This window comes from Yoonia sp. D2-7 (genome assembly GCF_055809435.1).
Map to the genome: position 1 here is coordinate 1443015 of NZ_CM147912.1, position 57671 is coordinate 1500685.

The following is a 57671-nucleotide window of genomic DNA, read 5'->3' on the forward strand; positions in this document are numbered from 1 at the left end:
TGAACACCACTACAGTGCCGCCTTCGCGCACGCCGAGGTGAACCATCCAAAACGGTTCAGTGCGATGTTACGCCTTTCCATGGCTGTGTTTGATCGCGTCATTACGATCAGTGAGGCACAACAGGATTGGCTCATTCGCGGCATTGGCATCGCGCCCAAGGCGCTAACCCTGATCCCGTCCTGTGTCGCGCTGGACGACTTTCTGGCCATCACACCGACAGCTGGCCCGATCACACGGATCGGCGCTATCGGTCGGTTGCATGGGCAAAAGGGGTTTGATCTGTTGATCCCTGCTTTCAAGACAGCGGCTTTGCAGGGTGTCCAGCTGGATGTCTTTGGCGATGGCCCTGATCGGGAACAGCTGCATCAGTTGGCTGACGGCGACCCGAACATCGTGTTTCATGGCCATGTCGCGGACCCTGTTGCGGCGCTAAGCATCGTCGATGCGGTGGCGATGCCGTCGCGGCGTGAACCTTACGGTTTGGTGGCCTTGGAAACGATGGCCGCCGGACGCCCGTTATTGGTATCAACTGCAGACGGTCTACGCGATCATGCGGCGTCTGGTGCTGTTGCGGTGAACACGTTTTCGGTCGCGGCTTGGGCCGACGCGCTGCGTAAGCTCTGCGATACGCCGGGTCACGCGCGTGCGCAGGCAGCAAGAGACCGTGTGGCGCAAGCCGAGATGCGTTTTGCCGAAGGGTGGGGCGCATTGCTGACCGATTCAGGTCACGCCCCAGCCTGTTAGGATTTAGGCAGGCTGGAATTCGGGGGCAGGTGCAGACGGGCTAATCCGTGGGGCGCGCTCCGCCATCTCGCGCAGGTGGATGCCAAGCAACATCAGCGCAGGCCACATCAGATAGGCTTCGATTTCGATATTCTCACCCATCGACAAGATCAGAAACACGATCATTATCCCAAGCGGCAGACGCCCCTGCGGATGAACTGTGGCGTCCTTCAGTGTGATACATAGGTGAATTGCGAACGGCACGGCCATCGCCAGAAAGCCGACCAACCCCTTCACAAAGAGCAGGCCCCACCACGTGTGATGCGACCCGATTGGCATGTATTCAACGATATGTGTGCCGGAGGCGACTTTGCCGTGGCCGAACCAGAATGCTTCTGCTTCCCACCGTTCGTGTGCGATCCTTTGTAAGGTTTCGCGCACGCGCGTGCTGTCGGCACGTGATGATTTGAATGCGGACCAGAAGCGGGTGATCGCGTTGTTCAACGGTGTCCAGAAAACGGCCATTGATCCTACGATTGCAGCACCGATCATCCACGCCCAAGTCCGCAATAGCAATGGCATCATGCGGGGGGCGACGCTGGCCACGACCAAGGCAACAAGACTCATCCGCGATTTGGACAGCAGTATCATCGCGACGCCAGCCAGACATCCGGCAATCAACCAGCCGCGATGTTTTTCCTCTAGGGCGAACAGGACCATGATTACACCGAGCAGACCGGCAAAGGGCGACCAAGGCGCGTAGAACTGCCAACGTGGCGTCCAAGTGGATGGGTCCAACGTGTAGAAATAGACAGTGAAATATTCTGGCCCTGGGCCGCCGACGGCTTTGAGCGGGGACGTGAAGATACGTTCGGGCAGGCCGATCATTGGTGCCAAAAATAGGACTGGCGTGATGATCAACGTGATCAATGCCAATCGGCAATGGGCACGGATCAACGCGTCACGATTGATTTGAAGAATGGCACCTGCCAATGGGAACAGCGCCAGCAAGGCCCAGCCTTTCGCCCAGCCGATGCTGGATTTGATTGTCCCTTTCAAACCTAAGTTCCAGTCAAGGTGACCGACCCAAAGCGCGACAAGCATCACGCTCATCCCTGCGATCCAAAGCCAGATCATCGCGGGGATGGGACCGGTCGGGCGTAGGTCTTCGCGCATGGCGGGGCCCAGATACAGGCCAAGGACGGCAAGTGCCCCCAAGATCCAAGCAAGCACTGGACCCACGACATAGAGACTACCAAATGCGTAGAACCCCCAAGTCCACACAAGCGTCTTGGACGCGATACGTTCGGGTAGGGTCATTGGTTTACACCGCTGGCCGTGCCAAAAGTTTGTCGATCATTGGGCGACGCAGCCAAGCCAGTGTCAGACCCATAAGGATCATCAACGTCGCCGTGATGCCTGCGGCAATCGCGATCATCGGCTGCGGGGATGTCGGGTTGATCGGCAAAGATGCATCGGCCAAGACCTGGACCAACGGGTAAGACGCGTAAACGTCCGACTTTGTTGTGTCCACGCGGGCCAAGGCAGAACTAAACACCGTTTCCGCAACTTGATAATCGCGCGACAAATCATCAAGGCGCGACGCAAGCGGCGCCATGGTTTTCATACGCAGGTCGGCTGCGTCGCGTTGTGCGATCAATGTCGCTTCGGTGGTCGCAAGACTTTCACAGAGGCCCGCCAGTTCAACAAGTTCGGCAAGCAAAGCGCCGCGTGCGGGATCAGGTGACACGTCCAACGCGCTGCTTGCTGTCATTGCGTCGTTACCCAACAAAATCGCGCCACGTGACCGCATTTGCGCTTCTGCACCAGATAATTTCTGGACTGCGTTAGTGACTTGTGGGTGACGTGGGCCAAACCGGCCACGGGCCAAAGCGAGCGTCGCGCGGTTTTCCGATAGTGTTCGCGCCAGTTCCTGGAATTCTGGATCAGCATGCAGCCGCAGGTTCGTCGCTGCCATTTGCGGCGAAACCCCAAGTTTCTGAGAGAGCGATATCATCTGCGCGTCAATCCCGCGACGCCGTGCAATGGTGTCATCCACCTTCAAAGCCAGCGTGTCGCGTTCTTTTACAAGATCTTCGTAGTGTGCAAATGACACCAATCCACTTTCGGTTTGTAGCTTGGCGATCTGATTACGCAGATCATCTACCGCAGCCTCGTATCCTGAAAGTGCGTTCTGGGCGGATTCCTCGCGGCTGTGCAGCTCATCCAAACGAAGAATTTCGATTTCGTCCATGAAGACGTCTAGCAGCGTTTTCGCGCGGAGCTGTGCTTCTTCGGGTGAGGCTCCGACCATCGAGAAGTGGATCAATGATGTCTCGTCGACCAACTGGATGCGTGGTTCGCCAAAATATTGCATTGGCGTGTCTAGATCGGCCGCGGCTCTTTCCAACGTGCGGTTAGCGGCGAGCAGACGCTTGTACGTCTCTGTTGGACTGACGCGCGAAGATGAAAATGCAGAGGCGGCAGATGAAGACGCCTGACCCAACTCAGCAAGATTGACCGAAGACTGAGCACCTGATCCGGGCAGGATCAATGACACATCTGATGTGTAACTGGATGGCGTCAAACGGACATAGGCCGAGATCGGTGTCCAGATCGTGGCAGCAGCCAAACCAAACAGCATCACGTAGCGGGGCAATCGCCCTAAGTCTGTGGTGCGGCCGCCGCGCAGAACGCGGGCGCTAGATGGACGGTGGCGCGCAACAATGCGCAGGGGACGGAAACGTGTAGAACGGGACATGGGCAAATACTCCTGCCACACTTTTAGCGGGAGAGATCATAAAGTGCGCTATCGCGGACGGTCAGTTGGACTGTGCAGCGGGCTACCTTGCTATCCTTTTGTATAAAACTGTTTTCAAATTTGAGTCACACAAGTGTGGTTCTTGGGCAGGCGCATTAACGATTACTGCGGCTAGCCCCTCAGAATAGATGTGTGGCTATGCATGTGTATCGTTTCGGGCGCGGGATTGAGAATCAGATGCGCCAATGCGCTCGAGAATCGGTCCATTGCGCTGCCTCGTGCGCGTAATTGATGGCGTAAGGTGAAGGCAAAAGCGTATTCGCACAATTTGACTACGCGATCGGATAGTGCCGCCGATACTTGTGGTGCGCGTGCCTCTCGATTGCATGTTCGATGCTGCATTCGGGACCTGCAGATGTCCCTTCGCGACGTCGCTTAAAGCACCTGTTTTCAGACAAATTGTTCTTAACGAAATCTTAAGGACGACTTTTATGTTACAGACTATATCCCTTTTCGGTTTGTCGCTCCTCAATGCGGACCGCGCTACAGCCGTTCAGCATCTCTTGGAGCGCCCCGGCCATACGACCGCCGCCTTCTTGAATGCGCACTGTGTGAATACGGCCGCTAAAGATAAACTTTATAAACGTGCCCTGCGTGCCGCAGACGTTATCCTACCGGACGGGGCAGGGATCAGCCTTGCCGCAAAGCTGATTGGTCGTCGTTTGCGCGAAAACCTGAACGGCACTGATTTGTGCGAACCGCTGTGCAGAGGCGCCGCTGCGCGTGGCATGTCGGTCTATCTTCTTGGTGCTGCCCCCGGTGTGGCCCAAGAAGCCGCCGATAACCTGTGCCTGAAAATTCCGGGTCTACAAATTGCTGGTACGCAGGACGGTTTTTTTGACAGGGCTTATTCAAATGCCATGATCGATAAGATCAACGCCAGTGGTGCGGACATTGTGATGGTCGCAATGGGCGTGCCTTTGCAGGACGTCTGGTTGTACCAGCACCGTAAATCCATCAACGCAAAATTGGTTATGGGTGTCGGCGCATTGTTCGACTTCAAGGCAGGCCGTGTCAGCCGTGCACCAGCCGTCGTGCGCAAAGCAAAACTGGAATGGGCTTGGCGTCTGGCCCTCGAACCACGCCGCATGTTCAAACGGTATGTCTTGGGCAACCCTGCGTTTGTTGCACGCGCCATGGTTCAGGCTGGTCGCAACCGCCGGATCACCGCCCCAGCCATGACTGTTTCAAAGCGCGCGCTGGATATTTCCGTGGCCTCTGTCGCACTTGTAGCGCTTTCGCCTGTGTTTGTTACGACCGCAGTGGCCGTGAAAATGACCAGCCGCGGTCCGGTCTTTTTCAAACAAGACCGTGTTGGTCACCGGGGCACATCGTTTTCCATGATCAAATTCCGGTCGATGTATCAAGATGCTGAGACGCGGCGTGAAGCATTGGTCGAAAACAGCGAACGCGAAGGTGTCTGTTTCAAAATGCGGGCTGACCCGCGGATCACACGCGTTGGCCGCTTCATCCGTCGCTATTCCATCGATGAATTGCCACAGATTTTGAACGTCCTGCGTGGGGAAATGTCGCTTGTTGGCCCGCGACCTGCATTGCCAAGCGAAGTCGCGATGTATCCTGCGGCCGCGATGCGCCGATTGAATGCAATACCGGGGATTACGGGCATTTGGCAGGTGTCGGGTCGTGCGGACATCGGGTTTTCACGCATGGTAGCGATGGACGTGACTTACCTCAGATCAAAATCGATCATGTTTGATTTGCTCTTGATGGGTCTGACGGTCCGCGCTGTTTTATCGGGGCGCGGGGCCTACTAGAAACCCCGTTCAGCACGGAATTCATCTAAAACGGCCATCCGCTTTGTCGGGTGGCCGTTTTGTGTGCAAGTTTCGACGCAAGTTGAATTGCGCTGGGCGTCCCGCTGGCCCATGCTGACCCTTGGCACATGTGATTGCGGCTCCGCAGGAACATTATGCCCACCGCAGGCATTGGGGGGCCGCAAAAATGACCGCAGAATTTATGCTGATCACTTTCACCTTGTTTTTGGCGGGAATGATTGCTGTTCCTTTGGCATCGAAGTTCGGACTTGGGTCCGTTCTTGGGTATTTGATCGCAGGAATCGTCATTGGCCCGATTTTGCAAGGTTTTGGCGTTGATATCGTAGCGCTTCAGCACTTCACCGAATTTGGTGTTGTGATGATGTTGTTCCTGATCGGTCTGGAAATGCAGCCACAGGTTTTGTGGGCCATGCGTGCGCGCATCTTTGTGATGGGGGGACTGCAGGTTGGGCTGACGACGGCTGCTGTGATGGCGGTGGCGATGATTTTTGGATTGGCGTGGAGCATCGCGCTGGCGATTGGTCTGATTTTTGCCCTGTCATCCACGGCCATAGTGACCCAGACGCTCAACGAAAAAGGACTAATGCGGAGCGATGGGGGGCAGGCCAGTTTTTCGGTTCTGTTGTTCCAAGACATCGCAGTGATCCCGATGCTGGCCTTGATCCCGCTGCTTGCCCTGCCGGAACTGCTTGGTGCCGCGAACCACGGCGATGATCATGGCGCAGGACACGGCGATGATCACGCAGAGGCGGCGTTGAACCTGAATATGGTTGAAGGCCTGTCGGGTTGGATGACTGCGCTTGTGACGCTTGTGGCGATTGCTGCTGTCATCATGGCGGGGCGTTACCTGACGGGGCCGATCTTTCGCTACGTGGCCAAAGCGCGGCTGCGCGAATTGTTTGTCAGCACCGCCCTGATGCTTGTCGTGGGCATTGCGCTGCTGATGACCATGGTCGGGCTGTCACCTGCGTTAGGAACATTCCTTGCCGGTGTTGTGATGGCGAACAGCGAATACCGGCATGAATTGGAAAGCGATATCGCACCGTTCAAAGGTATCTTCCTTGGCGTGTTCTTCATTACCGTCGGCGCAAGCATCGACTTTGGTCTGCTGTCCGCAAACTTGCCATTGATTGTTGGGCTGACCATCGGGCTGATCGGGCTCAAATGCGGCGTCATCCTTGGTGTGGCGCGCGTGTTTAAGATCGAAAGCGGTGACAAATGGCTATTCGCGCTGGGTTTGGCGCAGGCTGGTGAATTCGGTTTTGTACTTGTGTCGTTCACGGTCGCAAATGGCGTCGTACCTTCGGACGTTGCTGATCTGCTGTTGCTGATTGTTGCGCTGTCGATGCTGCTGACACCTGCATTGTTCATCATTTACGATCGGGTTATTGCGCCGCGCTATTCCCGCCAACAAGAACGACCTGCTGATGACATCACGTCGGATGCTAAGATCATTATTGCCGGTCATGGGCGTTTTGGCGGCATCGTCAATCGGGCATTACAGGCTGCGGATTATGACACCACGGTTGTGGACTACAGCCATGAACAGCTTGAAATGCTCCGTGGTTTCGGGCTGAGCGTCTACTACGGCGACGCGACACGGCCCGATTTGCTGCACGCCGCTGGGATCGATGATGCAAAGGTTCTTGTGGTCGCCATCGATGGAAAGGAACAGGTCACAGAATTGGTCCGCCACGTACGTGAACACCACCCGCATGTTCACATCGTCGCCCGTGCCTATGACAGGTGGCATGTGTACGATCTTTGGGCCGTAGGATGCCGCGATATCATTCGCGAGACCTACGACAGTTCGGTGCGTGCAACGCGATCTGTTTTCGAAGCACTCGGGTATGAACGTGCGAAAGCCACGCAGTTGGTGGATGCCTTTCAAGACTTTGACCGGACCATGATGCTGGAGCTGGCCGACAAATACGACATCGACGAACCGACTAATCCAGATGGGGCCTATGCGACTCTGGTCCGGGAAAACATGTCTATTTGGGAAAAGGATTTGAAAGCCGAAATTTCAAAAGTGCGAGACGACACTTGAATTGAATTTGAAAAGGTTCCCAATTTTTGAATTAATTAGAAAAAAGTTGCGGCGACGTATCGCTGTGACATTTTTGTACAATTCAGGCGTGTGTGTCTGGGTATTTTTCTAAAAGGGATTTCGGAAAATCCTAAACTACCATATCCGTAAATTGCGCAATTTTTCTGCGTAGTGTTGAAAGTTATCGAGTATGCATATTCTGCAAGCGGGTGTCTTTGCCTTTTTAGTTACGATTAGTTTCTCTCTTTTGGGGATAAATGGCACCCGCACTCTAATCAGTGTGTATTTCCTAACCGCAGCGTTTTGGCTTCTCGTCATTGGCTTGATTTTGCTGGCGTTTAGGCGCGATCACCCGGATTGATGACGCGACCTTACTGGCCTTTAAAGGTCGATTTCGATCACGCCGTTTTCGTTTGCTGCACGGCTTTGGCACAAAATAACCCGTGTCTCGCGTTGTTTCGCAGAGAGTACAAAGTCGCGGTGTTCGACGTCCCCTGCAATTAAGCCGCACTGGCAAACACCACACAATCCATCGCTGCATTTCACATCAATTGGCACGCCCGCGTTCTGCAAAATATCGGTGCCGGATTTATCCGCTGGCACGTTCAATTGACGGCCGTCTTTCAATTGAATGACAAAGGGATGGTTTTCGTAGTCGGGCACATCTGGCAAATTGAAATATTCGAGATGCCTGTGTTCTTCGGGGAATCCCGATTTGATCGCAGCATCCATGACCGCAGTCATGTAACGTTCGGGACCGCAGGTATAGACATGTGCGCCTGTCGGTGCATTCCCTAGGATAACATCAAGATCGGCACGCGTGTCATCCGCGCTGAAGTGTAGATGAACCTTATCGGCCCAAGGCATCGCAGCAAGTTCACTAAGATACCCGGCATTTTCGCGCGCAGAGCAGGAATAATGCAGCGCAAAATCGCGCCCCAGATCATGCAGCCTGTGCGCAAAAGCGATCATTGGCGTCACACCAATGCCGCCACCCATCAGGTAGCTTTTCGGCGCGTCTTCATGCAGCGGGAAATGGTTGATCGGTTTGGAAATGAAAACCCGCCGTCCTTCGCTGAAAATCCTGTGCAGTAGCGCGGACCCGCCGCGCCCTTGATCCTCACGTAGGACGCCAATTTGATATTTGCCGCGGTCTTTTGGATCTCCTGACATGGAATATTGCCGCAGCAGTTCAGGTGCCACAACGATATCCAGATGCGCACCCGCCTGCCATTCCGGTAAGTCACTGCCATCGAGCGACTGGAATTCATACATCGTGACGCTGTCGGTCATGACCTCGACGCGGCTTACGCGCACCGCAATCACCGGCGCATCGGTTGGCACGACATAGCGATGGATATGGTCGGTCTCGCCCTTTGCCGACTTCAGCTTGTACGCGTCGGCGCTAATCATCGCGTGATAGGCCTCAATCCCTTTTTCGCGGTTCATGGGATCAGGATAAGGCCACGGATGTGGGGCCAACGGGGCAGGGTACACCGCCAGCGTCTGGTCTTCGAATTTCAAATCGAGATCGACCTGCAAATCGCGGGTATTCACGGGATCAGACGTTGGTTTGTACCCGCCGTCTTCGCGCAGCGAAATATCCCACCACCATTTCTTCACGGGGTTCAGACCGCCATTGCCGACCATATCATCGAGCTTCGCCAACACAGGTGCCGCCGCCGGAATGTTGCTCGCGGCCCAACGGAACGGCGCCTCTGCGAACAATCCTTCAAGGTTCCATGGACAGGTTTTCATGCACCGCCCGCACATCGCACCGCCGTCGGTTGTGATCCGGTAGGTCGCGCATTTCTGGCTGTCCGATTTCCAAATCTCATACCCGTTGAACATCCGTTTCGGCCCGGCCGTAATCGCGCCCGACGGACATTCGCGGGCGCATTTGTTGCAGCTTTCGCAGAATGATTGCAGGCCAAAATCAATGGGCAGGTCATGATCCATTGGCATGTCGGTGGTGACTGCACCCGATTTCAGACGCGGCCCAAGGTATGGGTTCAGGATAACTTCGCCAATCCGCGACACCTCTCCCAAACCAGCAAGTAACAGCAGCGGCGGTTGTAGCACTTCGCCGTCAATCACCGTGTGCGCCTTGGCCTTGTACCCGAGGTTGCGGATATGCTGCCCGATCACGCCCCCAATGAGCGAGAACCGCAGATAGGCCCGCATCGACTGCGCCACAGCGATCCAGTCATCGCCGGATGACCCATCCATCGTCTCGAACCCCTGATCAATAATCATGCTAATCGCTTGATCATGCGGGGGATTAATTGGCGTACCAATCGCGTCATGGCTATACCACGCCCATTCGGGGCAGCGCGATAGACCGACCGCATCCGCACCCAGAAAGTACGACGCCGCTTTGATATTCGCAGCATTGCGTTGCGCGTCTGTCGGGCGATGCACAGCGCGCGAGTCCCCGTCTTGCAGCAATGTGAACGCGCCCAAAGCACGCCGTTGTGCGGCGGCAGGGGCGGCTTTGCGCACATGCATCCCGCCCTTCATCGCGTCCTGCGTTTTCTTGCCCATGTCGCCAAATTGCGCCCGCGCAAACAGATCACCACGTTTCGGGACGCGGGTGACATTGGGTTCGTCAATATAGGTAGTCGGGTCGGCCACGCGTTTGAGCTTCTCGAACGGATGCGCGCCTTCCGCGTACCGACGGTTGGCGTATGGGTCGCGATTGAACGCCGATTTCTGCGTGCCGTAACCGGTCCACCATGCGGGGCCTTGGGTTTTGAACCAGGGTTGTTCCGCCATTGCGTCAAGCGGTTTGTCGTGGGCCAAAGGCATGGTCGTCGTGATCGCGGCCAGCCCGAAACGGGTGCCGACCCACGGGGCGACCAACGTGCCATCCTCGATCGTGGCAAGCCCCGCCGCAACCGCGCAGCGCTGCAAATCCACGTCCGATGTCGTGGCGGTATGTGCGCGGGCATCCCAGCCGAGCAGTCGAATATAGTTTGCGAGAACCGTCGCGGTTTCGGTCGCGCGCAGACAGGCACGATGGGCCTGCGCATCCTTGATCCAATCGCTGCCCGGCTCGTAGGGATCGGGATCGCGATGGTATTCCTGCAAGAAAACGAGGGTCGTGGTATGATCCGTGATCGGGACAGGGGCTGCCTGCATCGATTCCTTCAGATCAGCCATAATCATGTCGATACCAGCGGCCAATGTCTTGGTCTGACGGGTCTTCAACGCCTCGGCCAATCGGGCAATGTCGGGATTGCGCGTCGGCGTGGCGAGACGGCAGGCATCGGTCAGCGGGCCAATTCCCACCATGCTCGCGTCCGAGAAATACCCGAATGATTTCAGATGGTTCGCGCGTTCCATCAGGTCTGCGGGAATATCCGCGACAGTGCTATTCACGATCCCGCCACGAATGGCATCCATCATCGCCTGAAATTCACCCATCGCATTCACGATGCTTTCGGGATCATCCGGCCGATGAAAATCAAGCGGGGCCAGCGGGGCGATATCCAGCGGCGGCATTGCGTCGACACGGGCGAGCCGTTCGGATGGATAAACGCCCAGATGCGGGGCGCGTGACTTGTCAGAGAAAATCTTCATGAGCCTGCCTTGTTGTTGGCAGCAGAAGACAGAAATTGCACCGCAGTGGCAAGCGAAACCGCTAATGAAAGTCACGGCTTTTCGGGATGATACGAACATTGCGCGGATGGGTGCGCGGTTCTGGTGCAGGTTGCTTTTGGTCGCCATCCGCGTCGCGCCCTTCAGGGGCCAGCCGCATCAGCGCATCGGTTCGGTCCACCAGATGTTGGGCCACCACATGGATCACATCGACGTCGCGCTGCACGTAACCTTCGATCATCAAAAGCCGCGATTGCATGACGGTTTTGCGGTAGGCCTCCATCATCTTGGGCCAAACGACAAGGTTCGCCACACCGACTTCATCCTCAATCGTGATGAAACATACGCCCTTCGCAGTGCCCGGTTTCTGGCGGATCAACACGAGGCCAGCCATCTTGACCTTCTGCCACGGACGGGCATTTTTCAGCTGTTCTGTATCCATAAGCCCTTGTTTACGCATGGATTTACGCAGGAAGGCCATCGGGTGCGCCTTTAAAGACAGGCGCATGGTCTGGTAATCGGCGACGACCTGTTCGCACACAGGCATCATGGGCAAGGGCACTGTGACCTCTGCGCCCTCATCGCGTGTATCTTGGAACAACGGCAGATCAGGGGCATCGCGCAGCGCTTTGGCTTCCCACAGTGCCTGCCTGCGGTCGATGAACATGGATCGCATCGCGTCCGCCTCGGCCAAGCGGCGGACAATCGGGGCCGTGATCTTGCTACGTTTTTGCAGGTCGGGAATGTCTTCAAACGGCCGATCACGGGCGTGCATGATCTTTGCGGCGGCATCCGCACGCAGACCGCCAATCTGGCGTAACCCGAGACGCACAGCCCAACCACCCGTGGATTTGGGTTCCAACGTGGTGTCGAAATCCGAGAAATTCACATCCGCAGGTCGCACCTCGACGCCATGGTCTTGGGCGTCGCGCACAAGCTGTGCAGGAGCATAAAAACCCATCGGCTGGGAATTGAGCAGGGCGGCACAAAACACATCCGGAAAATGACATTTCAGCCACGACGAAACGTAAACCAACTGGGCAAAGCTGGCGGCATGGGATTCAGGGAAACCGTATTCGCCAAACCCTTTGATCTGGTTAAAACAATTGGCGGCAAATTCCGGATCATAGCCACGTTCGACCATCCGCCCGACCATCTTATCCTCGAGCAACCCAATCGTGCCTTTGGACCGGAAGGTCGCCATCGCCTTGCGCAATTCATTAGCTTCTTTGGACGAGAATTTCGCAGCATCAATTGCGATCTTCATCGCCTGTTCTTGGAAAATGGGAACGCCGAGGGTCCGGCCCAAAATCTTTTTCAATTCCTGCGGATCGTGCGGGGCGGCGGGGGCAGGATATGAAATCACCTCTTCCCCATTCCGACGTCGCAAATACGGATGCACCATATCGCCCTGAATAGGACCGGGGCGGACAATCGCGACCTCGATCACCAGATCATAGAAGGTGCGGGGGCGCAGGCGCGGCAGCATGTTGATCTGCGCGCGGCTTTCCACCTGAAACACCCCGATACTGTCGCCTTTGCACAGCATATGATAGACGCGCGGGTCTTCCTGGGGGACGGTGGCAAGGGTCCATTTTTGATCGTAGTGGGCTTCGATCATGTCGAATGCTTTGCGAATACAGGTCAGCATCCCAAGCGCCAGAATATCGACCTTGAGTATCCCGAGCCGGTCGATATCGTCCTTATCCCATTCGATAAATGATCGGTCCGGCATCGCGCCATTACCGATAGGCACCGTCTCTGTCAGCGCCTTTTCGGTCAGGATGAAGCCGCCCACATGCTGGCCCAAATGACGCGGCATCCCGATCAATTGCTGGGCCACGATAATGGTGCGGCGCAAAATCGGATCAGACAGATCAAGACCGGCCTCTGAGACATGACTGCCATCGACATCTTTGCCCCACGACCCCCAAATAGTTTTTGACAAGGCGCCGGTGACATCCTCTGACAGGCCCATAACCTTGCCCACCTCGCGAATGGCAGAACGAGGGCGGTAATGGATCACAGTGGCGCAAAGCCCTGCGCGGTGACGTCCATATTTGGCGTAGATATGCTGGATGACTTCTTCGCGTCGCTCGTGTTCGAAATCGACGTCAATATCGGGCGGCTCGTCGCGGTCCTCTGAAATGAACCTCTCAAACAAAAGCTGATGCTGGGCCGGATCAACAGCCGTGATGCCCAAAACATAACACACAGCAGAATTCGCGGCTGATCCGCGCCCCTGACACAGGATCGGCGGACTGGCCTCTTCGCGGGCATAGCGGACAATGTCGTGGATGGTCAGAAAATACTGGGCAAGTTCCTTTTGCTGGATCATCGCTAGTTCTTTATCAATCGTCGCGCGCGTTTCGTCAGGTATCCCATCAGGATACCGGCCCTGCGCACCGTCCCACGTCAGCTGTTCGAGATAGGCCTGCGGGGTCATATCCGTAGGGATCACCTCGGACGGATATTCATAACGCAGCTCATCGAGGCTGAAGCTGATCTGATCGGCCAGATCGCGGGTGGCGCGGATCGCGTGGGGCCATTCGGTGAACAGGCGGATCATCTCGTCGGGCGATTTGAGGTGGCGTTCGGCGTTGGGCAGCAGTTTGTAACCGGCTTTGGCGATGGTGGTCTTCTCGCGAATACAGGTCATCACGTCTTGCAATGGGCGACGCTCAGGGGCGTGATACAGGACGTCATTTGTGGCCAGAAGGGTCAGTTTGTGCTGATCCGCCAGCGCATCAAGACGGTTAATCCGCGCACGATCATCGCCGCGATAATGATAACTGGCGGCAATATGCGTAAGTGCGGGCAGGGCGCGTTTCAACTTGGGCAGGCTGCGGGCAAAGCGGGACAGGGTCTTGGGGGGAACGGCAATGACGATAGACCCGTCAGTGTGGGCGGCCAGATCGGCCAGCGTGAGATCGCACAGCCCCTTGGCCTGCCACTGCCCGTCGGCATCATGCATCCGGCCCTTGGAAATCAAGCGACACAGCTGACCGTAAGCTGTGCGGGTCTTGGGGTAGACGAGGAAGGCTTCGCCGGTTTGCAGCACGATCCTTGTGCCAATGAACGGACGTAACTGACAGCTTGTGGCTTCAGAAAAGATGCGCACGGCACCTGCAAAACTGTTCCAATCCGCGCAGCCCAAGGCATCATAGCCTAACTCCCACGCCGTGGTGGCCAGATCCACGGCATCCGAGGCGCCACGCAGAAATGAAAAGCAGGTGGTCAGGGCAAATTCAACAAAGGGGCAGCGGGGATTGGGCCTGTAAATACCATCCAAAGGAACGGTACGGCGCGGAATGGCATGGTCGTTTTCAGGCATCGTCTATGTCTGGGCTTGCGCCTGCGGCGAGCGGGGAGGGGGCGCTGCCCCCGCCTTCGGCTCCCCCGGGATATTTATCGCCAAAAGAAAGGAAGTGTTTCGCCCGCAATATAGTAGACGAAACACCTTCTTCTGGCACGGTCATCGGCGTCCCCGCCTGTACCGTGCGGTTAGAGTAACCGGTTAAGGTTAACCTATCCTTTCTTTTGGCGATAAATATCCCGGGGGGTATGGGGGGCTGGCCCCCCATCGCGGGGTACGTCATCACGCAAAGACTCCATGTACAAACCAACGTGGTGTTGTACCTCGATAATCCCCCAGTACCCCGTGCCGATAGAGCCAGAGCCTGTGCATAAGCTGGTCTTCCACATTGTAGTAATCGCGCAGCCGTGTCCCTGGCATATCCTGCCACCATTCCGGCGCGATCCTTTCGGGGCCTGAAAATCGGACGACACGTCGCGTGACCCGCCGCCAGACGAATTGGGCCGGGGGCCCTTCGGGGACTGCGTAGAGCACGCGGACTTCTTCGGGGGGATCAAGCAGCCGTGCGGGCCGTTTGGTCCGCATGGTGCTTGTCGTCTGGGCGTTTTGCAGTGCGGGTTGCCAGACTTCCGCCCGTTCAGGCAGGTGGCTGGCGTGGTGGGTTGGGCGTGTGACCGCATGTGCCCCAAGCCGCGCTGTCAGCCGGTCCAGAAGTTGCGGGAGGTCCGCCCCATCTTGGCCCTTTTGACTAAGCCCCGGTTGGCGTTGCTGCATGGCTTCGACCATCGTAGCCCCGAGTGTGATCAGATCGAAACCAAACCCCGGATTGATCCGTTCCAATTGATCATCAAACAGTCGCAGCAGGTGATCAGGGTCACGGTTGGCTTGGGCTGTGGCCACGTCGATGTGGCTGACTTCGCCATCCGTGCGGAATATCCGCACTTGGATGCGCCGCGCCCCAAATCCTGCTTGGGTAAGCTGGGCGCAAAGATCTTTGCACAGCGCGGGCAAGTGCGGCGTTGGGTCTTGCACAGGCTCTGCCAGATTAGCCTGCACCACAAAGCGTGGTGGATCTTCCTGCGCGCTGACCGGTTCGGCAAGGGCACCCATCATCTGATCAAGCCGCAAGAGCGGGTTGGCGATCAGATCGGCCCGACTAAACCGTCGTGCCAGTGACACGCGTGGGACAGCCATCAGGTCGCCCACCGATTTGAGCCCCAACCGGTTGAGCAATTGCACGGTGTCCCCCGTCAACCGCAGGGCGCGCACGGGCATGTTGGACATGCGTGTGGCCAGCCCGTCTGCTGTACAGACTTCACGCACCCCGCCAAACCGGCTGAGCGCCCAAGACGCCCCATGGGTGGGGCTCACCGCGAGATTGGCGGACAGGCCAAGTCGCGCAAACCGTTCTTCCATATCGCGCAGCATTGCGGCCTCACCGCCCCAAAGGTGGTCGGCCCCTGTAGTGTCCAGAACCAGTCCTGCGGGGCCGTCGATGGCCGTCCACGGACACCAGCGCCGTGCCCAGAGCATTAGTTTTTCCAACGCCTTTTGGTCGCCGCCGATGTCTGCAAAAGTCACCTTCAGGTCGGGGCATAGCGCGCGCATATCGACGACGCGGGCCCCGATGTGCACACCTTCGGTTTCGGCAGCCCTATTGGTGGCGTGGATGATTGGTCCGTGATGCCCTTCGGTGGCGAGGGCTGCGGGGATGTCTTCAGGGGGCGCTTCGTTTTGAGTGGCGGCCCAACGCGCCCAGCGTTCCATGGCAAAGCGGGGCAGGTGGATCGTGGTGATCCTGCGTGTCAGTGTTGGTTTGGCTATGCTGGTGTTGGGCTGTGTGACTGCGCCTGCGGCGACACCCACCCGCCCAACCTTTTGCGCAAGACGCTGGGGCGGCGGTGATTTTGGCGCACCGATAGGGGTGAAGTTGTCGGGATCACTGCCCCATGTGGTGTCCGTACTGTCCTGCTTTGCGGGGTCAGCTTTTGTGTGGTGGTCAACGGCCATCGCGGCCCGCAGCGCCTCTATGGCATGTGCGAGCATATCCGGATTCGTCCGGGAGGGAGTGTGCCCTGTCGTGCTTTCTGCGGCGGCGTTTTTGGCTCTGGGCGGCGAAAAGGGCAGGACAGGCAGCTTGTCCTTGGTTTTCATCTTTGATCTTTCCGTGTGGTCTGCAGGTTTGATGCCTTCGGCGAAGATATTTGGGGCCAAAAGAAGCGGCGGTTACGCCTGCATTGCGGACGCTTGTGCTTGGTCTTCTGCGGTACCGTGCTGCAGTACCAATCCTGTGCTGTCATCATAATGCGCCACCCATTGTCCCGGTGTGCGCCAGCGTGCCCGAAACAGGTCCGCTTGCCACAGCGGTTGCCCCGGTGCCCGATTGTCGTAGGGCAGTGCCATGCTGGGCAGGCTGCTGACTGTCCAACGTTCGCGCGCGGCACTGAGATTGGGATGGGCTGCCCTGCGGATCAGCCATGCGGGCACTGTGTTGGCTTCCGCCCTGAGTGCGAGCCGTTTGGTCGCCGTGAAATCGAGCGCTTGCGGATCCCCCCAGACTTCCCCGATCACACCACATAGATCGCGGCAACGCAGGCCTTCTTCCATCGCCCATAGCACGTCGATCGCCCGACTGACGTCCACGTGGATGATGTCCCGCACCGGATAGAGCCCCGCCAGATAAGGACGTCCCGCTTCGCGTCGTGACAACCGGTCCTGCACCCATAGCAGTGGTTTGTCGGTGCCATGCATTTGCGCCAGTGCAAATCCCGTTGGTGCCCCGTCCACGACTGCTGTGGCAAAGATTTCCCCAAGCGTCGCCTGTTTGCCCGCATCCTTTTGTGTATGCCGGTTTTGCATTTGGGTGGATGACGGTGATGGGTGGGGTGGGCACTGCACGAAGGCTCCAATGGTTAATGTTCACATTTTGTTCTTATATGGCGAGTCGTCTTTTGCGTCAAATGTTTGTGCCATGAAGATCTGATGACTTGTGTCCGATCTATCCTGACGTAAGCTGCGCAAAAGGGGATCAAGATGACGCATGTACGTGACGAATTAATGGCTGTTTTTACCGCAGGTGTAGCGGCTGCTGACCCATATGCCGCTGTTTCAAAACATATATCTGATGTAGCACCGCCCGCGTTGATCATTGCTGTGGGCAAGGCCGCAGTGCAAATGGCCCGCGCTGCATTGGACGTTTTCCCGAATGTTCCAACGCGTGTCGTCACAAATTATGAAAATGCAGTCGATCTGACAGGTGCTGTTGTCATGGCAGCAGGTCATCCCGTGCCAGATGCGAACGGCGCTGCAGCCGCTGATGCCGTATTGGCTGATCTTGCCGCCGCCGAAGGTCCCGTACTGGCTTTGATTTCCGGCGGTGGGTCGGCCTTGCTGCCCGCACCCGTGGATGGGGTCAGTCTTGCGGATAAGGCGGCGCTGAATGCGCTGCTGCTTGGGGCAGGCCTTGATATCACGCAAATGAACCTTGTCCGCCAGCAGGTGTCCAAGATCAAAGGTGGCGGGCTTTTGGCAGCGGCTGCCCCGCAATCGGTGACGGCCCTGATCCTGTCGGATGTTGTTGGCGATGATCTATCGACCATTGCCAGTGGCCCGACCGCTGCCCCTTTGGGCACAGCGCGCCAAGCCGTGGCGATCTTGGAGAAAGCAGGCATTTGGGACGATGTACCACAGTCGATCAGGGCGCATCTTGAGAAAGACGTCGCGGCGGCGGTTTTGCCGAAACATCGCAACGTGTTGGTCGGATCGAATGCGCTGAGCGTTGATGCTATGGCGGCCAAACGGCCTGACGCACATGTGCTTGATCCGGTCGAGGGCGATGTTGCGGATGCGGCGCGTGAGATTTGTGACGCGGCTGGACCAGGTGTCACGATTTGGGGCGGAGAGACGACCGTACAGCTAAAGGGCACAGGGCGCGGCGGGCGTAATCAAGAACTGGCGCTACGGATCGCCCTTGAAGCAAAGGCGCGGGGTTGGACGGATTGGTGCTGCCTGCAAGGCGGATCAGACGGGCGTGACGGGCCGACAGATGCGGCGGGCGGTTTGGTGGATCACGGAACACTGGACAGGATCGCGGCGGCTGGTGGTGATCTGGACGCGTTGTTGGCAAACAACGACAGCTATGCGGCGCTCGCTTTGGCGGGGGATTTGTTGATCACAGAGGCTACGGGGACGAATGTCGCGGATTTGGGTGTGTTGATCAGACGGGGTTAGGGGCGCTGCCCCCGCCTGCGGCTCCCCCGGGATAATTAAGGCCAAAAGAAAGGGGCCAGCGCTGTGATGCGACTGGCCCGTTCAATTTAGTCCATCTGCGTGAACTGACCGTATTTGCCACCGTGGAACACCAGCGGGTCGCCGCCTTGGTGGTGCGCCTTTGTGACATGGCCCACGACAATCACATGATCGCCCGCGTCATGCGTGGCCTCCAAGTTACATTCAAAGGTCGCTAGCGCCCCTTCGATGATTGGCATGCCACAATGCGACAGATGCATCGGAATATCAGCGATTGCTGTTTTCGATTTGATGATGGCCGCGCAGATATCGCGCTGGTCAGCCGCCAAAATATGCACTGCAAACCGACGCGACCCTGCGAAATGTTCGAACCGCTTGGACGATTTCGCCGGTGACCACAGGACCAAAGGTGGATCAAGTGACACGCTGGCAAAACTATTGGCAACAATTGCCACTGGTCCTTCCGGACTGTCGGTTGTGACCACGGTGACGCCAGTCACAAAGGTGCCCAACGCGCCGCGAAAGCTGTCGGGGTCAGAGCTGGGGTCGAAAGTTGCGATTGTGCCTGCGTCCATTATGGAACCTCATTGCCAAGGGCTGCGGTGTAAAGCTGGAACCAAAGCTCGCGGGTCATTTCGACCTTAAGGGCATCAGACAACGCTTTGATCCGGTTCAGGTTATTGGTGCCCATCACCGGCATGATATTTGCAGGGTGCGCCAAAAGCCACGCCACTGCAACTGCGCTTGCATCAACACCAAAAGAAGAACCGATTTCGGTCATCAGATCGCGGGTCGCAGAATTCGAGGTCAGCAAAGCGCCGCCACCCAGTGGGGACCATGCCATAATCGGCACACCGCGTTCTTGCAGGTAGGCGACATCGCCGTTGGTGAAGCCTTCGTTTGCAGTCAGGGAAAGTTCGATCTGGTTCGTCACAAGCTGCGTTTTCATTGCAGATTGCAGCAGCGTCCAGTCGTGCAGTTTGAAGTTGGACACGCCAACAGACCGGACTTTGCCGGATGCCACAAGCGCATCAAGCGCTGCACCTGTTTCATGGTGGTCCATGAACGGATCAGGGCGGTGGATCAGCAGCGTGTCGATCTTGTCCACGTCCATCAGGCGCAAGGAATGATCAACCGAGGCTGTCACGTGCGCTGCGGAGGTGTCGTAGAATTTGCAAGATGCATCCGCATAGCGGCCGGCAGGTGCTACGATATCGCACTTAGTCACAATCTCGATTTTGTCTTTCAGGGCGGGGGCGGCTTTCAGGGCTGCACCCAACACTTCTTCGGCTTCATAGCCGCCGTAAATGTCGGCTTGGTCCATCGTGGTGATGCCTTGGGCCAGACAGGATTCGATCTTTTCTTGGACGTGCGCGGGGGATGTGTCATCCGCCTCTGCCAGCCGCCACATGCCGTAAACGATGCGGGAAAAGGAAAGGTCTTTGGTAATGTCGACGCGGTTCATGTACGGGGTCCTGTGCCAAGTGGCGTTGCTGGTGTTTCTGCTGGAACACGCCCGTAGGCATGCGGCAAAGAACAGGTTTTCAAGTGTGGCATCACGCGGCTGCCGAAATGTTCGGCCTCTGCGATATGCGGATAGCCGGAGAAGATGAAGGACCGGATGCCCATCTTTTGGTAATTTTCAATCTTGGACATAACCTGATCTGTGGACCCGACAAGGGCCGCACCACAGCCAGACCGCGCACGGCCAACGCCAGTCCATAGACCCGGTTCAGTGTAGCCATATTTATCGGCCAATTCACGGGCTTTCGCCTGATGCGCCACGCCTAAGGAAATTGAATCGTGCGCACGGTCGCGGATCAGTTTGCCGTATTCATCGTCAAGTTTAGACGCGATGTAGTCGGCGTATTCTTTCGCCTCGGCTTCGGTGTCGCGGACGATCATGTGGACACGCAGGCCGTAATCAAGCGTCCGGTTATGGGCCGCAGCACGGGCGTGCACGTCCTTCATCCGCTGTTCCAACATGTCCTGCGTTTCAGGCCACATCAAATAAACGTCACATTGCGCGCCACACAGTTCCAGCGCATCTGGGGAATACCCACCGAAATACAGCAGCGGGCCGCCGTTTTGCTGATACGGCTTGGCCGGGCCGGTTGGGACTTTGTCGAACTGGTAGACTTCGCCGTCGTGCGTAATCTCGTCTTGCGTCCACGCCTGACGCAGGATTTGCACGACTTCATGAGAGCGTTTGTAGCGGTACGGGCTCGGGGCCACTTCACCGGGGAAATCGGATGAGATCACGTTGAGCGTCAAACGCCCTTTCAGCATGTGGTCGAGGGTCGCAATGGTCCGTGCCAACATGATCGGTTGCATTTCACCACAACGGATCGCGGCCAGAAAGTTAATCTTTTCAGTCAGCGGGGCCATGCCTGACACGAATGACATAGTGTCTTGACCGACCTGATAAGACGATGGGGCAAGAATGTTGCGAAAGCCCTGCTTTTCAGCGGTCAAAGCGATGTCGCGGCAATGTTCCCATGACGATTTCAGATCAGGGTCAGGCACCCCAAGGAACTGGTAATCGTCCGAACACAAAGCGGAGAACCACGAAACCTCTGCTGCATCAAGATCAGGGCTGGTAATTGGTACGACAGTCATTGATTCCACTTCCCCTTGGGTGTTGTTGCCTCTTGCCTAGCACGGCAGATTGTGTGCATCAATGGTGGATCAATTATCAAATCGGACCGGGGAGGGACCGAGATGGCGGACGCCTCATCGTTACCAAAGTATATCCAAGTCAGCGAAATGCTGATCCGTGAAATAGCAGCGGGGCATTTGGCCGACGGGGCGCGTTTGCCGCCCGAACGAGATATGGCGGTAGAGCTTGGTATTTCCGTGGGTACGCTCCGCAAGGCGCTGGGCGATTTGGCGGACAAGGGAATGCTGGAACGGGTCCAAGGGTCTGGCAACTACGTGCGTCATCAAACCGATGTGGCGTCGGTCTATGCGTTCTTCCGTTTGGAACGCGCAGGCGGGGGCGGTTTGCCAACGGCGCGGGTATTGGATGTGACGCGCTTGCCAAAAGAAACGGGCATGCCCGATTTTGGTCCATCCGCCGAAGGGCACCGGATCAGACGGCTGCGGTCCTTGGATAAGGAAGTGATCGCGCTTGAGGAAATCTGGCTGGACGGGTCGTATCGCGACACGGTGACCGCCGAGGACCTGAGCGAGTCGCTCTATCATTTTTACCGTCATGATCTGGGGCTGATGATCGGCTCTGCGGTTGATGACATTGGCGTGGCACCTGTGCCCGCTTGGTGCCATGACAGCTTTGGTCTGCAGACCGGCGATATGGCTGGATACATTGAACGGGTCAGTTCCGACGCAGCAGGTACGCCTGCGGAATTTTCCCGGACTTGGTTCGATTATAACAAGGCGCGCTACATATCGCGCATCGGAAAAGGGTAACGACGTTGGAAATGGTCAACTACGGGATAATTGGATGCGGCATGATGGCCCGCGAGCATATCCAAAATATCGGGCTTCTTCCCCATGGGACGGTCACTGCGGTTTTTGATCCGGTGCGTGATCTGGCGGAAAGCGCCGCGACATTGGCTGGCGACGCATACGTGGCAGACAGCTTGGAAGATTTGCTGGCGTTCGAGAAAATCGACGCGCTGGTGATCGTCAGCCCGAACTATCTACATGTGGATCAGATGAAGATCATCGCACAGACACGGCCCTTGCCAGTTCTTTGCGAAAAGCCGTTGTACACCGACCCCGCGCAAGCCGGCGTGATTGCGGATCTTGCGGCGGACTATCCGGCACCGTTTTGGGTCGCGATGGAATACCGCTATATGCCGCCAGTTGCGGCCCTGATCGAGCAAGCAGAGCAAGCCACGGGCGGTATCAAGATGCTGACCGTGCGCGAACACCGCTTTCCGTTCTTGCCCAAGATTGGAGACTGGAACCGGTTCAACGCAAAAACAGGCGGAACATTGGTCGAAAAATGCTGCCATTTCTTCGACCTGATGCGGTTGATCCTCAAGGACGAACCAATCCGCGTCATGGCGTCTGCAGGGCAGGGGTTTAACCACCTTGAAGAACGCTACAACGACGAAACACCGGACATCTGGGACCATGGCTATGTGATCATTGATTTCAAAGGCGGGGCGCGGGCGATGCTGGAATTGTGCATGTTCGCCGAAGGATCACGCTACCAAGAAGAAATTAGCGCTGTAGGCCCCAAAGCGAAAATCGAAGCATTGGTGCCCGGACCGGGTCGGTTCTGGCCAAAGGCGCTGGGCGAACCACCAGTGCCACAGCTGATCATTTCGCCACGCGCACCCAAGGGGCCGTTCACGTCTGAAATTCCGGTTGATCCAACGTTGCTGGAAGCAGGCGATCACAACGGGTCGACCTTTTACCAACACCAGCGGTTCAACGCTGTTGTGCGCGGCGAAGGCGTTGTGGAAGTCACGGCAGATGACGGCATGAAAGCCGTTGCAATTGGTCTCGCGGCGCAGGAATCCGCCCGTACCGGTCAGGCTGTGATGCTTGATCTGTGACTGAAACCTTCCCCGCGGGGAAGGCGTACGCTGGGTTTACGCATTGAAAACCCTCCACAGCTTGCGGATCGACGCATCATTATAGATCGTCGTAAACAGATATGTCGCGCAGCATCTGCGCGGCGTTTTGTGCGACTAACGGCCTGCAGACATATCCATGCCAAACATAATGCCACCGTCACGTGACCACCCTTTGAGCGCGTCAGGATAGTAGCGGACGTTTTCGATACCCACGATTTCAGAGGCATAGAACCAAGACACAGCGCTAAGCTCACCTGTCTGACAAATGCTGATCAGCATTTCGTCGTCAAGATGCAGCCCGCGGCCTTCAAGCCTTTCGCGAAATTCCTGTACGGCCTCTGCCGATAGATTGTCGGCATCCAGATCGTTGGTGAACCAGCTTGACGGCACGTATTGCGCCATTGGCATGCTGACCAAGGGTTCGCCCGTTTCCATGGACTTCCGAACCTGTCCGTCCAGTCGCGCATCAAGAATTGCCCCGTCTATTTGACCGCTCGCGACGGCAAAAATATCCATTGGATCGGCCCACCAATCAGTCTGGATTTCCAAATCAACAAGAGTTGCAGGCAAAACCGTCGGCTCATCAACTGTTGGTAAATCAGCGGCTTGCCACGCTTTGAAACCGTCTTCCAAGATGGCAATATTCTGGAACCCAGCGGATTTTAGAACCCAATAAACAATTGCGGCACGCCCAGTTTGCACGATGTGGCCAGATTGATTGTGAATAACAACTGGCAGGTCAGGGTCGACCCCAATGCTGCCGATCATCGTTTCAAGTTCTGCCTCGGTCAGCATACGTCCCGCACGGTCCGCAGGCCCCTGCCAATTTGGGAAGGACATCCAAATGGCACCGGGAATTGATCCCTTAGGCATGTATTTTTCGGCACGGATATCGATGATTTGGATGTCCGGCACCTGTTCCATCAAGGCGCTAAGTTCATCCACATTTACGTAGCGAGACCAGTCTGACGGTGTGATCGATCGCTGTGATGATGCGCTTTGCGCTGATCCGATGTTTGGGAGAGCCATGAACAACGGTGTGCTGATTGCGAGTGTTTTGAAAATACCATTTAAGAACTTCATTAAGACAACCTTTCTCAGGCACCTTGAGTGCGAATTTCCCCACTCTTCGGTAGCACGGCAATGTGTCACAATTTCGCGCAAATCAGCATGATTTTAAGTCAACTGCAGTGCATTGCCCCTCTGGCAACAGGGTTCCATGCATAAAAAAGGCGCCGCCGGAGACCGGGGCGCCCTTTGTTGTCGGTTTGGTTCGGTTACTTCACAGCGCCGAGTGTCAGACCTGCGATGAAGTGCTTTTGCATCAAGAAGAACATCGCGACCGGTGGCAAAGCCGCCACGATCGAACCAGCGGACATCAGATGGTACGCCGCGCGGAACTGCGAGTTGAATTCTGTGATGCCTGCCGTCACTGGCTGCGCGTTTGGACCTTGTGTCAGCACAACCGCCCAGAAGTAGTCGTTCCAGATGAAGGTAAAGATCAACACGGCAAGCGCTGCGAGCGCCGGTTTCATCAGTGGCAGCACGACGTAAAGGAAGATGCGCCATTCCGCGATGCCTTCGACGCGCGCGGCTTCGATCAGCGGGAAAGGCAGGGCTTTGATGAAGTTCCGCATAAACAGCGTGCAGAACCCAGTCTGGAACGCGATGTGGAACAGGACCAGACCTTGCACTGTGTCGTACATGCCAAGGCTGATCGTCAGGTCACGCACGGGCACCATCAGGATTTGGAAAGGCACGAAGTTGCCGGCGATGAACATGAAGAAGATCAGCAGGTTGCCTTTGAACTTGTAAATGCCAAGCGCGAAACCCGCCATTGCCGACAACGCCACCGCACCGATCACCGTTGGGATCGTGATAAACACAGAGTTCAGCAGGTATTTCGGCATGTTGGATTCAAAGAACACCTTGCCGTAGTTGTTGAACATCTCGAAGCTGGATGGCAGCCCCCAGAAGTTCCCGTTTACGAAATCCGCGTCAGGCTTGATCGAGAACATGGCAACAGCGATCAGTGGCAACAGCCAGATGACCAAAACGATCGGCAGGATGATCTGATAGCTGATCTGCCACGTGCGGGATGACTTTTCGATGGGTGTTGGAAACATCTTAGTGCGCCCCTTTTTCGTCTTGGTACATCGACCACAGGAAGTAGACGATAAATCCTAGCATGATGAAGAACAGGACCACGGCGATGGCCGCCCCGTATCCCATGCGGAAGCCAAATTCGGACAGTGATTCCTCGAACATGTAGAACGACAGAACCCGTGTAGAGCCGAACGGACCACCGTTCGTCATCACGGAAATCAAATCGAAAGACCGCAGCGCGCCAATGATGGTCACAACAAAAGCGATAAAGGTCGCGGGCTTCAGCTGCGGTAGGATCACATACCAGAGCATCTTGTGCCCCTTAGCGCCGTCCAGACGTGCCGCTTCGACCTGTTCGGGGTCAACCGCGTTCAGACCTGTGAGATACAAGATCATGCAGTATGCCGTCTGTGGCCAAAGGCCTGCCGCGATAATGCCGTAGGTGGCTGTGTTCGGGTTGCCCAGAACGCCGCCTTTGACTTCAAGTCCGAAGATATCGAGGATCACGCTGAACAGGCCAAAGTTCGGCAGGTAGAACCATGAGAACACGAGGCCCACAACCACTTGGCTGATCACAAACGGGAAGAAGAACAAAGACTTATAAAGCCGAATACCCGTGACTGTCTGGTTCAAAAACAATGAAATCATCAATCCCAGCGGGATCGCCAGCAGGTACAGGAGCAGCCATTTGATGTTGTTTACGAACGAAATGTTGAATTTGCGGTCGTCGGTCAAAAGCCGTTCGTAGTTGGCCAAGCCAACATAGGTTTTTTCGCCCAGACCGTCCCATTCGTGAAACGAAATCCAGAACGATTGGCCGATCGGAATGATCACGTAGACCACAAAGAACAAGACGGCTGGAAACAAGAACAACCACGGTGTGATCGCGATCTCGTTGCGCTTGTACCAGCCGCGTTCGGCCGTTGAAGGTTCAACTGTTGTAAATGCCATGGGGTCGTGTCCTCCCGCACCCTGATTTTAAGGGGTCAACGCATGCGAAAACCTGAAATGCTGTCAGGTTTGCGGATGGGTTTGAAAAGTGCGCCCCCCTCAAATCTGAGGAGGGCGCGAAGTCTTAGGCGTTACTGGTAGATACGCTGACGTGTGTCTTCCAGGCGTGCCAGGATGTCATCCAGGTTGTCTGGGAACACCATGAACTCTTGCAGGCCTTCCATGCCGACAGATGCCATTTCCGCATCAAAGTCACGGTCGAAGAACTGCATGATGCCGCCACCAGCGTTGTTTGAAAGCATCTCGAAACCTTCTTCGAGGAACTTGTCCGCGTCGATGGAAGAGTTTGCGTTCACTGGCAGCTGACCCAGCGCGTCACCAGAGTTGATCTTGGTCTGGTTTTCCGCAGATGTCACAAAGCGCAAGAATTCTTTCGCCGCTTCCATGTTCTCAGCACCAGCTGGGATGTGGAATGTATCTGTTGGCGCGTCTTCTGCGTAGTCAACGTCTGGGTTGATCACTGGGAACTGGTAGAAGTCCAGTTGATCGTCTGTCAGGCCACCTTCGCGGAATGCTGCGACAGAGAAGTTACCCATCAGGTAAGATGCTGCTTCACCGTTGACCATGAACGGCATGGCTTCTTGCCAGCTGTAGTTCTGGTGGTCGTCGATGAACGCGCCCATGTCGATCAGTTCGCGCCAGTTTGCGAATGTTTGACGTACGCGGTCGTCTGTCCATTCGATTTCACCGGATGCCAGTGCGATATGGAAGTCATAGCCGTTTGTGCGGGAGTTGATGTAGTCGAACCAACCGCCAGCAGTCCACAGGAACTTGGACCCGATTGTGTAGCACTTTACGCCACTGTCGAGGATTGCCTGACAGTTCGCTTTTTCTTCTTCCCAAGTTGTTGGCTCTTCAAGACCCAAATCTGCGAAGATGTCTTTGCGGTAGTAAACGCCCCACTGGTAGTACGTGTACGGCACGCCCCACTGTTTGTCGTCCAGCGTCATCGCACCTTTTGTGGATGCAAGTGCTGCGAACTCTGGCTCTGCCCAAAGGTCAGAGATGTCTGCGAACAGGCCTGCGTCGACGTATGGCTTCATACGGTTAGCCGCGTACCAGTTCACAACGTCAGGTGAGTTGGCTGTTAGCGCGTTACGGATTTGTGTTTTCCAAGCTTCACGGTCAACGATCGTCAGCTCGATGTTCAGGTCAGGGTGCAGGGCGCCAAAATCAGCGACCATACCTTCCATCACAGCGCGTGGCGCTGGGTTGGACATGTCTGATGTGATTTTCAGATCGCCAGACAGTGCATGACCGTCTGCCATAGCAGCAGTTGCTGCGATGCTAGCAGCTGCGAGTGCTGCAAAGGATGTTTTCATGATGGAACGCATAGTGTCCTCCCTAGGTGCTTCCGTCTTCCATTCCCCACCGAAGTTCCGATATCGGCCTGCCTTGCGGTGGTTTCAATATTTGGAACTAGGTTTTGAATATTGAAACTAAAACGCGACTCGCGTAGTGTTGTCAACAGGTCGAGGCTAGACGTGATCGAATTGCACATCAAACAGGATGCGCATTCATGGCTAGCAGATCATGAAATTAGCGGGCTTTGGGCCGGCACATTCGGGAGGCGAGACAGTCATGGCAGGCGTTACACTAGACAAGGTCATCAAGCGGTATGGCGACGTTCAGGTCATTCACGGCATTGATCTAGAAATCAAAGATGGTGAGTTCTGCGTTTTTGTTGGCCCCTCCGGCTGCGGTAAGTCGACATTGTTGCGGATGGTCGCAGGGCTTGAAGAAACAACCGAAGGTCAAATGCACATCGGCGATCGCGATGTAACCCGTATGGACCCGTCCCAGCGTGGGGTGGCGATGGTTTTCCAAACCTACGCGCTGTATCCGCACATGACGGTCAAAGATAACATGGGCTTTGGCCTGAAGATGAACGGCCATCCCAAAGCCGAAATCGAAGCAAAAGTCGCAGAAGCAACACGAATTCTAAAGCTCGAAGACTATCTGGACCGCAAACCTGCTGCCTTGTCAGGTGGTCAGCGTCAGCGGGTATCTATTGGCCGTGCGATTGTTCGGGGCCCAGAAGTCTTCCTATTCGACGAACCACTGTCCAACCTCGACGCCGAATTGCGTGTTGAGATGCGCGTCGAAATCGCACGTCTGCACAAAGAAATCGGCGCGACGATGATTTACGTGACGCACGATCAGGTCGAAGCGATGACGCTTGCCGACAAGATCGTTGTGCTGCGCAAAGGCGTGATCGAACAGGTCGGCGCACCGATGGATCTGTACCGTGATCCCGACAACAAATTTGTAGCGGGCTTTATCGGATCACCAGCGATGAACTTCTTGAACGGTAAAGTCGTCGACGGCGGCGTCGAAGTCCCCGCATTGGGCATGACGATTCCGGCTGATCTTTCTACCGCTTACAAAGGCCACGACGTGACCGTTGGTTTGCGTCCTGAGCACCTTGAAGTGGACACCGCAGGCAACGCGTTGAACGTTGATATGGTCGAAAGCCTTGGTGGTGTTTCATTCGCATACCTTGAGGGTAGCACAGGCGAGAAAATCGTTATTGAACAACGTGGTGACGAACGTGTTTCATCCGGCGAAACTGTCGGGATCACAGTCGATCCATCCCGCTTGTATCTGTTCGATGCGAAGACGGAACAACGCATTCGCAGCTAGTCTTTGGATGCAGTTTGAAGGCCGCGTACCGCTGGGTGCGCGGCTTTTTTTATGTCTCGGCTTGCTTTCTAAATCGTTATAGTTTTTGCTGTCGCCAAAGATGGGCGCTGGTGCGCCATCAGTGATTCATGCGGGAGGCATCATGAAAACGATTAAGGGACCGGGGCTGTTTTTGGCTCAATTCGCAGGCGATGCGGCGCCATTTAATACGTGGGGTGGCATTACAAAATGGGCGGCGGATTGCGGTTACAAAGGCGTGCAGGTTCCCAGTTGGGACGGGCGGTTCTTTGACCTGAAACAGGCATCCGAATCAAAGACCTATTGTGACGAATGGGCGGGCGAGGCGGCAGCGAATGGCGTCACTGTCACCGAACTATCGACCCATTTGCAGGGCCAGTTGGTCGCCGTGAACCCTGCATATGACACCGCATTTGACGCTTTTGCAGCGCCAGAGGTGCAGGGCAATCCCGCTGCACGCCAAGCCTGGGCTGTCGATCAAGTCAAAATGGGGCTGAAGGCGTCCAAGAATCTTGGGTTGACGGAAATGGCGACATTTTCAGGCGCGCTGGCGTGGCCCTACGTGTACCCGTGGCCACAACGTCCGGCGGGTTTGGTCGAGACGGCCTTTGATGAATTGGCAAACCGCTGGCGTCCAATTCTGGACCTCGCGGAAGAATGCGGCGTTGATGTTTGCTATGAAATCCACCCAGGTGAAGACCTGCACGACGGCGTGACGTTTGAGATGTTCCTCGAACGGCTTGGCGGTCATGCCCGCTGCAACATGCTGTACGACCCGTCGCACTACGTTCTGCAGTGCCTTGATTACATCGATAACATCGACATCTACAAAGACCGGATCAAGATGTTCCACGTCAAAGACGCGGAATTCAACCCAACGGGCCGTCAAGGTGTCTATGGTGGCTACCAATCGTGGGTTGATCGGGCAGGTCGGTTCCGTAGTCTGGGCGACGGTCAGGTCGATTTCGGGGCGATCTTCGCCAAAATGGCCGCGAATGATTTCGCAGGCTGGGCGGTTGTCGAATGGGAATGTGCGTTGAAACACCCTGAAGATGGGGCGCGGGAAGGTGCGCAATTTGTCAAAGATCACATTATTCGCGTGACCGAACATGCTTTTGACGATTTCGCAGGCGGCGCTGTCGATGAAGCGACCAACCGCAAGATGCTTGGCCTGTAAGGAGACATGATCATGAGACCCATTCGTTTAGGTATGGTCGGTGGCGGCAATGACGCGTTTATTGGTGGGGTCCACCGTATCGCGTCGCGCATCGACGGACGTTTTCAACTCGTCGCGGGCGCGCTTTCTTCAACGCCCGAAAAGTCACAGGCCTCTGGCGCGGCTTTGGGGCTAGCACCTGACCGTGTGTATGATGATTTCAAGTCCATGGCGATCCGCGAGGCCCGTTTGAAAGACGGGATCGAAGCGGTCGCAATCGTCACGCCGAACCACATGCATTTCGCACCGACGCGTGAATTCCTGAAACGCGGTATCCACGTGATCTGCGACAAGCCGCTGACATCGACGATGGCAGACGCCAAGAAGATGGCGAAAGTCGTCGAAGACAGCGATGCCTTGTTTGTGCTGACCCATAATTATACGGGCTACCCGCTGATGCGTCAGGCAAAGGCCATGATCGAAAATGGTGATCTAGGCGAATTGCGGGTCGTGCAGGCCGAATATGCGCAAAGCTGGCTGACGAACAAAGAAGAATTCAAACAGGCCGAATGGCGCGTTGATCCGGCGCGGTCAGGGGCAGGTGGGTCCACTGGCGACATCGGGACACACGCGTTTAACCTGACCGAATTCGTGACGGGCCTGTCTGTCGAAAGCCTTGCCGCTGATCTGTCATCCTTTGTGCCGGGCCGAGAATTAGACGACAACGCCCATGTCATGATGCGTTTTGGTGGCGGGGCAAAAGGGATGCTGTGGTGTTCCCAGGTCGCACCGGGGAACGAAAACGGGCTGACTTTGCGCATTTATGGCGACAAAGGCGGGTTGGAATGGGGCCAGATGAACCCGAACCAATTATGGTTCACACGTCACGGCGAACCCAAGCAACTGCTGACCACCAACGGGGCAGGCGCGTTGGATGCAAACATCCGCATGTCGCGTATCCCCGCAGGGCATCCCGAAGGGTATCTGGAAGGGTTTGCCAATATCTACAGCGAAGCCGCGGACGCGATTGAGGCACAGCGCGACGGTACCCCGCTTGATCCAGCGGTGACCTATCCGGGTATCCGCGAAGGGATCGCAGGCATGCAGTTCATCGATGCCTGTGTCCGATCGTCAAAGCGCGACAGCGCGTGGGTGAAACTGGATCGCTGATCTAGCGTGACAAAGCGCGGGCGATATCTTCGGCCAGTTCCAATATCACTTGGGACTGCGCCTGTGCGACGCCGTTTAGCCCTTCACCCACAAGCGGTGTTGTATAGGCAAAGCTGCGCGCACGGTTCGGGTAATCGATCCCGTCACCCCCGATAAAGTACTGCCCGCGCAGGGTGAAAACCCCGTCATTGCCCGCCAGCATTTCTTCGACGCGGACTTCAATGGCCACATCAGGGATGCCAGCGAACGGCCATGGATCGGGGCCGATTGTTGCCGTCAGGATATCGTTCAGGTGACGCGTGATCGTTAGCGTAGCGGCGCGTTCAGGCTCATCCGCCCAAAGAAATGCGCCATCGGTGGTGATCAAACCCTCAGGGCTTTCGATCGAGATTTCTTCGGCTGCCGCATAGCTTGGCAGGGAAACGGTCCGCACAATGGCGGAACTGACATTGGCCCGCAGATCCAGCGTAGAATTCAACGGTGTCATTTCAACCCGATTGGTCGGGCCGGAACAGGCGGCCAGCGCGGTAAGGGCAACGGTCAAAAGAAGTGGTTTAAACATGTTATCGCCCTGTCAGAAGTGATGATGGGTTGCGTTGAATGGCCCGTGCGAGGGACGTGACCGCATCGGCGGCCGCCTGAATATCGCGCAAGGTAGCCGCTGTGTCGCTCGAGAACCGTGATTGTTCCCCATAGGCGTTTGCCACTGCGCTGATCGTATTGACCAAACGCGCCGTTTCGGAAGACAGCGCAGGCAGACCGCGTGCCGCCGTATCGATGGAATTCGCGGCGTCCGCGGCAGCCGCAAGGGCGGCGTTCACGTTTTCAAGCGCCCCACCTTCGCGGACGGTCGCGAGGAAGACGTTCATTTCGTCCAAAGCACCTGTCAACGCAGCCGGTAATTCGTTTGCGCCATCGCTCAGCAGGATCGTATCAATGGCGTTCAAGGTCTGGGTCGCTTGGGTCACAAGTGCGTTGATTTCAACACTATTCGCTTTGACCGTCAGCTGTTCGATCTGTTCGGTAATGGCGGGCAAGTTCGCTGTCGCGGTTTCGAGCTGTGTAATCAGGTTGGTCGCCCGTTCGGCCAATTCCGGCAGGCTTTCCACGCTGGTAGAAATGGCGCGGGCTGCGTTGCTTGTGTCTGCCAGTGCGGTGGTCAGGTTATCAACGGCACCGCCATCGCGCACATCCGTGACCAAGCCACGAATTTCATCAATTGCGGCGGTAACTGTGGCTGGAATTTCGGTGGTCGCTTCGTCCACAAGAATTGCGTCGATGTTGGCCAACGTCTGATTGGCTTGGGCCAGCAATGCTTCGACTTCCAGCGCGTTTGCTTTGGTTGCCAGTGCTTCGATTTCGGCAATGATCGACGGTAGAGCCTCGGACGCGGTGCCGATGGTGGCCACCGTGTCATTGGCAGTCGTCAACGTTTCGGACAACGAACCAACAAGGTTCGCCTCTGTCGCGCTTGCGACGATCGATGAAATTTCGGCGACCACGTCTTGGATGCCATCAAGTGACGTTTGCAACGTATCTGGTGCGCCTTGAATGCCGTCTGATGCGATGACCGTGCTGATGTCAGCCAAGATCGTGCGCAGTTCCGCAGGGGCTGCTTTCAGATCGCCGTCGGTGGCAAGCGCTTCGATGCTGGCCATCAGATCGACCGCGCCTTGCATCAACTCTTCGATGGGCAATTCGTTGATGCGTTCCATCACACCTTCGGCGGTAGCGGCAACGTCTGAAACCTCAGACGCTGTTGTCGGGATGATCGGGAACGGTTCGCGGTCCGGATCAAGGAAAAACAGATCGGCATTTTCAACGTCGACCAGTTCGATATCCAATGCGCCCGTCAGAATGTTTCCTGTCACAAGACGCGCCCGCATCCCTTGAGCCACGAAGCTGGCAAGGATGACCATCGCGTCTTCGTCAGATGTGTCGTCTGAAATCCCAAGCCGGGACGGGGACAAATCGAGCGTGGTCCGCAGGCGGACCCGTTTATTGCCATTCTCTTCGACAACAATGGCGTTGATCGCGGCCACTTCGCCGACGTTAACACCTTGGTATTTTACGGCAGAGCCCTGACGCAGACCGTTGACCGTTTCGTCAAACAGGATACCGACGGTCAATGTGTTACGGTCAGGACGCTCAAACAGGCTTTCGCGGGCGGCCTGTTCATCGTCAAACACATCAAAGATGTCGGGACCACGGGATTCACCCAACGGGCGTCCGCCAGACACAACCGTATCGAATGCGATACCGCCTTCGATCAGCGACGCGATGCTATCGACATCAAGGTTCAGACCGGATGCACCTACAGACACCGAGAAACCGGAGGTGTCCCAGAACCGTGTGTTGGTTGTAACAAGCCGCGCGAATTCTTCTTCGATAAAGGCCGACACGATCACGCCATTGCCCGTCGGATCCAGTACGGGTTCATCAAGAAAACCAACCTGCAATCCTTTGTGCAGGATCGGCGCGCCTTGGGCCAAGGACGCACCATTCGGGGCCCGCAAGATAATTTCTGACCCAGCATCGTTCGTGGCCAACAGTGGCGGGTTTTCAAGACCAATGAATTCGGACTGCGCAACGTCTGCTTCAGTGTCCCATTTGCCAGCGATATACGCGCCAGACAGAACAGTATCGAGCCCGGACACACCGCGCAGTGTCACATCGGGCCGGACAACCCAAAAGATTGCGTCGTCATCAAGATAAGGCGCGATTTCCTTGTCCACACGCACGTCAACCAACACGACCTCTAGATCATCAGAAAAAGTGACCTTTTCAACAAGGCCCACGTCAATATCGCGATACTTTAGGTAAGTTTCTTTGCTGATGCCTGATCCATTTTCAAACGCAATCTCGATCAGGATACCCCGATCTTGGTAGGTGGACCACGCCACGCTTAGGATCACTGCGAGCGCCACCAAAGGCACAAGCCAAATCCAACTGATGCGCCATGTTTTACGTGGCTCTGGTTCGCGCACATCAAGCGGCGCGGGAGACGGTGTCGTGGTCATGTGGCGGCAGCCCTATCTGCGTCCCAAATGAGACGTGGGTCAAAGCTTTGAGCGGAAAGCATGGTAAATACAACAGACAAAGCAAAGCTAATAGCGGCAATGCCCGGATTAATTGAAGCCAAAGTATCAAGCTGCACGAGGGCCGATAGAATTGCGACCACAAAGACGTCGATCATGGACCAACGGCCAATGAATTCGACCGCATCAAACAGTTTGTGCCGTTGGTGCATATTCAAGTTGGATTTCTTCTGCACACTGATGGCGAGGTATCCAATCGCAAAGAATTTGCCCAACGGGATGACGATGGACGCGACAAACACAATCGCGGCAATCCCGTATGATCCGTAATGCATCAGATCAATGACACCGCCCAAAATCGTACTGCTGGTTTCGTCGCCCAACTGGCGCGTGATCAACATCGGGTAAATATTGGCGGGAATGAACAAGATGATCCCTGCCACCATCCAGGCCCACACTTTTTGCAGGCTGTCCGGCGACCTGCTGTGTAACGTCGCGTGGCAGCGCGGGCATTCGGACGCATGTATATCCTGCACCTGACCGCAACGGCGACAGGCGACCAGACCAGCCTCACGGGCGGTGATCAAGCCTTCGATGTGTCCAGCGCCCGCCATATAGAATACCTACAAATCAACGTGTCTTGAAAAAATGTCAGGACAACCAAAACAGTGAATGCCCAGAAAGCAGGCCCAAATGCGATTGTAGCCAGACCTGCCACCTTCACCAGTGCAACCGCGACCCCGACAATAAAGATTTCCGCCATCGACCAAGGGCGCAATGTCTCGGACAGGCCAAAGGAACGTCGGGCCAGTAAAGTAGGCGTTGTTCCCGCAACAAGAGGCGTGACCGCCATAATGATTGCGCCCAGCCGGATCAGGGGTAGAAAGATGATGAACGCCGCCACAGCCGCCGCTAAGGGCAGGGTGAATGTATCAGAAAATGCCATCACAGCGCCCAGTACAGATGTGCTGTTGGTCTGACCTGCGGCCGACAAATTCAGGAACGGAAAGCTGATCGCCGCAACCATCAGCAGGAACGACGTGATCGACAAGGCCAAAACGCTCACAATCGCAGTCGCGCGTTCGGTTTTCAGCACGACACCACAGCGCACGCAATGCGCCTGCGCACCTTCAGCCAGTGCGGCATTGGTATGGAGCGTATCGCAATGAGGGCAGGCGATCAGATCTTCGAGCGGCGGCACGGATGGCAGTCCTTTGGCAGCGGTTTCACCTAGTATATGGTGCCTGACAGCCGGTTACTATGGCAATTCACAGCGTTATCTCACAGGTAAGCGCTTTTTCGATGATCCGTTTTGCGTTTGGAATATCATTGCTTTCTGCCCGTCTTGTTGCTGCGGCACGGGACAAGTTCTGGTTCAGCCACCGCTGGATCAATCGGCCTCGCAATTCGTCCATCGGAACGTCTAACCTGACCGTTAAATCCCAAAGTGAGGTGATATCGTTCCACGGGTCTTCATCAAACATCAGGTAATTGCCTTCAGCGATGATAACCGGCACGTCGCTTGGGATGTGAACGGCGCCTGCGATGGACAGATCACGATTGCGGTCAAAGGTGGGGGCGATTACATCCATTTTGGCATGCAGTCTTTTGATCATAATCAGAAAACCTTCGCCATCGAAAGTCTCAGGTGCGCCTTTTTTGGGCAGAAGCCCACGGTCTTCGAGGATGGCGTTATCTAGATGAAAGCCGTCCATCGGCACGACCAAACTGCGGCACTTCTGGGCGTTTAGAACACGTGCGACCTCTTCCGCGAGCGTGGATTTACCGCTGCCGGGTGCGCCTGCCATGGCCACGAGAACGCGGTCACGCGTTGCGCGCAATTGGTGAATTTTGTCTGCTAAGATGCTGACCTGCTGGGATATATTCTTCAATGGACTCGCCTGTTTTCTCCGAGTGTAAGGCCACTCTTTTCTCGGGCAAACCTTTACTTTCGTGATTGTGCGGAAAAACGGATCAGGGTATCGGCGGATGATTGAGCTTTGGTCCGTAAGTCACTGTTTTTGTGGAGTTGAGCTGGATGGTCATCTTCAAGTGGAAAAGCGCCGAACATTGCCCTAGGTATAGGGTGATAAACCGGAGAACGCTTTGCAAAACCTGCTCAAAATCTGGCGCACCGCCTATGATGTCTGGACCGAAGCGGGGACGCGTCATATCGGATTGATTGCAGCTGGTGTGGCGTTTTTCGGAATGTTTGGTGTGTTTCCGGGGATCGCGGCTGTTATTGCGGTCTTTGGTTTGGTTGCTGATCCCGTGGTCGTGTCTGACCAGTTGGAATTGATGCGCGACGTCATCCCGCAAGAAGCATACGGAATTTTCGAGGCGCAGATCAAAAGTCTTCTGAGCGCCCGATCTGAAACGTTGGGGTGGACGACGCTTGTCTCTATCATGCTAGCGCTTTGGTCTTCACGCGCCGCTGTTGGTGCTTTGATGAGCGGGATCAACGCGATTGAGGCAGCGCCACAGCGGGGCGGGGTGCGGCAAATGTTGGTCGCATTACTATTGACCGCATCTCTTGTTTTGCTGGCGACCGTTGCATTGATGTCTGTCGTTGTGCTGCCGGTGATCCTGGCCTTTATTCCGCTGCCCGTTTCGACGACCATGTTGCTGGAAGGGGTGCGTTGGCTGATCGCTTTGGCCGTTCTGTTTTCGGGACTAAGCATTTTGTACAGGTACGGACCCAATATGAAGCCGCATCGCAGGCCGTGGATCACCTTGGGGGCGGCGATTGTTGTTGTGGTATGGATCGGCGCGTCGGCAGGGTTGTCGTACTACTTAACCAACTTCGCGAGCTACAATGAGGTCTACGGATCAATCGGCGCTGTCATCGGTATGTTGCTTTGGCTCTATATCAGTGCCTACTTGATTTTATGGGGCGCAATCATCAATGCGAAACTATATTACATAGAAACGCCAACAAACGAAGGCGATGGGCCGCCAGAGCAGTTGCTTTAGCAATTTCTCGCAATAGTGGTAATCATGCCGCACGTTTTCCGAATCGGGCAAAAGTATGTCATTTTCCCCCTAGATTTGGTGAATCTCACCCGCTAACGTCTCCGTAATCAAAATAAGCGTGTCCCGTTAGATGGCCATGCACGAGGCGGAGTAGAGTTATTATGTCAGCGATTGATTTCGTTGTCCGCGGTGACGCGGGCGTTACACAACGTGGGTCCCTTGGTGGGGCTGACGGCACATCCATTGTTGCGGGTGCGGGCCAAGACGTCTCGTTAAACCTCAGCCGTGGGGATATCCTTTCATACGTACGTCAAGGTCAGGCGCTGCAGGTTACGCTTGTGGATGGTACTGTATTGACGGTTGAAGGCTTTTTTACGCCAGAAGGCGAAGCCATTGCGGACCTGTTCATCTCAGCGAACGGTACATTGGCGCAGGCTGAATTGGTCGCGGGCGAGGGCAATTTGTTGTTCGCGCAATACGTTGACGCCGACAGCTTCGGTAAGTGGAGCCCTGACGACGATCTTTACTTTGTGCGCGGCTCAGACGTGCAGCTTGCGGGTGTCGTGCCTGCGGATGAAGCAGCGGCAAGCCAGCTTGGCGGCGCGTTGCTTGGTGGTATCGCAGGCATCCCAGCGCTTGGCGCTGGTGCGGCAGCACTTGGTGGTTCGCTTTTGCTGGCGGGTGCCGGTGGCGGCGACGATGGCGGTGACGGTGATGTTGCTGGTGACGGCGATACGGGCGGTGATCCAGATCCAACAGATCCTACCGACCCAACTGATCCGACGGACCCAACCGATCCTACTGATCCAACCGATCCTACTGATCCAACCGACCCTGTTGATCCGGTCGATCCGGTTATCGATCCACCAGTCGTAACAATCTCCGACGGTACGGAAAGCGTTGGTCACACAGTAAACGCCGAAGATTACGCAGATGGCGTGACAATCGGTGGTACTGGTACGCCAAACACATCCGGCACAATCACAGTCGGCGATGTGACACAAGACATCACAACTGATGAGAATGGCGACTGGACTGCGGAATTCACGCAGGACGAAGTTGCTGGCGGCGAATACCAAGAAGACGTGACTGTGACGTTGACCAACGAAGGTGGCTCAACAACATCCACGGATGTTCTGGTTGTCGACACAATCGCAAGCGTCACGATTGAAACGAGCACTGTTGAAGGCAACGGCGAGATCAACTTCGTCGAAGAATCCGACGGCTTTACGCTTACAGGGACTGTTGAAGAAAACTCAACCGTGACTGTGTCCTTCGGTGGCAACACATATGACGCAGTTGTATCCGGGTCCTCTTGGTCCTTGGCAGTTGATGCTGGTGTGATCGCGCAGGGCGAATATGACCTGAACGTTTCCGTCAACGCGACAGACGCTTACGGCAACACAGCATCTACGTCCGGTACTGTTGCGATTGATACAGTAACAGACGTGACTGTTGATACGACAGCGGTTGGTGGTGCGGATAACACTGTGAACGCAGCTGAGCACCCAAGTGGTGTTGAACTGACTGGTCTGGCCGAAGCGGGCGCATCCGTTGTGGTCACGTTGGGCGCAGTATCCCACACTGTAACTGCAACCTCATCCGGTACTTGGACGTCTGTCTTCACAAGCAGTGAAGTGCCAACTGGTGAACTTTCCCTGAACGTGACTGCGGTTTCGACTGACCTTGCAGGCAACACAGCTACAGCTACTGGTACAGTGACAATCGACACTGAAATCGACGTGACTGTGACTGAAAACGCAGGCGGCGCGGATAGCATTGTAAATGGAGATGAGCGTAGCGATAGCTTCTCCTTCTCTGGTCAAACAGATGCAGGCGCACAGGTTTCCGTTGTCTTCGAAGGTCAAACACAGATCGTGACAGCCGGCGCTGACGGGTCTTGGACTGCAAGCTACACAGGTGTGAACCTGCCAGACGATTCAGAAGGCACTGCGCAAGTCACTGTGACTGCAACAGATGCGGCTGGTAACTCTGACTCTGCGACCACGACTGTGGCCTACGACACATGGGTGAACAAACTTGAATTTGCAGACGGCGCGATTGAAGGTGACAACGTCATCAACAATGCCGAAGCAGCTGACGGCGTGACGCTGAACGGTGTGGTTGAAGCTGGTTCAACTGTGATGGTTGCCTTCGGTAGCGTATCTCAGGCAGCGACAGTGAACAGCGCAGGCGCTTGGACGGTTGAGTTTACAGCCGCACAAATGGCGACAATCGCTGCAGGCCAAGCTGATGACTTTGAAGCAAACATCGTTGTCACAGCGACAGACGCGGCGGGTAACGTCGACTCTATCACTGAAACAGTGACAGTCGATCTGGTTGCACCTGATGCAGCGGACGTTGTCGCAGTAACAACTTCCGAAGCCGGTGTGATTGCATCAATCCTGACTGAAGGCGACGCAAGCACAAGCTTCGATCAGTTTGTGAATGGTGCTGATGACGCTCAGGCAATCAACTTGACGGCTACAGGCCCACAGTACTTCAGCTTTGATGCTGGCGATACGGTTCCTGATGGGTCTCACCTGTTGGTCACGAACAGCGATGCGGCTGGTAACTCTACCTCCACATTGGTTGTTCTGCAGGATACGGCATCGCTTGACCTGTCTTCCGGTGCTTTGGGTGACTTCAATGTCGCTGAAATCAACCTTGAGACAACAAACGGTGTGAACCTCGAGATTACAGCTGATCAACTGCGGGCCTTGTCTGCGGATAGCGACTCATTGGTCATCCACGGCGATGACAACGACACGGTTGTTATGGCGGATCTCTCAGTTGCTGCTTCTGGCACACAGCAGATCGACGGTCAGACATACGACGTCTATGACCTGGGCGACGATACAAGCTTGATCATCGACCAAGAGATTAACTTGAACCCAGTCGTCTAAGCCGACAACGACAAGATTAATCCCGAGGGCGGCGACAAAAGATCGCCCCGGGATACCCCCTCAAAGACCACGCAAAGTTGGTCGAGGGTTTAGGGCAAGTTTTGGCAGGTAGTGAGGCAGGCACGTGTATGGCTGGTGTAATCTAAAAAGTGTTTTGATGCTGACATGCGTCGCAAGTCTATCCGCGTGTATGGATGGCAGTGCAGGTGTCACAAGGGCGTCCAACACATTTGCGGCAGATGGCGATGGCGCCGTTCAAGCCGCACCGCAGGCAGCACTTGATGCGAACCTGCAAGACGGGACACAATCCCCGATCATCGAAGGTCTTCTGAATCGCCGCTCGGTCTTAGGCAATGGGTCCTATGATCAAGTGGCTGATGCTGTTTTGGCGGCTAATTCGCGTGCGGCTGAGGCTGATCTGCGCGCGGCGACTTTGCGCTCTGAGGCGCGTGCATCAAACTGGTTGCCGACCCTCGGTCCAAACGTATCGCTGACATCGCTCGGCACTGTTGTGACCCAATTGGTAGTCGAGCAGGTGTTGTTTGATAACGGCAAGAAACGCGCTGAACGCGAATACGCCCAAGCCGACGTCGAAGTTGCAGCCGTGGCACTGGCCCAAGACACGAACGACCGTGTCATGACCGCACTTGGTTTGTACCTGAATGCGGAAGCAGCTAAGGCCAAGGCAGGCGTGAACGCCGCAGCCATGCAGCAGATGGAACGCTACGAATATGTGATGTCTGAACGGGTCCGCGGTGGGGTGTCCTCCCGCGTTGATCACCAGATCGTCCAACAGAAATTGAACCAGATGCAGGCCGATATGGCGTCCGACCACGAAGCGGCGGCATCTGCGTTTGCGGAATTGAATGCAATGTCAGCGGCACCATTGGACGGTGTGTCTGGCATTTCCAGCATTGGTCAGCCCGGTCCCGGCGCTGAACCTTTAACTGTCATGAAGGCTCAAGCAGAAGCGCAACGCGCTGTTGCTGAGGCCACAGCGGCCCGTGCGGGATTCCTCCCGTCCCTCACGGCGTCCGCTGGAATTGGTTCAGGCGGCAGTGATGGCGGCCTGAATTTGGGATCCGACAACGGATTTGGCTTCGGCACGGGCGCGTCATTGGAAGCCTTGGAAGCGTCGCAAGCTGCTGCTGCGGCCCGTGTTGGTCAGGTGCGTGAAAACGCGAACCGGTCTTTGCAGTCACTGCAAACCGAACTTGCATCCTTGCGCCGTCAAGAAGCCCAAGCCCAGTCGCTTGCCGCCCAAGCGGCCAGCAACTTCACACTCTTTTCCGAACAACAGCGGTCCGGTCATCGGTCAGTCCCCGAAGTTGTCGGTATTTTTGAAACCAAGGTCCGCACAGAACGCGAAGCGGTGGCCCTGAAATATGACATCGCCCGCACAGAGCTGGAAATCGCAGCCCTGATGGGATCCTTGGTGAACGGAGAACAAATATGAGCGGTCCTATTCTTGCATTCGACATGAACGCATCCCGTGGGGCCAAGCTGACAAGGATCAAACCAAAGCAGGTTCCTGCGGACGAAGCGATTGATGGCGGCCAACCGGTCACGCCGAAAGTTGCGGCACCACATCCGGACAAGGCCGAACATGGAGCGCCGGAAAAGGTGGATGTGCCACAGCCGGACGTCGTTGAATCCGCCAAGGAACTGGCGGCACCTGCGGCGTTGTACACAGATGCAGCAGCGGAACGGGCAAATCTTGCGTCCGCTTATGCAGCTGTGCTGGGTGTTGATCTGCCAAAGACAGATATGCTGGAACGGATCACAGCCGCAGGCGGTGGTGATCTGACCGGCGCCGAAATCGCCAAAGCGCTCGAAGGCGCGGGTCTTGTTGCAATGGTCAAACCTGCGCAAGTGGATCGTGTTTCTTGGCCTGCACTGGCCGAAATGACCAACGGCGAACTGGTTCTGGTTCTGGAACAAGTCGCTGATACGATTATTGTTTACGACGCGGCATCCGCGGATAACCGGACCGAAGTCGACGTTTTGGATTTCACGCCTGTCTTTACAGGCAACGTGATCCGCGCAGATGTCGCCGTGACCGAATTGAACCGCCGCCACGCCAATGAAGGCCTGAAAGAACATTGGTTCTGGGGCGAAGTCAAAAAACTGCGCCGCATCATGTTTGAAGTGGCTTTGGGATCGTTTGTCGCGAACCTGTTGGCCGTCGCAGTCGCACTGTTCTCCCTGCAGGTCTATGACCGCGTGATCCCGCACCAATCCACCGCAACCCTATGGGTGCTGGCAATTGGTGCTGGCTTCGCGATGCTGCTCGAAGCGTTCCTGCGGATCGCGCGTGCCCGTCTCATGGACGGGGCAGGGCGCAAGGTTGAACTGCGCATTCAGACGCTGTTGATGGACAAATTGCTCGGCATGCAGGCCGGCCTGAAAGGCCAGACACCATCTGGCACCTTCGCGGCCGTCCGTGAATTTTCGTCGATCCGTGAATTCTTTACGGCGTCCACTATTGGCACACTGACTGATCTTCCATTCATCGTGCTGTTCTTGGCACTTGTGGCGTCCATCGGCGGCAACGTTGTGTGGGTTCTGTTCGCGGGTGGCATCCTGATGGTGCTGCCGTCGTTCTTTATGCAAAAGAAAATGATGAAGCTGACGATGGCCACACAGGGTGCGTCGACTAAGGCATCGCGTCTGTTGCACGAAGCAATCTACGACGCCGACACGATCAAAGCCCAACGGGGCGAAGAACGTTTCCGTCGCCTTTGGGGTGAATTTTCTGCCCTGTCATCATTGGCAACATCCGAGCAGCGCAAACTATCCAGCACCCTGACATTCTGGAGCCAAGGCGTACAGCAGGCGACCTATGTGTCCGCCGTTGTTGTCGGTACGTTTATGGTGTTCCAAGGCCAGTTCACTGTCGGGACAATTATCGCAGTGGGTATTCTGACATCACGGACATTGGGGCCATTGACGCAGTTGGCGGCAACCTTGGCACGCTGGTCTAACGTCAAAGCCGCACTCGAGGCGTTGGACGGGATCGCGGAAGCCCCGCAAGACGTCGAAGAAGGCCGCACATACCTGCGTAAGGAAACATTGAAAGGCGGCTACGAGCTGCGCGAAATGTCCTACACCTATGACGAAGACGCGGCTAACACGATTGATATCCCAGCACTTTCCATCAAACCGGGGCAGCACGTTGCGATCCTTGGGGCGAACGGGTCTGGTAAATCAACGTTGCTGAAAGTTCTGTCTGGTCTGCACCGCCCTTCCAAAGGCCGTGTTCTGATCGACGGCGTGGACATGGGGCAAGTCATGGCGCGTGATCTGCGTCGCAGTGTTGGCTACCTGTCGCAGGAGGTGCGTCTGTTCGCAGGCACATTGCGCGAAAACCTGAATCTGACCTTGTTGGAACGCGACGACGAACGCCTGCTGGCATCGCTTGATTTTGCTGGTCTCGGCCCTTTTGTGCGCAACCACCCCAAAGGGCTCGATCTGGAAATACGTGATGGTGGTGAAGGCCTGTCTATCGGTCAGCGTCAGTCTATCGGTTGGGCACGTCTGTGGCTGCAAGATCCAAAGGTTTGCCTGCTGGACGAACCAACTGCGGCGCTTGATCAGACGCTTGAAGCCACTTTGGTGGACCGCCTGCACGCATGGCTTGACGGTCGCACAGCGATTATCGCGACACACCGTGTGCCGATCCTCGCGCTGACAGACCGCACAATGATCCTACAAAACGGACGTTTGATGGTCGATGGGCCACGTGATGAGGTGCTCGCGCATCTCCAAAAAGAAAAGAAGGCAGGGTAAACCATGGCCACAGTCGACGCAGAATTTTCGGGTAAGATGCAAGGTTCCAGCATGACCATTTGGTTGGTTGGTGCAACGGTTCTTGTTTTCCTCGCATGGGCGAAATTCGCCTTTCTTGATGAAATCGTAAGGGCCGAAGGCGAAGTCGTATCAGCGTCTCGTCCCCAGATTATCCAAAACCTTGAAGGTGGTATTCTGGCAGAACTGCTGGTCGGTGAAGGTCAGATTGTCGAACAAGGTGATGTTATCGCGAAACTGCGCGGCACAAACTTTCTGACGTCGGTTGCTGATCTGGAAGACCAGATTTTGGCCTTGGAAGTGCGGCGTTTGCGGCTCGAAGCTGAAATTGCAGGTGCTTATGAATTTACGGTCCCGACCGAGATCGCAGAACGCAGCCCTGAAATCGTGGCATCCGAACGTGCCCTTTTGGCTGCCCGCCAGACAGATTACGCATCCAAGGTCGAAGGCGCACGTCGTGTGATGCTGGAAACCAAGCGTGAACTTGACCTTATGGAAGATATGCTGGCCCGTGAAATCGTAGCGTTGATCGAAGCAACCAAGGCGCGCAAAGCCCATGCCGACGCTGAAATCAAGTTCAACGAAATCGTCACAGGTGCCGAATTGGAACGCGCAGCGGGTTATTCCGAGACATTGCAAGAACTTGCGCAACTGGGCCAAAGCCTGCGCCAAGCCAACGACCAATTGTCCCGAACTGTGATCACATCCCCAATGCGCGGCGTCGTGAACAATCTGTCGATCACAACAATCGGCGGCGTCGTCCGTCCGGGCGAGGAAATTGCGCAGATCACGCCGCTGGGTGATGAGCTGTTTGTCGAAGCCCGCGTAAAACCGCAAGACGTGGCCAATGTCGTGGCGGGGCAGCGCGCCACGATCAAATTCTCGGCCTATGACTACACGATCTACGGTTCCATGTCGGGCGAGGTACAATTTGTCAGCGCCGACACGTTCAAGGACGACCGCCAGCCAGACGCAGACCCCCACTACAAGGTGACACTGCGCGTGGACCGCGACAACCTTGACCAACGTCAAAGCCAGATCGCGATGCGTCCTGGTTTGCAGGCTGCGGTGGAACTGCACACAGGCGAAAAGTCGGTGCTGCAGTACCTGACCAAACCGCTGTACCGGTCACGTGAAGCGCTTCACGAGCCGTAGGACTTTTTAAGCCAACGCCTTCAGCCGCGCCCTTAGGTATTTCGCGGCTGACCTGAAATGACTTGGGCCGGCCGCTTCGGCCCAACGTCCTGTTGGCCATGCGTTATTGGCGCCTTTCATCGGTTCTGCATAAAGCTGTTCGTCAGAATGCGTTTCAATGAAATCTATCAGTTTTTCGTAGCGGGCTTGTAAGAACATCACCGCATCGTCCCAATCCAAATCGGCCTGCGCGGCCCGCAAATCCGCGTTGTATCGTTTCAGGTCATTCCACTTATACCCCTTCGCGGGAAAATGGACTTTTTTGCCGGCCTGACCATCCGCATGCCAACCGACAAAAAGATCAATCCAATGGGCACGGTGGGCAATGACGTCTTTGATTGACGTATCATCCTCATCTTTTCGGGTTGCCGCCGCAGGATCAACGCTGCCGATGATCTTGCCGAGCTTGCGAAACTCTTTCTGTGTAATGTCCAACAGTTCAGCTTTAGTCGTTGCGGCCATGGCTTGGTCCCCCTTTTGCTAAAAGGGTAGTCGAACGCGCAGATCGTGCTTTGCGCTGGATCAAACCGTGTCCAAAACAGCGGTTAGCTGTCAGGAAACCGCGCTCTTGTCCGGTTTGCGAACGCCACGAGCGTTAGCATCACGGGGACTTCGACCAGTACACCTACAACCGTTGCCAGTGCCGCCCCTGAATTGAGCCCGAACAGACTGATCGCCACGGCCACTGCCAGTTCGAAAAAGTTTGACGTTCCGATCAATGCGCAAGGTGCCGCGATCCGGTGTGGGACTTTCATCGCAAATGCCGTCGCATAGGCAATCGCGAAGATGCCATAGCTTTGCAGGATGATCGGCGCCGCGATTAATACGATCACGAATGGCTTGGCGACGATGGTCTGGCCTTGCAAACCGAACAGGATCATCACTGTTACGATTAGGCCCACAACGGAATAGGGCTTCACCCCCGCTTGGAACGCGTCGATTGCGGCCTCAGACCCGAGCTTTGCGCGTGTGATCAGGCCCGCCACCAACGGCAAGGCAATGAACAGGATCACGGACAACACCAGCGTGGACCACGGCACCGTGATATCCGTCACACCCAGCAAGAACGCCACGATAGGCGCGAAGGCGATGACCATGATCAGATCGTTCACTGACACTTGCAGCAGCGTGTAGGTTTCATCGCCACGCGTCAGTTGCGACCACACGAAAACCATCGCCGTACAGGGTGCGGCCCCCAGCAGGATCAGGCCCGCGATATATTGCGATGCGTCCTCGGGGGCGATCCATGGGGCAAACACCACTTCGAAGAACAGTACCGCCAAAGCAGCCATCGTGAACGGCTTGATCAGCCAATTGACCACCAACGTGATCAGCAATCCGCGCGGTTGCTTTGCCACGTCCTTTAGTGACCGTGGATCGACGCCCACCATCATCGGGTAAACCATGGCCCAGATCAGGACGGCTACCACAAGGTTCACGCTTGCGACCTCTGCTGCTGCGATGGCGTTGATCAGGGCAGGGGCCAAATTGCCCAGCAAAATGCCAGCCCCCATCGCTAATGCGATCCAGACGGACAGGTATTTTTCAAAGATGTTCATGTGTTTGCTCTGGTTTGGGGCTTCAGACCTGACCGCCTGCGATCTCTATTGTTTGGCCATTTACACTGCGTGCGCCGTCAGAACACAACCACATTGCGGCCGCGGTGATCTCATCGACATTCAGCAGTTTGCCATGCCGGTTCGATTTGGCGATCAGCGCCCGCGCCCCGTCTTCATCGACATTGAAACGCCGCATCAGGCCGGGCAGTTGGCTGCGCACGATGTCGGTTTCCACATATCCGGGGCAGAGTGCGTTAAAGGTGACGGGTGTTTTCATATATTCTTCGCTAAGCCCACGTATCAACCCGATCACGCCATGTTTGGTGGCTGTGTAGGGGATCGCGCCTTTCAAGCCCCGCACACCCGCGATTGAGCTGACGGCGATCATGCGGGCAGGGGTATCGGCGGGCAGCGTGGCTAGCGCCGCCTGCAACGTCAGGAATACCCCGTCGAGGTTTGTGGTCATTGTCTTGCGCCAGTCGGCGAGGGTCGTCTTGGTAAAGGCCTTGCCTTCCGCGATGCCCGCATTCGCGACGCAAATCTGGATCGGTCCGCGCAGGGCGCTAATAGAGGCGATCCCGTCGCGCACAGATGCTTCGTCAGTGACATCCATCTGCAACGCGTGCAGGCGGTCATGCGTCGCAGCAACGTCGTTCAATACATCCAAGCGCCGTCCAGTAATCGTTACCTCGGCCCCTGCGTTTGCCAAGGCGACGGCAATGTCGTGGCCAATGCCAGTCCCGCCGCCGGTCACAAGTGCGTGTTTTCCAGTATGTTCCATGCGGCGACCTTACTGCGGACCGCGGGGGTGACAAGGCCGTATATTTGGATCAGGCTAAGACGATGAAATGGATTGATTTGCCTCCGGTCTGGCTGGGCCTTTTTCTGGTGCTTGTTTGGTGGGCACCGCAGTTCGGATTTGCAGCAGAACGCAACGTTCCGTGGCGCGGTTTTGTCGGCTGGGCATTGGTCGCCCTCGGCCTGTGCTTGATGATTTTGGCGGTGATGCAAATGGCGCGCCACCGTACAACAGTGATCCCGCACCTGCAGCCGTCAGCCTTGGTCAAAACGGGTATATTCGGGGTCAGTCGCAACCCGATTTATCTGGGCGATGCGCTTGTTCTTGCGGGATTTGTGCTGATCTGGGATACTAGTATTTTATTTATACTGCTGGTCCCGGCCTTCATGTTTTTGATCACAACACGCTTCATAATGGACGAAGAAAGCCGTCTAAATGAGGCGTTTGGTGAAGAATTCGCAACCTATTGTCGATCAACACGTCGTTGGCTGTGAGCGCTAACATACAATTCAAATGTTTGTGCCTGTCCTTGCGCAATTTTATTTCGTTCGATACTGCAGTTGCAGCAATAACCAGAAGTGGGGGGAACGCCTGTGAAAATCGGTGCGCCAAACGAAGTCTTTCCGGGTGAAGATCGGGTCGCAATGACGCCGGCCTCGGCCAAGGATTTGCAGAAACTTGGATATGAATGTTTGATCGAAACCGGGGCTGGCCATTCTGCTGGTTTCTCGGATGCTGCTTATGAAGAAGCTGGCGTCACGATCATGAAAACGCCTGCTGCTTTGTGGAAAGCCGCCGACATCGTCGCAAAGGTCCGCCCGCCGTCGAAAGACGAAACCAAGCGGATGCGCAAAGACCAGACGCTGATCTCTTTCTTCTACCCTGCGCAAAACGCAGAGCTGATGGAAGCCGCGAACAAGAAGGGATCAACCGTCATCGCGATGGACATGGTCCCACGTATTTCGCGTGCTCAGAAAATGGATGCCCTGTCGTCCATGGCGAATATCGCGGGCTACCGCGCAGTGATCGAAGCGGGTAACAACTTTGGCCGCTTCTTTACGGGTCAGGTCACTGCCGCTGGTAAGGTGCCACCTGCGAAGGTTCTGGTTGTTGGTGCTGGTGTTGCGGGTCTTGCGGCCATCGGAACAGCGACATCGCTTGGCGCGATCACATATGCATTCGATGTGCGGCCAGAAGTGGCCGAACAAGTTGAATCCATGGGCGCTGAATTCGTCTTCCTTGATTTCGAAGAAGAACAGACAGACGGTGCTGCAACAGGTGGTTACGCCGCTGTGTCGTCCCCTGAATTTGCGGCAGCACAGCTTGCCAAATTCCGCGAAATCGCACCGGACATCGACATCGTCATCACCACGGCGTTGATTCCTGGCCGTGACGCGCCGGAACTGTGGACCAAAGACATGGTCGACAGCATGAAGCCGGGGTCTGTGATTGTTGACCTTGCTGCGGAACGCGGTGGGAACTGCAAACTGACTGTGATGGACAAGAAGATCGTCACAGACAATGGCGTGACCATCATCGGCTACACCGACTTCCCGTCACGGATGGCGGCGCAATCGTCCACGCTTTACGCCACAAACATCCGTCACATGATGACCGATCTGACACCCGAAAAAGACGGTGTGCCAAATCACAACATGGAAGACGACGTGATCCGTGGGGCAACTGCGACGCACCAAGGCGAGATTACGTTCCCGCCACCGCCTCCGAAAGTTGCGGCCATTGCGGCCCAACCAAAGAAGGAAGCGCCAAAGGAACTGACGCCTGAGGAAAAACGCGCCGAAGAAGTCGCCGCGTTTAAGGCGCAAACCAAGAACCAAGTCACGCTGATCGCCGTTGGCGCCGCGTTGCTCTTGGCAATTGGTCTGGTGGCACCGGCCAGCTTCATGCAGCACTTCATCGTGTTTGTTCTGTCCGTGTTCATCGGCTTCCAAGTCATCTGGGGCGTCGCACATTCGCTGCACACACCACTGATGGCTGTCACGAACGCGATCTCGTCCATCATCATTCTGGGGGCGTTGACCCAGATCGGATCGGGGTCTGCATTGGTCGTTATCTTGGCCGCCTTGGCCGTGTTCATGACCGGCATCAACATTTTCGGCGGCTTCCTTGTGACACGGCGTATGCTCGCCATGTTCCAAAAGTCTTAAGGGGTTAGAATTATGGATTTCGGATTTACTACAGCGGCTTACGTGGTCGCAGCCGTTCTTTTCATTCTCTCCCTTGGCGGTCTGTCTGGGCAGGAAAGCGCAAAACGTGCCGTGTGGTACGGGATTGCTGGTATGGCATTGGCGGTCTTCGCCACGCTTGTTGGGCCGGGTTCCGGTTTCTGGCTGTTGTCCCTGATCTTGATCGCGGGGGGTGGTGCAATTGGCTACCAACTGGCGACCAAGGTGCAGATGACGCAGATGCCCGAACTTGTTGCTGCGATGCACAGCCTTGTCGGTCTCGCGGCCGTGTTTGTGGGCTTTATCGCGCACTTTGAACTGAACCGCGTGATGGGCATGTCCGGCGATGAAGCCAAAGACCTTGGCACATTCGCGGCGCTCTTGGCTAAGAAAACACCGGTCGAGATCAACATCCTGCGGGTTGAACTGTTCTTGGGCATCTTCATCGGTGCTGTGACCTTCACAGGGTCTGTCATTGCTTACGGCAAACTGGCGGGCAAAGTGGACTCAGCGGCGACAAAGCTGCCGGGTGGTCACATGCTGAACATCGGTGCTGCTGCTTTGTCAGTCATCACCTTGATCTGGTATTTCAACACCGGCGGGTTCTTCCCACTGTTCCTAATGACGCTGGCAGCCTTGTTTATCGGCTACCACCTGATCATGGGTATCGGTGGCGCGGATATGCCTGTCGTTGTGTCGATGCTGAACAGCTACTCAGGTTGGGCGGCTGCGGCGATTGGTTTCTCTCTCGGGAACGACCTATTGATCGTTGTCGGCGCACTTGTGGGGTCTTCCGGTGCAATCCTGTCTTACATCATGTGTAAGGCGATGAACCGCAGCTTTGTGTCCGTGATCTTGGGTGGCTTCGGTGGTCCAGCTGGCGAACAGATGGCCGTTGAAGGCGAACAGGTTGCGATTGATGCAGACGGCGTTGCCACAGCATTGAACGAAGCGGACAGCGTTGTGATCATTCCGGGCTACGGCATGGCGGTAGCACAAGCGCAAACAGGCGTTGCTGAACTGGTGCGAAAACTGCGTGCGAAAGGCAAAAACGTGCGTTTCGCGATCCACCCAGTTGCGGGTCGTTTGCCAGGTCACATGAACGTACTGCTGGCGGAAGCCAAAGTGCCATATGACATCGTCATGGAAATGGACGAAATCAACGACGACTTCCCGGATACGGACGTCGCCATCGTGATCGGGTCCAATGACATCGTGAACCCAGCAGCCCAAGACGACCCGAACAGCCCAATCGCGGGTATGCCGGTTCTGGAATGCTGGAAAGCGAAACAGGTGTTTGTATCCAAGCGCGGGCAGGGGACAGGGTACTCCGGTATCGAAAATCCACTGTTCTTCAAAGAGAACACACGCATGTTCTACGGAGATGCAAAAGCATCGCTAGATCTGTTGCTTCCAAAGATCGACTGATCCTCAGTTGGATACAGATTTATAAAGCCCTGCCGGTCAATCGGTGGGGCTTTTTCCTTTGGGGGCGACGCCCATATCGGGGAACCCTTTATCTGCTTCCCATCCAATGTCTTGCCACTTTAGGGCGACGGCATGGATAGATTTCAATGCTGCTTCAAGATCATGACCATGCTGTGTCAACTCGTAGCTGACTTCCGGTGGGATCGTCGGCTTTTGTGTGCGCAAGACGATGCCGTTCATCTCAAGCGTCCGAAGTCTGTCTGTCAGGACCTTTGCAGAAATTTTGGGCATCAGGGCCATAAGTGCTCCGAAACGAAGCGGTCCCTCATTGGCTAGAAGCCAAAGGATATAGGTGGTCCAGCGCCCGGTAATCCGCTGAAGCAACGGATCCATTGGGCAAGCATTTGGCGCGATCATATTACTTTCCTTTTGGTAACTGGTAACTAAAAGGTAACGACTTACAAAACGTAAGTAATGCTGCCAGTTGTTTGATGCAATAGCAATCAAGGAGCCCAGCATGGCACGGATCGAGATCATTAGTTTTTCAGGCTACGGCCACACACTTAAGCAAGCAGAATCCGTTCAACAGGGCGCAGCCACCGAAGGCGATGCCCGTCTTTGGTCTATTCCGGACGACGGCGTGATGTCAGACCCATTCTGGGAAGCTGCAGACGCTGCGGACGTTCTCGTCTTCGGGTCTCCGACGTACATGGGGGCACCAGCATGGCAGTTTAAGCGTTTTGCAGACGAAAGCTCCAAGCGGTGGATGACAGGCGCATGGCTGGACAAATACGCAGGTGGTTTCACCAACTCGGCAAGTCCGGTTGGGGACAAGGGCGAAACGATCAACTACTTTCGCACGTTTGCGGGGCAACACGGGATGCTTTGGGTGCCACTAGGGCAGCCGCCTGCCAATTTGATGGCCTCAACACGCGATGATCGCAACTGGGCGGGAGGGAGCGGCGGCGCCATTGCCGTCTCACCAGCGGATGCCAGCCCAGAGCAAGGCCCAAGCGCGGGAGATCTGCTCTCGGCGCGGGACTATGGTGCGCGGCTGGGGCAGATCGCCAAACGGCGTTAGTACGCCCTGAGCCTGATTTAGAACATGGAAATATGCACCTCGCCGGAAATGGCGGGGTGCAACTCTTCTGTCACACGTTAACCTACCATTAAGTAAAAACTTGACTGAAACCGGAAAATACCTCAAATTTATGCTGTAATTATAGCTACTTAACCGCGTTTCTGTGCGCGTTTTGGAAACAATGTTATCCCGAGGAAGGGTTTGTTCTGTGTCTGTCATCAAATTTTCAAAAGTCGCCATGAGCGTGTCTGCCGCCGCTCTGTTTTTATCCGCGTGTAGTTCCGGCGGTTCGTCTTCAGGTGGCGGTGTTTTGTCTTCAAATGAGGTGAGCACGCGGATGTCTGCCGCAGACGCTCAAATTTTGAAAGTCATCGGCGACGGCACGGCGGATAATCCCGGTATTTCTGGTACAGCCTTTGAACGTATTCCAACCGAAGGCACGGCAGTTTATCGCGGCGTCAGCACTGTCATGATCAGCGACGGCGACAACATGGTTCTGGACGCCGTCGGCATCGCAAATGTGAACGTTGATTTCGGCGCTGCAGAAGACGCGGACGTAGTGACCGGTAACCTGCGCAACATGCGCGCAATGGACGCCGATGGTAACGCGACTTTTGTCGACGGAGAATTGCTGCTCAGCGGCGGCGAAATCGGGAAACGCGCAAACGTTGAAGGCGAAACAAACACGTCTCGTGCGAATAGCGTGTTTGCCGATTATGCCGGTAGCTTGTCTGCATTTGGCGAAACGTATGGCCTTGCAGGTGAATTGCAGGGCACGCTGCGGGGCACACGCACAAACGAAGGCGCACGGTCCGTTGTACGCGCGGTCGATCTGTCGGCGACAGATGCCAGCGTCGCGGGTAGCGTGTCCGGTCTGACGGCGGACATCACTGTTGCAGCAGACAACGATTTCGTGACCCCATAAGGTCCCGTTAACCATTCGAACCTTCCCGCTATGCTAAAGGTTAGCGGGGAGGGTCATAAGATACCTCCAGTTGTTTTTTAGGCCGCCCTCATGTGAAGAGGTACCCAGTCGTACAGGGTCCTATCCGGCGATGTAACCTAACAAACCAACCGGAGGCTCCCCCGCCGATGACTTCAAAATATGTATCCGCCAGCCTGATTGGCCTTGTGATGTTAACCGCGAATTGTGGTAAGCTGGAAGAACTCGAAGACGCACGTCAATTTGCGGATTTGGCAATCGATGCCAATCGGATCAGAACCCGCGTTCTTGGTGATCCGGTACTTGGTCGAGAGGGTCTAAGAGGCACTGTCTGGGATGATGTCCCAACCAGCGGCAGTGCGACGTTTTTAGGAACTGCGGTTGTGGCTGCGGTATCCGCTGACAACCCTGACGCAGGTTTCGCCCTTGTCGGGCGGTCCGACGTCACCGTCGATTTTGGTCCGGGTGAAGACAATATCACCGGCACGATGGATCAGTTCCAATCGAGTAAGATCGGTGAAGGCATTCTTGATGTGTCTGGCGAGTTGCAGCTGGAAAACGGTGTCGTTGGCAATCTTGCCCCGAACCAGTTTGCCGTTGATTATTCCGGTGATGTCACTGTGGACGGCAAGACGTATGCGATGTCCGGCGACATGTTGGGCCGCTTTCTGGGCACACGCCCCGAACCTGAAGCGGGGCAAAGCACCATTCGGGCACTGTCCGCAGTCGATATCAACGGCAATGTGGAAAGCGGTGGAGAGCGGCTTGTTGGTCGCCTGAACCTTATTGCAGAAAACTAGAGCTAACGACCGCGTCTTAGTGGCGGCGTGGTCGGGACGTCGGCCGCGTCCTGCCATGTGCCGGGAGCGATGCCATCAAGGCTCCAGATCCCGACAGACCAGCGCACCAATCGCAGTGTCGGGAAACCGATGTGTGCGGTCATACGGCGAACCTGACGGTTGCGGCCTTCGGTGATGCTGATCTTGACCCACGTATCCGGCACCGATTTACGAAAACGGACGGGCGGGTCGCGGTCCCACAATACAGGTGGTTCCATCAACGAAACCTTTGCGGGACGCGTCAGGCCGTCCTTCAGCGTTACACCATCCCTTAACGCCTGTAGATCGGCGTCCGTCGGGGCCCCTTCGACCTGTACGTAATACGTCTTGGGCAATTTGTGTTTCGGATTGGCGATCTGCGCTTGCAGTTTGCCGTCATCCGTCAGGACCAACAGACCTTCGCTATCGCGATCAAGCCGTCCTGCAGGATAAACCTTTGGCACATCGACAAAATCCGACAGCGTCCGCCGCTTTGTCGGGGACTTTGCATCGGTGAATTGCGACAGGACATCGAAGGGTTTGTTCAGCAGAATGGTACGGGCCATGCCACGTTCTTAGGGGGGCTTCCGCTTTTGTTCAAGCGGGCGGCGATCGAGTGATGATCGCTTGTCGAAACAGGCCAGCGTCCCTATGACTGCGGCATGAGAAACGCCACACCATACGCCTTGCTTGGCGCCCGCGCTGCGGGATCGCCCTACGGCAAGACCCAAGAATGGTGGCCACCACCCAGCCTGTGATTTTGACGATTAAATCCCAATAAAATCACATGAATGGTATGAAAATGAACCTCAAAACCCTTGCGGTCCGTCCTGACGCGCTTGTCGTGACATGGCTGGACGACACGACCATGACGTTCCCGACACCTTGGCTGCGCGACAATTGCCCGTCCGGATTGCACCCGGAAACACACGAACGTCTGCTCGATCTGCTGGAAATCGAAGAATCCCCAGTCCTGACAGCAGCTGACCTGACAGATGACACGGCGGTCCTGACCTACGCAGACGGCCACATCAGCCAGATGCCAGCGACACTGTTGGACCAACACCGGCCCGGAACCCGTGCGCATGATGCTGCAGATATTGCGGCGACACATTGGCGTGCCGATCATGGCGCGAACAATATTCCGCGCCATGCAACTGCGCCAATCTTGGCAGATGATACGGCCCTTCAGGCTTGGATGTCTGATCTGGCAAGCTTTGGTCTGACGATCGTGGATCAATTGGCCGATAGCACAGATGCGGGCGTGTCGGTCGCCGAACGGGTTGGTTTTCTACGTAAAACCAACTTTGGCACCACGTTCGAGGTCAACAATAAACCCGATCCAAACAACCTTGCCTATACGTCCGTCGCATTGCCGCTGCATACGGATTTGCCGAACCAAGAGGTGCCACCGGGTTATCAATTCCTGCATTGTCTCGCGAATGAAGCAACGGGCGGCGGGTCGATCTTCGCAGACGGCTTTATGATGGCCGAAGACCTGCGCGATGAAGACCCAGAGGCATTCGATTTGTTGTGCAACGTCGCAATTCCGTTCCGCTTTCACGATGGCGACGCAGACATCCGCGTTCATCGTCCGGTCATCACGCTCGGTGCCCGCGGCAACGTAATCGAAATCCGCTACAACGCACATCTTGCTGGCATTTTCGACATGCCAGCGGATCAAATGCCGGCCTACTACCGCGCGTATCGGGCCTACATGGCCAAGACCCGCGACCCCAAATATCGCCTGACATTGAAGCTGCAAGGCGGCGAGATGGTGGTGTTCGATAATCGGCGCGTCCTGCACGGGCGCGACGCGTTTGATCCATCAACTGGGTTCCGTCATCTGCACGGCTGCTACGTGGATCGGGGTGAATTCATGTCGCGACTGCGGATGCTGGATGGCCCAGCCGCATAGATCAATCAAGACCAGCAGGTGGCCCGATATGGGCCGCCTGTTTCCATCCCTATGGCTCTCGCAAAAATTTTGCAGCCACCTGCATTTTCCCTCTTGCGTCGAATCTCTTTTGGTCGCAAATGCACGCCCATAGACGCCAACGCACGCGCCTCTGGCCGGTGATAGTCAACGCACTCGTGTTTACGTAGCGACGGTAACGTCTCCCTTGGAACTGAGCGGTCTTCGGCGGATAAATCCGTTATGGCCGGGTCTACTGGAGATGACCCATGACTTATCACTTTGCGCCCGCTGTGGCGTCTTCTGCTGTCGATTCCCTTTCAAAACTGGATGCATTTGTCGCCCGCCGGACGTTTGATCGTCCGACATTGGTGGTCGATCTGGACCGCGTCGCAGGGCAATACCGCGCGTTGAAAGCGGGTTTGGGCCGCGCCGACATTCACTATGCTGTCAAAGCCAACCCCGCCCGCGAAGTCATCGCGCGTTTGGTCGATCTTGGATCGCACTTCGATGCGGCATCCAAAGCTGAAATCAAACTGTGTCTGGAAGAAGGGGCGGCACCGTCTGAAATCTCTTTCGGGAACACCATCAAACGCGCGTCCGACATCGCGTGGGCGCATAGCGAAGGTATCCGCCTATTTGCTGCCGACGCCGACGAAGAACTGGAAAAGATTGCCGAACATGCGCCCGGTGCGTCTGTCTACATCCGCTTGATTGTCGAAACCTCGGAAGCGGACTGGCCGCTGTCGCGCAAATTCGGTTGCGACCGTGACACTGCGTTGCGCTTGCTGGACATGGCTAAAACCCTTGGCTTGAACCCAGTTGGTTTTTCCTTCCACGTCGGATCACAAACACGCAAAGCAGAGATGTGGGCACCGTCGTTGGATGCGATGTCCGCAATCTGGCACGCGGCTGTTGATGCGGGTCATGCGCTGACATTGCTCAACATCGGTGGCGGTTTTCCGGCCTTTTATGGCGAAGCGATCGAAGCGCCGACATCCTACGCCGCGCGCGTAATGGAACAGGTCACAGCGCGCTTCGGCGATGTGCAAACCATAATGGCCGAACCGGGCCGTGGTATGGTCGCAGAGGCAGGCGTGATCGTCGCTGAAGTAATGCTTGTGTCCCGCAAATCCGAACGCGACATGCACCTTTGGGTGTACCTCGATATCGGTCGGTTCTCGGGCCTTGCCGAAACCGAAGGCGAAGCAATCCGCTACCAGTTCGAAACCGCACGCGACGCGGATCCGATGGGCCCGTGTATCCTTGCAGGGCCAAGCTGCGACAGTGCTGATGTGCTGTATGAAAAGCGGCCAATGCCGATGCCGCTGACGTTGAAGTCGGGCGACCGCGTCCTGATCCGCAACACGGGCGCCTATACGTCGACCTATTCAAGCGTCTGCTTCAACGGGTTTCCGCCGCTGGATGTCGTTGTGATCTAAGCCAAATATGCGCAAGCTGCGTGCAGTATACAATTGTACGCAGCTAACATATTATTTTTGAACGATTTTTTCTTTACCTATCGTCAATTCGCGTTAAATTGCGTGGATCAAGGATAGGTTTACCCAATGGCGACTTTCGAAGATCACCCGCTGCGCTACACAATGGCAAACGAACTGCACGCGCGGCCATTTCCGTCGGTGGCATCGCCAAGCCGTGCTGCGTATCTCGCGCTGAAACCTGCGGCAAATGCAGCGGGGCGGGACCGCGAAGCGGACAGGGCGCATCTGATCGCACTGCTGGATCGGTTCGGCGCGCAGCATCCGCAGCCGGATGCGACCCATTATTCCGGTCAAATCGGCAAGCACATGCTGA

Annotated in this window: 46 protein-coding genes (2 of these 46 cut by a window edge); 23 read left to right on the plus strand and 23 right to left on the minus strand. The window is 56.0% G+C overall.

Annotation, left to right across the window (positions count from 1 at the left end; all coding sequences use genetic code 11):
• A protein-coding gene (locus AC0L7R_RS06935) for a glycosyltransferase (protein WP_473659834.1) crosses the window boundary here: on the plus strand, positions 1–745 show its 3' portion. It extends 251 nt beyond the left edge of the window; only the last 745 of its 996 coding nucleotides appear in the window; its start codon lies off the left edge, out of view; it ends in the stop codon at positions 743–745.
• A 3-nt stretch (positions 746–748) separates the two neighbouring features.
• On the opposite strand, the gene AC0L7R_RS06940 is transcribed toward AC0L7R_RS06935, so the two are convergent.
• Positions 749–2044, minus strand: coding sequence for an O-antigen ligase family protein (locus AC0L7R_RS06940; RefSeq protein WP_473659836.1), 1296 nt, complete (start codon positions 2042–2044; stop codon positions 749–751).
• Positions 2045–2048: 4 nt separating this feature from the next.
• Entirely contained in the window at positions 2049–3485 is a 1437-nt protein-coding gene (locus AC0L7R_RS06945; RefSeq protein ID WP_473659838.1) for a GumC family protein, read from the minus strand.
• 491 nt (positions 3486–3976) lie between these two features.
• Between AC0L7R_RS06945 and AC0L7R_RS06950 the strand changes: the two genes are divergently transcribed.
• Positions 3977–5320, plus strand: a complete 1344-nt coding sequence (locus AC0L7R_RS06950; RefSeq protein ID WP_473659840.1) for a WecB/TagA/CpsF family glycosyltransferase — start codon at positions 3977–3979, stop codon at positions 5318–5320.
• A 187-nt stretch (positions 5321–5507) separates the two neighbouring features.
• The gene (locus AC0L7R_RS06955; RefSeq protein WP_473659842.1) at positions 5508–7391 is read left to right on the plus strand and encodes a monovalent cation:proton antiporter-2 (CPA2) family protein; all 1884 of its coding nucleotides are present in this window, start codon (positions 5508–5510) and stop codon (positions 7389–7391) included.
• A gap of 381 nt (positions 7392–7772) precedes the next feature.
• Here the strand turns inward: AC0L7R_RS06955 and AC0L7R_RS06960 are convergent, their stop codons facing one another.
• From AC0L7R_RS06960 to AC0L7R_RS06975, 4 genes are all read right to left on the minus strand, one after another.
• A complete protein-coding gene (locus tag AC0L7R_RS06960) occupies positions 7773–10973 on the minus strand; it encodes a 4Fe-4S double cluster binding domain-containing protein (RefSeq protein ID WP_473659844.1) in 3201 nt (1066 codons plus the stop codon).
• Positions 10974–11034: 61 nt separating this feature from the next.
• The gene (locus AC0L7R_RS06965) at positions 11035–14325 is read right to left on the minus strand and encodes an error-prone DNA polymerase (protein WP_473659846.1); all 3291 of its coding nucleotides are present in this window, start codon (positions 14323–14325) and stop codon (positions 11035–11037) included.
• Positions 14326–14589: 264 nt separating this feature from the next.
• The gene (locus AC0L7R_RS06970) at positions 14590–16461 is read right to left on the minus strand and encodes a Y-family DNA polymerase (protein ID WP_473659848.1); all 1872 of its coding nucleotides are present in this window, start codon (positions 16459–16461) and stop codon (positions 14590–14592) included.
• A 72-nt stretch (positions 16462–16533) separates the two neighbouring features.
• A complete protein-coding gene (locus AC0L7R_RS06975) occupies positions 16534–17205 on the minus strand; it encodes an ImuA family protein (protein WP_473659849.1) in 672 nt (223 codons plus the stop codon).
• 135 nt (positions 17206–17340) lie between these two features.
• Here AC0L7R_RS06975 and AC0L7R_RS06980 point away from each other — a divergent pair, with 135 nt between their 5' ends.
• The gene (locus tag AC0L7R_RS06980) at positions 17341–18537 is read left to right on the plus strand and encodes a DUF4147 domain-containing protein (protein WP_473659851.1); all 1197 of its coding nucleotides are present in this window, start codon (positions 17341–17343) and stop codon (positions 18535–18537) included.
• A gap of 86 nt (positions 18538–18623) precedes the next feature.
• Here AC0L7R_RS06980 and AC0L7R_RS06985 read toward each other — a convergent pair whose 3' ends face one another.
• The 3 genes from AC0L7R_RS06985 to AC0L7R_RS06995 are packed head-to-tail and all read right to left on the minus strand — an operon-like array spanning position 18624 to position 21174.
• Entirely contained in the window at positions 18624–19130 is a 507-nt protein-coding gene (locus tag AC0L7R_RS06985) for a flavin reductase (protein WP_473659853.1), read from the minus strand.
• Positions 19130–20020, minus strand: a complete 891-nt coding sequence (locus tag AC0L7R_RS06990; RefSeq protein ID WP_473659855.1) for an aldo/keto reductase — start codon at positions 20018–20020, stop codon at positions 19130–19132. Before AC0L7R_RS06990 ends, AC0L7R_RS06985 begins: the two co-directional genes overlap by 1 nt.
• On the minus strand, positions 20017–21174 hold the full coding sequence (locus tag AC0L7R_RS06995; RefSeq protein WP_348107705.1) for an LLM class flavin-dependent oxidoreductase: 1158 nt from the start codon (positions 21172–21174) through the stop codon (positions 20017–20019). Before AC0L7R_RS06995 ends, AC0L7R_RS06990 begins: the two co-directional genes overlap by 4 nt.
• Positions 21175–21276: 102 nt before the next feature.
• On the opposite strand from AC0L7R_RS06995, the gene AC0L7R_RS07000 reads away from it, so the two are divergent.
• Together AC0L7R_RS07000 and AC0L7R_RS07005 are read left to right on the plus strand one after the other, a co-directional pair.
• Positions 21277–21984 (plus strand): UTRA domain-containing protein, encoded by a 708-nt coding sequence (locus AC0L7R_RS07000; RefSeq protein ID WP_473659858.1) that lies wholly within the window; start codon positions 21277–21279, stop codon positions 21982–21984.
• 11 nt (positions 21985–21995) lie between these two features.
• On the plus strand, positions 21996–23084 hold the full coding sequence (locus AC0L7R_RS07005; protein ID WP_473660374.1) for a Gfo/Idh/MocA family oxidoreductase: 1089 nt from the start codon (positions 21996–21998) through the stop codon (positions 23082–23084).
• A 135-nt stretch (positions 23085–23219) separates the two neighbouring features.
• Here the strand turns inward: AC0L7R_RS07005 and AC0L7R_RS07010 are convergent, their stop codons facing one another.
• The 4 genes from AC0L7R_RS07010 to AC0L7R_RS07025 form a co-directional block, all read right to left on the minus strand.
• Positions 23220–24188 carry a sulfurtransferase gene (locus AC0L7R_RS07010; RefSeq protein ID WP_473659860.1) on the minus strand — a complete coding sequence of 323 codons (969 nt, stop codon included), beginning with the start codon at positions 24186–24188 and terminating at the stop codon, positions 23220–23222.
• Between the two features lie 194 nt (positions 24189–24382).
• The gene (locus AC0L7R_RS07015; protein ID WP_247128281.1) at positions 24383–25231 is read right to left on the minus strand and encodes a carbohydrate ABC transporter permease; all 849 of its coding nucleotides are present in this window, start codon (positions 25229–25231) and stop codon (positions 24383–24385) included.
• Position 25232: 1 nt separating this feature from the next.
• Positions 25233–26162: a carbohydrate ABC transporter permease gene (locus tag AC0L7R_RS07020; RefSeq protein ID WP_247128280.1), complete on the minus strand. Its 930-nt coding sequence runs from the start codon at positions 26160–26162 to the stop codon at positions 25233–25235.
• 131 nt (positions 26163–26293) lie between these two features.
• A complete protein-coding gene (locus AC0L7R_RS07025; RefSeq protein ID WP_247128279.1) occupies positions 26294–27556 on the minus strand; it encodes an ABC transporter substrate-binding protein in 1263 nt (420 codons plus the stop codon).
• A gap of 247 nt (positions 27557–27803) precedes the next feature.
• On the opposite strand from AC0L7R_RS07025, the gene AC0L7R_RS07030 reads away from it, so the two are divergent.
• The 3 genes from AC0L7R_RS07030 to AC0L7R_RS07040 all read left to right on the plus strand — a co-directional run bounded on the left by AC0L7R_RS07030 (position 27804) and on the right by AC0L7R_RS07040 (position 31209).
• Entirely contained in the window at positions 27804–28865 is a 1062-nt protein-coding gene (locus tag AC0L7R_RS07030; RefSeq protein ID WP_247128278.1) for an ABC transporter ATP-binding protein, read from the plus strand.
• 142 nt (positions 28866–29007) lie between these two features.
• Positions 29008–30060: a TIM barrel protein gene (locus tag AC0L7R_RS07035; protein ID WP_473659863.1), complete on the plus strand. Its 1053-nt coding sequence runs from the start codon at positions 29008–29010 to the stop codon at positions 30058–30060.
• A gap of 12 nt (positions 30061–30072) precedes the next feature.
• Positions 30073–31209, plus strand: a complete 1137-nt coding sequence (locus tag AC0L7R_RS07040; RefSeq protein WP_348107700.1) for a Gfo/Idh/MocA family protein — start codon at positions 30073–30075, stop codon at positions 31207–31209.
• Between the two features lies 1 nt (position 31210).
• Here the strand turns inward: AC0L7R_RS07040 and AC0L7R_RS07045 are convergent, their stop codons facing one another.
• The 5 genes from AC0L7R_RS07045 to AC0L7R_RS07065 all read right to left on the minus strand — a co-directional run bounded on the left by AC0L7R_RS07045 (position 31211) and on the right by AC0L7R_RS07065 (position 36139).
• The gene (locus AC0L7R_RS07045) at positions 31211–31771 is read right to left on the minus strand and encodes a PqiC family protein (RefSeq protein ID WP_247128275.1); all 561 of its coding nucleotides are present in this window, start codon (positions 31769–31771) and stop codon (positions 31211–31213) included.
• A 1-nt stretch (position 31772) separates the two neighbouring features.
• Positions 31773–34229 carry an MlaD family protein gene (locus tag AC0L7R_RS07050; protein ID WP_473659866.1) on the minus strand — a complete coding sequence of 819 codons (2457 nt, stop codon included), beginning with the start codon at positions 34227–34229 and terminating at the stop codon, positions 31773–31775.
• Positions 34226–34861, minus strand: coding sequence for a paraquat-inducible protein A (locus tag AC0L7R_RS07055; RefSeq protein WP_348107697.1), 636 nt, complete (start codon positions 34859–34861; stop codon positions 34226–34228). Before AC0L7R_RS07055 ends, AC0L7R_RS07050 begins: the two co-directional genes overlap by 4 nt.
• A complete protein-coding gene (locus tag AC0L7R_RS07060) occupies positions 34831–35448 on the minus strand; it encodes a paraquat-inducible protein A (protein ID WP_473659868.1) in 618 nt (205 codons plus the stop codon). The genes AC0L7R_RS07055 and AC0L7R_RS07060 overlap by 31 nt, the downstream gene beginning before the upstream one ends.
• Positions 35449–35515: 67 nt before the next feature.
• Positions 35516–36139 (minus strand): nucleoside/nucleotide kinase family protein, encoded by a 624-nt coding sequence (locus tag AC0L7R_RS07065; RefSeq protein WP_473659870.1) that lies wholly within the window; start codon positions 36137–36139, stop codon positions 35516–35518.
• Positions 36140–36353: 214 nt separating this feature from the next.
• Here AC0L7R_RS07065 and AC0L7R_RS07070 point away from each other — a divergent pair, with 214 nt between their 5' ends.
• The 5 genes from AC0L7R_RS07070 (at position 36354) to AC0L7R_RS07090 (ending at position 45088) form a co-directional block, all read left to right on the plus strand.
• Positions 36354–37220 (plus strand): YihY/virulence factor BrkB family protein, encoded by an 867-nt coding sequence (locus AC0L7R_RS07070; protein WP_348107694.1) that lies wholly within the window; start codon positions 36354–36356, stop codon positions 37218–37220.
• Positions 37221–37381: 161 nt separating this feature from the next.
• Complete coding sequence (locus AC0L7R_RS07075; RefSeq protein ID WP_473659872.1) at positions 37382–40126, plus strand: BapA/Bap/LapF family prefix-like domain-containing protein; 2745 nt, start codon at positions 37382–37384, stop codon at positions 40124–40126.
• Positions 40127–40283: 157 nt separating this feature from the next.
• Positions 40284–41582: a TolC family protein gene (locus AC0L7R_RS07080; protein ID WP_473659874.1), complete on the plus strand. Its 1299-nt coding sequence runs from the start codon at positions 40284–40286 to the stop codon at positions 41580–41582.
• A complete protein-coding gene (locus tag AC0L7R_RS07085; protein WP_473659876.1) occupies positions 41579–43915 on the plus strand; it encodes an ATP-binding cassette domain-containing protein in 2337 nt (778 codons plus the stop codon). Before AC0L7R_RS07080 ends, AC0L7R_RS07085 begins: the two co-directional genes overlap by 4 nt.
• Before the next feature lie 3 nt (positions 43916–43918).
• A complete protein-coding gene (locus AC0L7R_RS07090) occupies positions 43919–45088 on the plus strand; it encodes a beta-barrel domain-containing protein (protein ID WP_348107690.1) in 1170 nt (389 codons plus the stop codon).
• Between the two features lie 6 nt (positions 45089–45094).
• Here AC0L7R_RS07090 and AC0L7R_RS07095 read toward each other — a convergent pair whose 3' ends face one another.
• The 3 genes from AC0L7R_RS07095 to AC0L7R_RS07105 form a co-directional block, all read right to left on the minus strand.
• On the minus strand, positions 45095–45589 hold the full coding sequence (locus tag AC0L7R_RS07095) for a ClbS/DfsB family four-helix bundle protein (RefSeq protein ID WP_473659878.1): 495 nt from the start codon (positions 45587–45589) through the stop codon (positions 45095–45097).
• 83 nt (positions 45590–45672) lie between these two features.
• Entirely contained in the window at positions 45673–46686 is a 1014-nt protein-coding gene (gene arsB, locus AC0L7R_RS07100) for an ACR3 family arsenite efflux transporter (RefSeq protein WP_473659880.1), read from the minus strand.
• A gap of 22 nt (positions 46687–46708) precedes the next feature.
• Positions 46709–47467: an SDR family NAD(P)-dependent oxidoreductase gene (locus AC0L7R_RS07105; protein ID WP_473659882.1), complete on the minus strand. Its 759-nt coding sequence runs from the start codon at positions 47465–47467 to the stop codon at positions 46709–46711.
• 62 nt (positions 47468–47529) lie between these two features.
• On the opposite strand from AC0L7R_RS07105, the gene AC0L7R_RS07110 reads away from it, so the two are divergent.
• From AC0L7R_RS07110 to AC0L7R_RS07120, 3 genes are all read left to right on the plus strand, one after another.
• Complete coding sequence (locus AC0L7R_RS07110; protein ID WP_473659884.1) at positions 47530–47979, plus strand: methyltransferase; 450 nt, start codon at positions 47530–47532, stop codon at positions 47977–47979.
• Positions 47980–48078: 99 nt separating this feature from the next.
• Positions 48079–49653 (plus strand): Re/Si-specific NAD(P)(+) transhydrogenase subunit alpha, encoded by a 1575-nt coding sequence (locus tag AC0L7R_RS07115; protein WP_348107685.1) that lies wholly within the window; start codon positions 48079–48081, stop codon positions 49651–49653.
• Between the two features lie 12 nt (positions 49654–49665).
• A complete protein-coding gene (locus AC0L7R_RS07120; RefSeq protein WP_473659886.1) occupies positions 49666–51099 on the plus strand; it encodes an NAD(P)(+) transhydrogenase (Re/Si-specific) subunit beta in 1434 nt (477 codons plus the stop codon).
• A gap of 36 nt (positions 51100–51135) precedes the next feature.
• Here the strand turns inward: AC0L7R_RS07120 and AC0L7R_RS07125 are convergent, their stop codons facing one another.
• The gene (locus tag AC0L7R_RS07125) at positions 51136–51636 is read right to left on the minus strand and encodes a winged helix-turn-helix transcriptional regulator (protein WP_473659888.1); all 501 of its coding nucleotides are present in this window, start codon (positions 51634–51636) and stop codon (positions 51136–51138) included.
• Between AC0L7R_RS07125 and AC0L7R_RS07130 the strand changes: the two genes are divergently transcribed.
• From AC0L7R_RS07130 to AC0L7R_RS07140, 3 genes are all read left to right on the plus strand, one after another.
• Entirely contained in the window at positions 51617–52180 is a 564-nt protein-coding gene (locus AC0L7R_RS07130; RefSeq protein ID WP_473659889.1) for an NAD(P)H-dependent oxidoreductase, read from the plus strand. The genes AC0L7R_RS07125 and AC0L7R_RS07130 overlap by 20 nt on opposite strands.
• 208 nt (positions 52181–52388) lie before the next feature.
• A complete protein-coding gene (locus tag AC0L7R_RS07135; RefSeq protein WP_473659891.1) occupies positions 52389–53105 on the plus strand; it encodes a hypothetical protein in 717 nt (238 codons plus the stop codon).
• Positions 53106–53272: 167 nt separating this feature from the next.
• Complete coding sequence (locus AC0L7R_RS07140) at positions 53273–53923, plus strand: hypothetical protein (RefSeq protein ID WP_473659893.1); 651 nt, start codon at positions 53273–53275, stop codon at positions 53921–53923.
• Positions 53924–53925: 2 nt separating this feature from the next.
• Here the strand turns inward: AC0L7R_RS07140 and AC0L7R_RS07145 are convergent, their stop codons facing one another.
• Entirely contained in the window at positions 53926–54507 is a 582-nt protein-coding gene (locus tag AC0L7R_RS07145; protein WP_473659894.1) for a pseudouridine synthase, read from the minus strand.
• Between the two features lie 236 nt (positions 54508–54743).
• Here AC0L7R_RS07145 and AC0L7R_RS07150 point away from each other — a divergent pair, with 236 nt between their 5' ends.
• From AC0L7R_RS07150 to AC0L7R_RS07160, 3 genes are all read left to right on the plus strand, one after another.
• Positions 54744–55859: a TauD/TfdA family dioxygenase gene (locus tag AC0L7R_RS07150; protein ID WP_473659896.1), complete on the plus strand. Its 1116-nt coding sequence runs from the start codon at positions 54744–54746 to the stop codon at positions 55857–55859.
• Between the two features lie 266 nt (positions 55860–56125).
• Entirely contained in the window at positions 56126–57298 is a 1173-nt protein-coding gene (locus AC0L7R_RS07155) for a type III PLP-dependent enzyme (RefSeq protein WP_473659898.1), read from the plus strand.
• A 126-nt stretch (positions 57299–57424) separates the two neighbouring features.
• A protein-coding gene (locus AC0L7R_RS07160; RefSeq protein ID WP_473659900.1) for a DUF3422 family protein crosses the window boundary here: on the plus strand, positions 57425–57671 show its 5' end (the start). 1034 nt of this gene lie beyond the right edge of the window; only the first 247 of its 1281 coding nucleotides appear in the window; its start codon is at positions 57425–57427; the stop codon falls past the right edge of the window.

Excerpts from the sequence above, each read along its gene's own strand:
- AC0L7R_RS06940 (WP_473659836.1), bottom strand. The coding sequence starts at position 2,044 with ATGACCCTACCCGAACGTATCGCGTCCAAGACGCTTGTGTGGACTTGG.
- AC0L7R_RS06945 (WP_473659838.1), bottom strand. The coding sequence starts at position 3,485 with ATGTCCCGTTCTACACGTTTCCGTCCCCTGCGCATTGTTGCGCGCCAC.
- AC0L7R_RS06950 (WP_473659840.1), top strand. The coding sequence starts at position 3,977 with ATGTTACAGACTATATCCCTTTTCGGTTTGTCGCTCCTCAATGCGGAC.
- AC0L7R_RS06955 (WP_473659842.1), top strand. The coding sequence starts at position 5,508 with ATGACCGCAGAATTTATGCTGATCACTTTCACCTTGTTTTTGGCGGGA.
- AC0L7R_RS06960 (WP_473659844.1), bottom strand. The coding sequence starts at position 10,973 with ATGAAGATTTTCTCTGACAAGTCACGCGCCCCGCATCTGGGCGTTTAT.
- AC0L7R_RS06965 (WP_473659846.1), bottom strand. The coding sequence starts at position 14,325 with ATGCCTGAAAACGACCATGCCATTCCGCGCCGTACCGTTCCTTTGGAT.
- AC0L7R_RS06970 (WP_473659848.1), bottom strand. The coding sequence starts at position 16,461 with ATGAAAACCAAGGACAAGCTGCCTGTCCTGCCCTTTTCGCCGCCCAGA.
- AC0L7R_RS06980 (WP_473659851.1), top strand. The coding sequence starts at position 17,341 with ATGACGCATGTACGTGACGAATTAATGGCTGTTTTTACCGCAGGTGTA.
- AC0L7R_RS06985 (WP_473659853.1), bottom strand. The coding sequence starts at position 19,130 with ATGGACGCAGGCACAATCGCAACTTTCGACCCCAGCTCTGACCCCGAC.
- AC0L7R_RS06990 (WP_473659855.1), bottom strand. The coding sequence starts at position 20,020 with ATGAACCGCGTCGACATTACCAAAGACCTTTCCTTTTCCCGCATCGTT.
- AC0L7R_RS06995 (WP_348107705.1), bottom strand. The coding sequence starts at position 21,174 with ATGACTGTCGTACCAATTACCAGCCCTGATCTTGATGCAGCAGAGGTT.
- AC0L7R_RS07000 (WP_473659858.1), top strand. The coding sequence starts at position 21,277 with ATGGCGGACGCCTCATCGTTACCAAAGTATATCCAAGTCAGCGAAATG.
- AC0L7R_RS07005 (WP_473660374.1), top strand. The coding sequence starts at position 21,996 with ATGGTCAACTACGGGATAATTGGATGCGGCATGATGGCCCGCGAGCAT.
- AC0L7R_RS07010 (WP_473659860.1), bottom strand. The coding sequence starts at position 24,188 with ATGAAGTTCTTAAATGGTATTTTCAAAACACTCGCAATCAGCACACCG.
- AC0L7R_RS07015 (WP_247128281.1), bottom strand. The coding sequence starts at position 25,231 with ATGTTTCCAACACCCATCGAAAAGTCATCCCGCACGTGGCAGATCAGC.
- AC0L7R_RS07020 (WP_247128280.1), bottom strand. The coding sequence starts at position 26,162 with ATGGCATTTACAACAGTTGAACCTTCAACGGCCGAACGCGGCTGGTAC.
- AC0L7R_RS07025 (WP_247128279.1), bottom strand. The coding sequence starts at position 27,556 with ATGCGTTCCATCATGAAAACATCCTTTGCAGCACTCGCAGCTGCTAGC.
- AC0L7R_RS07030 (WP_247128278.1), top strand. The coding sequence starts at position 27,804 with ATGGCAGGCGTTACACTAGACAAGGTCATCAAGCGGTATGGCGACGTT.
- AC0L7R_RS07035 (WP_473659863.1), top strand. The coding sequence starts at position 29,008 with ATGAAAACGATTAAGGGACCGGGGCTGTTTTTGGCTCAATTCGCAGGC.
- AC0L7R_RS07040 (WP_348107700.1), top strand. The coding sequence starts at position 30,073 with ATGAGACCCATTCGTTTAGGTATGGTCGGTGGCGGCAATGACGCGTTT.
- AC0L7R_RS07045 (WP_247128275.1), bottom strand. The coding sequence starts at position 31,771 with ATGTTTAAACCACTTCTTTTGACCGTTGCCCTTACCGCGCTGGCCGCC.
- AC0L7R_RS07050 (WP_473659866.1), bottom strand. The coding sequence starts at position 34,229 with ATGACCACGACACCGTCTCCCGCGCCGCTTGATGTGCGCGAACCAGAG.
- AC0L7R_RS07055 (WP_348107697.1), bottom strand. The coding sequence starts at position 34,861 with ATGGCGGGCGCTGGACACATCGAAGGCTTGATCACCGCCCGTGAGGCT.
- AC0L7R_RS07075 (WP_473659872.1), top strand. The coding sequence starts at position 37,382 with ATGTCAGCGATTGATTTCGTTGTCCGCGGTGACGCGGGCGTTACACAA.
- AC0L7R_RS07080 (WP_473659874.1), top strand. The coding sequence starts at position 40,284 with ATGCTGACATGCGTCGCAAGTCTATCCGCGTGTATGGATGGCAGTGCA.
- AC0L7R_RS07085 (WP_473659876.1), top strand. The coding sequence starts at position 41,579 with ATGAGCGGTCCTATTCTTGCATTCGACATGAACGCATCCCGTGGGGCC.
- AC0L7R_RS07090 (WP_348107690.1), top strand. The coding sequence starts at position 43,919 with ATGGCCACAGTCGACGCAGAATTTTCGGGTAAGATGCAAGGTTCCAGC.
- AC0L7R_RS07095 (WP_473659878.1), bottom strand. The coding sequence starts at position 45,589 with ATGGCCGCAACGACTAAAGCTGAACTGTTGGACATTACACAGAAAGAG.
- arsB (WP_473659880.1), bottom strand. The coding sequence starts at position 46,686 with ATGAACATCTTTGAAAAATACCTGTCCGTCTGGATCGCATTAGCGATG.
- AC0L7R_RS07105 (WP_473659882.1), bottom strand. The coding sequence starts at position 47,467 with ATGGAACATACTGGAAAACACGCACTTGTGACCGGCGGCGGGACTGGC.
- AC0L7R_RS07110 (WP_473659884.1), top strand. The coding sequence starts at position 47,530 with ATGAAATGGATTGATTTGCCTCCGGTCTGGCTGGGCCTTTTTCTGGTG.
- AC0L7R_RS07120 (WP_473659886.1), top strand. The coding sequence starts at position 49,666 with ATGGATTTCGGATTTACTACAGCGGCTTACGTGGTCGCAGCCGTTCTT.
- AC0L7R_RS07130 (WP_473659889.1), top strand. The coding sequence starts at position 51,617 with ATGGCACGGATCGAGATCATTAGTTTTTCAGGCTACGGCCACACACTT.
- AC0L7R_RS07125 (WP_473659888.1), bottom strand. The coding sequence starts at position 51,636 with ATGATCTCGATCCGTGCCATGCTGGGCTCCTTGATTGCTATTGCATCA.
- AC0L7R_RS07140 (WP_473659893.1), top strand. The coding sequence starts at position 53,273 with ATGACTTCAAAATATGTATCCGCCAGCCTGATTGGCCTTGTGATGTTA.
- AC0L7R_RS07145 (WP_473659894.1), bottom strand. The coding sequence starts at position 54,507 with ATGGCCCGTACCATTCTGCTGAACAAACCCTTCGATGTCCTGTCGCAA.
- AC0L7R_RS07150 (WP_473659896.1), top strand. The coding sequence starts at position 54,744 with ATGAACCTCAAAACCCTTGCGGTCCGTCCTGACGCGCTTGTCGTGACA.
- AC0L7R_RS07155 (WP_473659898.1), top strand. The coding sequence starts at position 56,126 with ATGACTTATCACTTTGCGCCCGCTGTGGCGTCTTCTGCTGTCGATTCC.